Annotated in this window: 60 protein-coding genes, 2 tRNA genes, 1 other RNA gene, 1 pseudogene and 1 other annotated feature (1 of these 65 cut by a window edge); of the genes and pseudogenes, 39 read left to right on the top strand and 25 right to left on the bottom strand. The window is 40.3% G+C overall.

The features are described 5' to 3' along the window. Nucleotides 1–93: the 5' end (the start) of a sugar-binding protein gene (locus E0E32_RS02620; RefSeq protein ID WP_130858885.1), read on the bottom strand. Its footprint begins 879 nt before the window's first position; 93 of the gene's 972 nt are visible here — the first part of the coding sequence; it begins with the start codon at nt 91–93; its stop codon lies off the left edge, out of view. A gap of 448 nt (nt 94–541) precedes the next feature. Here E0E32_RS02620 and guaB point away from each other — a divergent pair, with 448 nt between their 5' ends. From guaB to E0E32_RS22010, 6 genes are all read left to right on the top strand, one after another. After that, nucleotides 542–2,014 (top strand): IMP dehydrogenase, encoded by a 1,473-nt coding sequence (gene guaB, locus E0E32_RS02615; RefSeq protein ID WP_066195310.1) that lies wholly within the window; start codon nt 542–544, stop codon nt 2,012–2,014. A gap of 211 nt (nt 2,015–2,225) precedes the next feature. After that, entirely contained in the window at nt 2,226–3,566 is a 1,341-nt protein-coding gene (locus tag E0E32_RS02610) for a D-alanyl-D-alanine carboxypeptidase family protein (protein ID WP_434059199.1), read from the top strand. An 82-nt stretch (nt 3,567–3,648) separates the two neighbouring features. Continuing rightward, entirely contained in the window at nt 3,649–4,533 is an 885-nt protein-coding gene (pdxS, locus tag E0E32_RS02605; RefSeq protein WP_066195300.1) for a pyridoxal 5'-phosphate synthase lyase subunit PdxS, read from the top strand. A 15-nt stretch (nt 4,534–4,548) separates the two neighbouring features. Then, complete coding sequence (gene pdxT, locus E0E32_RS02600) at nt 4,549–5,118, top strand: pyridoxal 5'-phosphate synthase glutaminase subunit PdxT (protein ID WP_130858884.1); 570 nt, start codon at nt 4,549–4,551, stop codon at nt 5,116–5,118. An 18-nt stretch (nt 5,119–5,136) separates the two neighbouring features. Further along, nucleotides 5,137–5,352 (top strand) — a binding site (T-box leader). A gap of 77 nt (nt 5,353–5,429) precedes the next feature. Continuing rightward, nucleotides 5,430–6,704, top strand: a complete 1,275-nt coding sequence (serS, locus tag E0E32_RS02595; protein ID WP_066195288.1) for a serine--tRNA ligase — start codon at nt 5,430–5,432, stop codon at nt 6,702–6,704. Nucleotides 6,705–6,880: 176 nt separating this feature from the next. Next, on the top strand, nt 6,881–7,063 hold the full coding sequence (locus E0E32_RS22010) for a hypothetical protein (protein WP_165444930.1): 183 nt from the start codon (nt 6,881–6,883) through the stop codon (nt 7,061–7,063). 39 nt (nt 7,064–7,102) lie between these two features. On the opposite strand, the gene E0E32_RS02590 is transcribed toward E0E32_RS22010, so the two are convergent. Continuing rightward, on the bottom strand, nt 7,103–7,333 hold the full coding sequence (locus E0E32_RS02590) for a PF20097 family protein (protein ID WP_130858883.1): 231 nt from the start codon (nt 7,331–7,333) through the stop codon (nt 7,103–7,105). Nucleotides 7,334–7,549: 216 nt separating this feature from the next. Between E0E32_RS02590 and E0E32_RS02585 the strand changes: the two genes are divergently transcribed. The 3 genes from E0E32_RS02585 to E0E32_RS02575 all read left to right on the top strand — a co-directional run bounded on the left by E0E32_RS02585 (nt 7,550) and on the right by E0E32_RS02575 (nt 10,486). After that, a tRNA-Ser gene (locus E0E32_RS02585) sits at nt 7,550–7,642 on the top strand. A 139-nt stretch (nt 7,643–7,781) separates the two neighbouring features. Next, nucleotides 7,782–8,579 (top strand): MerR family transcriptional regulator, encoded by a 798-nt coding sequence (locus tag E0E32_RS02580; protein ID WP_130858882.1) that lies wholly within the window; start codon nt 7,782–7,784, stop codon nt 8,577–8,579. A gap of 179 nt (nt 8,580–8,758) precedes the next feature. Then, the gene (locus E0E32_RS02575) at nt 8,759–10,486 is read left to right on the top strand and encodes an ABC transporter ATP-binding protein (RefSeq protein WP_130858881.1); all 1,728 of its coding nucleotides are present in this window, start codon (nt 8,759–8,761) and stop codon (nt 10,484–10,486) included. Between the two features lie 54 nt (nt 10,487–10,540). Here the strand turns inward: E0E32_RS02575 and E0E32_RS02570 are convergent, their stop codons facing one another. From E0E32_RS02570 to E0E32_RS02555, 4 genes are all read right to left on the bottom strand, one after another. Then, nucleotides 10,541–10,975, bottom strand: coding sequence for a universal stress protein (locus tag E0E32_RS02570; protein WP_130858880.1), 435 nt, complete (start codon nt 10,973–10,975; stop codon nt 10,541–10,543). 218 nt (nt 10,976–11,193) lie between these two features. Continuing rightward, nucleotides 11,194–11,565 (bottom strand): GntR family transcriptional regulator, encoded by a 372-nt coding sequence (locus E0E32_RS02565; protein ID WP_130858879.1) that lies wholly within the window; start codon nt 11,563–11,565, stop codon nt 11,194–11,196. An 84-nt stretch (nt 11,566–11,649) separates the two neighbouring features. Beyond that, nucleotides 11,650–12,369 (bottom strand): hypothetical protein, encoded by a 720-nt coding sequence (locus tag E0E32_RS02560; RefSeq protein ID WP_130858878.1) that lies wholly within the window; start codon nt 12,367–12,369, stop codon nt 11,650–11,652. Further along, nucleotides 12,366–13,241 carry an ATP-binding cassette domain-containing protein gene (locus E0E32_RS02555; protein WP_130858877.1) on the bottom strand — a complete coding sequence of 292 codons (876 nt, stop codon included), beginning with the start codon at nt 13,239–13,241 and terminating at the stop codon, nt 12,366–12,368. The genes E0E32_RS02560 and E0E32_RS02555 overlap by 4 nt, the downstream gene beginning before the upstream one ends. 218 nt (nt 13,242–13,459) lie before the next feature. Here E0E32_RS02555 and E0E32_RS02550 point away from each other — a divergent pair, with 218 nt between their 5' ends. The 6 genes from E0E32_RS02550 (at nt 13,460) to E0E32_RS02525 (ending at nt 18,060) form a co-directional block, all read left to right on the top strand. Beyond that, nucleotides 13,460–14,473 (top strand): metal ABC transporter solute-binding protein, Zn/Mn family, encoded by a 1,014-nt coding sequence (locus tag E0E32_RS02550; protein ID WP_130858876.1) that lies wholly within the window; start codon nt 13,460–13,462, stop codon nt 14,471–14,473. Further along, nucleotides 14,466–15,227 (top strand): metal ABC transporter ATP-binding protein, encoded by a 762-nt coding sequence (locus tag E0E32_RS02545; protein ID WP_434059198.1) that lies wholly within the window; start codon nt 14,466–14,468, stop codon nt 15,225–15,227. Before E0E32_RS02550 ends, E0E32_RS02545 begins: the two co-directional genes overlap by 8 nt. Further along, nucleotides 15,205–16,107 (top strand): metal ABC transporter permease, encoded by a 903-nt coding sequence (locus E0E32_RS02540; RefSeq protein ID WP_066195256.1) that lies wholly within the window; start codon nt 15,205–15,207, stop codon nt 16,105–16,107. Before E0E32_RS02545 ends, E0E32_RS02540 begins: the two co-directional genes overlap by 23 nt. After that, nucleotides 16,104–16,976, top strand: a complete 873-nt coding sequence (locus E0E32_RS02535; RefSeq protein WP_066195253.1) for a metal ABC transporter permease — start codon at nt 16,104–16,106, stop codon at nt 16,974–16,976. The genes E0E32_RS02540 and E0E32_RS02535 overlap by 4 nt, the downstream gene beginning before the upstream one ends. Nucleotides 16,977–17,084: 108 nt before the next feature. Next, nucleotides 17,085–17,906 (top strand): pyrroline-5-carboxylate reductase, encoded by an 822-nt coding sequence (proC, locus tag E0E32_RS02530; protein WP_066195250.1) that lies wholly within the window; start codon nt 17,085–17,087, stop codon nt 17,904–17,906. Nucleotides 17,907–17,986: 80 nt separating this feature from the next. Continuing rightward, nucleotides 17,987–18,060, top strand: a tRNA-Arg gene (locus tag E0E32_RS02525). A gap of 676 nt (nt 18,061–18,736) precedes the next feature. On the opposite strand, the gene E0E32_RS22005 is transcribed toward E0E32_RS02525, so the two are convergent. The 3 genes from E0E32_RS22005 to E0E32_RS02515 all read right to left on the bottom strand — a co-directional run bounded on the left by E0E32_RS22005 (nt 18,737) and on the right by E0E32_RS02515 (nt 19,940). Beyond that, entirely contained in the window at nt 18,737–18,949 is a 213-nt protein-coding gene (locus E0E32_RS22005; RefSeq protein ID WP_165444929.1) for a hypothetical protein, read from the bottom strand. Nucleotides 18,950–18,983: 34 nt separating this feature from the next. After that, on the bottom strand, nt 18,984–19,313 hold the full coding sequence (locus tag E0E32_RS02520) for a TM2 domain-containing protein (protein ID WP_066195242.1): 330 nt from the start codon (nt 19,311–19,313) through the stop codon (nt 18,984–18,986). 153 nt (nt 19,314–19,466) lie between these two features. Beyond that, nucleotides 19,467–19,940, bottom strand: coding sequence for a helix-turn-helix domain-containing protein (locus tag E0E32_RS02515; RefSeq protein WP_286171665.1), 474 nt, complete (start codon nt 19,938–19,940; stop codon nt 19,467–19,469). A gap of 141 nt (nt 19,941–20,081) precedes the next feature. Here E0E32_RS02515 and E0E32_RS02510 point away from each other — a divergent pair, with 141 nt between their 5' ends. The 3 genes from E0E32_RS02510 to acsA all read left to right on the top strand — a co-directional run bounded on the left by E0E32_RS02510 (nt 20,082) and on the right by acsA (nt 23,289). Beyond that, nucleotides 20,082–20,264: a hypothetical protein gene (locus E0E32_RS02510; RefSeq protein ID WP_130858873.1), complete on the top strand. Its 183-nt coding sequence runs from the start codon at nt 20,082–20,084 to the stop codon at nt 20,262–20,264. A gap of 274 nt (nt 20,265–20,538) precedes the next feature. Then, nucleotides 20,539–21,159, top strand: a complete 621-nt coding sequence (locus tag E0E32_RS02505; protein ID WP_130858872.1) for a CPBP family intramembrane glutamic endopeptidase — start codon at nt 20,539–20,541, stop codon at nt 21,157–21,159. A 414-nt stretch (nt 21,160–21,573) separates the two neighbouring features. After that, nucleotides 21,574–23,289, top strand: a complete 1,716-nt coding sequence (gene acsA, locus E0E32_RS02500; RefSeq protein ID WP_066195221.1) for an acetate--CoA ligase — start codon at nt 21,574–21,576, stop codon at nt 23,287–23,289. Between the two features lie 42 nt (nt 23,290–23,331). Here the strand turns inward: acsA and hmpA are convergent, their stop codons facing one another. Then, on the bottom strand, nt 23,332–24,546 hold the full coding sequence (hmpA, locus tag E0E32_RS02495; protein WP_286171662.1) for an NO-inducible flavohemoprotein: 1,215 nt from the start codon (nt 24,544–24,546) through the stop codon (nt 23,332–23,334). Nucleotides 24,547–24,690: 144 nt separating this feature from the next. Between hmpA and E0E32_RS02490 the strand changes: the two genes are divergently transcribed. Beyond that, a complete protein-coding gene (locus E0E32_RS02490; RefSeq protein ID WP_066195214.1) occupies nt 24,691–25,128 on the top strand; it encodes an RrF2 family transcriptional regulator in 438 nt (145 codons plus the stop codon). Between the two features lie 25 nt (nt 25,129–25,153). Here the strand turns inward: E0E32_RS02490 and E0E32_RS02485 are convergent, their stop codons facing one another. Both E0E32_RS02485 and E0E32_RS02480 read right to left on the bottom strand, forming a co-directional pair. Further along, nucleotides 25,154–26,440: a glycoside hydrolase family 18 protein gene (locus E0E32_RS02485; protein WP_130858870.1), complete on the bottom strand. Its 1,287-nt coding sequence runs from the start codon at nt 26,438–26,440 to the stop codon at nt 25,154–25,156. A gap of 80 nt (nt 26,441–26,520) precedes the next feature. Then, the gene (locus E0E32_RS02480) at nt 26,521–27,039 is read right to left on the bottom strand and encodes a cysteine hydrolase family protein (protein WP_066195208.1); all 519 of its coding nucleotides are present in this window, start codon (nt 27,037–27,039) and stop codon (nt 26,521–26,523) included. A 132-nt stretch (nt 27,040–27,171) separates the two neighbouring features. Here E0E32_RS02480 and tadA point away from each other — a divergent pair, with 132 nt between their 5' ends. After that, the gene (gene tadA / locus E0E32_RS02475) at nt 27,172–27,639 is read left to right on the top strand and encodes a tRNA adenosine(34) deaminase TadA (protein WP_066195203.1); all 468 of its coding nucleotides are present in this window, start codon (nt 27,172–27,174) and stop codon (nt 27,637–27,639) included. Nucleotides 27,640–27,814: 175 nt separating this feature from the next. Here the strand turns inward: tadA and E0E32_RS02470 are convergent, their stop codons facing one another. Continuing rightward, entirely contained in the window at nt 27,815–28,522 is a 708-nt protein-coding gene (locus E0E32_RS02470; protein ID WP_130858869.1) for a dihydropteridine reductase, read from the bottom strand. A gap of 260 nt (nt 28,523–28,782) precedes the next feature. Here E0E32_RS02470 and pflB point away from each other — a divergent pair, with 260 nt between their 5' ends. Together pflB and pflA are read left to right on the top strand one after the other, a co-directional pair. Then, entirely contained in the window at nt 28,783–31,038 is a 2,256-nt protein-coding gene (pflB, locus tag E0E32_RS02465) for a formate C-acetyltransferase (protein ID WP_066195197.1), read from the top strand. A 138-nt stretch (nt 31,039–31,176) separates the two neighbouring features. After that, nucleotides 31,177–31,914, top strand: a complete 738-nt coding sequence (gene pflA / locus E0E32_RS02460) for a pyruvate formate-lyase-activating protein (protein ID WP_130858868.1) — start codon at nt 31,177–31,179, stop codon at nt 31,912–31,914. 491 nt (nt 31,915–32,405) lie between these two features. Here pflA and E0E32_RS02455 read toward each other — a convergent pair whose 3' ends face one another. The 4 genes from E0E32_RS02455 to E0E32_RS02440 all read right to left on the bottom strand — a co-directional run bounded on the left by E0E32_RS02455 (nt 32,406) and on the right by E0E32_RS02440 (nt 35,256). Beyond that, complete coding sequence (locus E0E32_RS02455) at nt 32,406–32,675, bottom strand: hypothetical protein (RefSeq protein WP_130858867.1); 270 nt, start codon at nt 32,673–32,675, stop codon at nt 32,406–32,408. Between the two features lie 662 nt (nt 32,676–33,337). Next, nucleotides 33,338–33,904, bottom strand: a complete 567-nt coding sequence (locus E0E32_RS02450) for a hypothetical protein (protein WP_130858866.1) — start codon at nt 33,902–33,904, stop codon at nt 33,338–33,340. 47 nt (nt 33,905–33,951) lie between these two features. After that, a complete protein-coding gene (locus tag E0E32_RS02445) occupies nt 33,952–34,365 on the bottom strand; it encodes a hypothetical protein (RefSeq protein WP_165444928.1) in 414 nt (137 codons plus the stop codon). A gap of 249 nt (nt 34,366–34,614) precedes the next feature. Then, entirely contained in the window at nt 34,615–35,256 is a 642-nt protein-coding gene (locus tag E0E32_RS02440) for a sugar O-acetyltransferase (protein ID WP_130858864.1), read from the bottom strand. Between the two features lie 198 nt (nt 35,257–35,454). Here E0E32_RS02440 and E0E32_RS22000 point away from each other — a divergent pair, with 198 nt between their 5' ends. After that, the gene (locus tag E0E32_RS22000; protein WP_161485727.1) at nt 35,455–35,601 is read left to right on the top strand and encodes a hypothetical protein; all 147 of its coding nucleotides are present in this window, start codon (nt 35,455–35,457) and stop codon (nt 35,599–35,601) included. 115 nt (nt 35,602–35,716) lie between these two features. Beyond that, on the top strand, nt 35,717–36,634 hold the full coding sequence (locus tag E0E32_RS02435) for an Rpn family recombination-promoting nuclease/putative transposase (protein WP_130858863.1): 918 nt from the start codon (nt 35,717–35,719) through the stop codon (nt 36,632–36,634). Between the two features lie 75 nt (nt 36,635–36,709). On the opposite strand, the gene E0E32_RS02430 is transcribed toward E0E32_RS02435, so the two are convergent. The 5 genes and pseudogenes from E0E32_RS02430 to E0E32_RS02410 all read right to left on the bottom strand — a co-directional run bounded on the left by E0E32_RS02430 (nt 36,710) and on the right by E0E32_RS02410 (nt 40,192). Next, the gene (locus tag E0E32_RS02430; protein ID WP_130858862.1) at nt 36,710–37,273 is read right to left on the bottom strand and encodes an HAD-IA family hydrolase; all 564 of its coding nucleotides are present in this window, start codon (nt 37,271–37,273) and stop codon (nt 36,710–36,712) included. 29 nt (nt 37,274–37,302) lie between these two features. Next, entirely contained in the window at nt 37,303–37,758 is a 456-nt protein-coding gene (locus tag E0E32_RS02425; RefSeq protein WP_130858861.1) for a DinB family protein, read from the bottom strand. Between the two features lie 14 nt (nt 37,759–37,772). Next, nucleotides 37,773–38,201 (bottom strand): annotated as a pseudogene (locus E0E32_RS02420) (DUF4277 domain-containing protein); the annotation flags it as partial. A 340-nt stretch (nt 38,202–38,541) separates the two neighbouring features. Further along, nucleotides 38,542–39,234 (bottom strand): DUF6612 family protein, encoded by a 693-nt coding sequence (locus tag E0E32_RS02415; protein WP_066195156.1) that lies wholly within the window; start codon nt 39,232–39,234, stop codon nt 38,542–38,544. A 505-nt stretch (nt 39,235–39,739) separates the two neighbouring features. Continuing rightward, nucleotides 39,740–40,192, bottom strand: a complete 453-nt coding sequence (locus tag E0E32_RS02410; protein ID WP_130858858.1) for a nucleoside deaminase — start codon at nt 40,190–40,192, stop codon at nt 39,740–39,742. 349 nt (nt 40,193–40,541) lie between these two features. Here E0E32_RS02410 and E0E32_RS02405 point away from each other — a divergent pair, with 349 nt between their 5' ends. The 8 genes from E0E32_RS02405 to E0E32_RS02370 all read left to right on the top strand — a co-directional run bounded on the left by E0E32_RS02405 (nt 40,542) and on the right by E0E32_RS02370 (nt 48,956). Further along, a complete protein-coding gene (locus E0E32_RS02405) occupies nt 40,542–41,180 on the top strand; it encodes an HAD family hydrolase (protein ID WP_286171657.1) in 639 nt (212 codons plus the stop codon). A 303-nt stretch (nt 41,181–41,483) separates the two neighbouring features. Next, entirely contained in the window at nt 41,484–42,509 is a 1,026-nt protein-coding gene (locus tag E0E32_RS02400; protein WP_130858857.1) for a LacI family DNA-binding transcriptional regulator, read from the top strand. 155 nt (nt 42,510–42,664) lie between these two features. Further along, entirely contained in the window at nt 42,665–43,975 is a 1,311-nt protein-coding gene (locus E0E32_RS02395; protein WP_130858856.1) for an ABC transporter substrate-binding protein, read from the top strand. Between the two features lie 50 nt (nt 43,976–44,025). Beyond that, on the top strand, nt 44,026–44,898 hold the full coding sequence (locus E0E32_RS02390) for a carbohydrate ABC transporter permease (RefSeq protein WP_130858855.1): 873 nt from the start codon (nt 44,026–44,028) through the stop codon (nt 44,896–44,898). Nucleotides 44,899–44,910: 12 nt separating this feature from the next. After that, nucleotides 44,911–45,729: a carbohydrate ABC transporter permease gene (locus tag E0E32_RS02385; protein ID WP_130858854.1), complete on the top strand. Its 819-nt coding sequence runs from the start codon at nt 44,911–44,913 to the stop codon at nt 45,727–45,729. 33 nt (nt 45,730–45,762) lie between these two features. Beyond that, nucleotides 45,763–47,703, top strand: a complete 1,941-nt coding sequence (locus E0E32_RS02380) for a glycoside hydrolase family 127 protein (protein WP_130858853.1) — start codon at nt 45,763–45,765, stop codon at nt 47,701–47,703. Nucleotides 47,704–47,884: 181 nt separating this feature from the next. Next, nucleotides 47,885–48,151: signal recognition particle sRNA large type (ffs, locus tag E0E32_RS02375), an RNA gene on the top strand. A 94-nt stretch (nt 48,152–48,245) separates the two neighbouring features. Further along, on the top strand, nt 48,246–48,956 hold the full coding sequence (locus E0E32_RS02370) for an AraC family transcriptional regulator (protein WP_130858852.1): 711 nt from the start codon (nt 48,246–48,248) through the stop codon (nt 48,954–48,956). Between the two features lie 100 nt (nt 48,957–49,056). Here E0E32_RS02370 and E0E32_RS02365 read toward each other — a convergent pair whose 3' ends face one another. After that, nucleotides 49,057–50,448 carry a Glu/Leu/Phe/Val family dehydrogenase gene (locus E0E32_RS02365; protein WP_066195127.1) on the bottom strand — a complete coding sequence of 464 codons (1,392 nt, stop codon included), beginning with the start codon at nt 50,446–50,448 and terminating at the stop codon, nt 49,057–49,059. A 281-nt stretch (nt 50,449–50,729) separates the two neighbouring features. On the opposite strand from E0E32_RS02365, the gene dnaX reads away from it, so the two are divergent. The 5 genes from dnaX to E0E32_RS02340 all read left to right on the top strand — a co-directional run bounded on the left by dnaX (nt 50,730) and on the right by E0E32_RS02340 (nt 54,037). Continuing rightward, nucleotides 50,730–52,433: a DNA polymerase III subunit gamma/tau gene (gene dnaX / locus E0E32_RS02360; protein WP_066195124.1), complete on the top strand. Its 1,704-nt coding sequence runs from the start codon at nt 50,730–50,732 to the stop codon at nt 52,431–52,433. 30 nt (nt 52,434–52,463) lie between these two features. Continuing rightward, nucleotides 52,464–52,787: a YbaB/EbfC family nucleoid-associated protein gene (locus tag E0E32_RS02355; protein WP_066195122.1), complete on the top strand. Its 324-nt coding sequence runs from the start codon at nt 52,464–52,466 to the stop codon at nt 52,785–52,787. Between the two features lie 10 nt (nt 52,788–52,797). Beyond that, entirely contained in the window at nt 52,798–53,394 is a 597-nt protein-coding gene (gene recR / locus E0E32_RS02350; RefSeq protein ID WP_066195120.1) for a recombination mediator RecR, read from the top strand. Between the two features lie 16 nt (nt 53,395–53,410). Beyond that, on the top strand, nt 53,411–53,626 hold the full coding sequence (locus tag E0E32_RS02345; protein WP_066195117.1) for a YaaL family protein: 216 nt from the start codon (nt 53,411–53,413) through the stop codon (nt 53,624–53,626). A gap of 150 nt (nt 53,627–53,776) precedes the next feature. Further along, nucleotides 53,777–54,037 carry a pro-sigmaK processing inhibitor BofA family protein gene (locus tag E0E32_RS02340; protein ID WP_066195115.1) on the top strand — a complete coding sequence of 87 codons (261 nt, stop codon included), beginning with the start codon at nt 53,777–53,779 and terminating at the stop codon, nt 54,035–54,037. A gap of 68 nt (nt 54,038–54,105) precedes the next feature. On the opposite strand, the gene E0E32_RS21995 is transcribed toward E0E32_RS02340, so the two are convergent. Beyond that, nucleotides 54,106–54,372, bottom strand: coding sequence for a hypothetical protein (locus tag E0E32_RS21995; RefSeq protein ID WP_165444927.1), 267 nt, complete (start codon nt 54,370–54,372; stop codon nt 54,106–54,108). Between the two features lie 198 nt (nt 54,373–54,570). Next, nucleotides 54,571–54,753, bottom strand: coding sequence for a helix-turn-helix transcriptional regulator (locus E0E32_RS02335; RefSeq protein ID WP_066195104.1), 183 nt, complete (start codon nt 54,751–54,753; stop codon nt 54,571–54,573). 240 nt (nt 54,754–54,993) lie between these two features. On the opposite strand from E0E32_RS02335, the gene E0E32_RS02330 reads away from it, so the two are divergent. Together E0E32_RS02330 and E0E32_RS02325 are read left to right on the top strand one after the other, a co-directional pair. Beyond that, nucleotides 54,994–55,608 (top strand): sugar O-acetyltransferase, encoded by a 615-nt coding sequence (locus tag E0E32_RS02330; RefSeq protein WP_187374484.1) that lies wholly within the window; start codon nt 54,994–54,996, stop codon nt 55,606–55,608. Between the two features lie 42 nt (nt 55,609–55,650). Then, nucleotides 55,651–56,358, top strand: a complete 708-nt coding sequence (locus tag E0E32_RS02325; RefSeq protein ID WP_130858851.1) for an SDR family oxidoreductase — start codon at nt 55,651–55,653, stop codon at nt 56,356–56,358. The last annotated feature ends 520 nt before the right edge of the window (nt 56,359–56,878 follow it).

The following is a 56,878-nucleotide window of genomic DNA, read 5'->3' as shown; positions in this document are numbered from 1 at the left end:
CTGGTCTGCTTGCTGTGCTTGTATAAAAGAATAGATTGACAAACTAATCGTTGCAACTACGCCAATGATAAGGAGCGAATATATATATTTCATCCAATGCCTCCTCTTATAAGATAAGTTTAGTGTATCATAACAATATACCGACAAAGCACAATGACCTCATCGATCTTATCCTCCCGTATCGTATAAGAAAAGATGGAAAAAACCCGACCTTTCCTTTATCACTAATTAAAAATAGATACAGGCTACCGATTCGTTCATGGTAAAATCGTTCCCTTTTCTAATGATCCCAAGAATTTTATCCTTCTTTGAGTATAAAAAAATCAAGACGATGTAACCTCTTACATGATTGATTTTATCCTATCGTTAGACAAAGCCCACTTCACTGCCAATAAAAAAAGGTTGAAAAACACCGTAACATGTCGTATTGTAATTAACAATAGTTAAGGGTGTAAAGCCTGTGAAATAGGCGAAAGTCACCATTATTCTCCAATCTATTATTCATTCACATAGCGATTACAAAAAACAAGGAGGCATATCGATGAGAACGGATAAATTCAGTAAAGAAGGATTAACCTTTGATGATGTACTATTAGTACCAGCAGAGTCTAATGTATTGCCAAAGGAAGTATCGGTACAAACCAAGTTATCGGATAACATCACACTTAATATCCCATTTTTAAGTGCAGGTATGGATACGGTGACCGAGGCACAACTTGCTATATCGATTGCGCGACAAGGCGGGATAGGGATCATCCATAAGAATATGTCCATTGAAGATCAAGCCGAACAGGTAGATCGTGTCAAACGCTCAGAAAGTGGTGTGATTACTAACCCGTTCTTCCTGACTCCGGAGCATCAAGTGTTCGATGCCGAGCATTTAATGGGTAAATTCCGTATATCAGGTGTGCCTATTGTCAACAATGAAGAGGAACAAAAACTTGTTGGCATTTTAACGAATCGAGATCTCCGTTTTATTGAAGACTATTCAATTCGGATTTCAGAAGTGATGACAAGTAAAAACTTAGTCACCGCACCAGTAGATACAGATCTTAAAGAAGCGGAAAAGATCTTACAAAAACATAAAATCGAAAAACTTCCTCTCGTCAATCAAGCCGGTGTGTTAAAAGGATTAATCACGATTAAAGATATTGAGAAAGTGATTGAATTTCCGCATTCGGCGAAGGACAAACAAGGTCGTTTATTGGTTGGTGCTGCAGTAGGTATAACGGCAGACTCCCTGACCCGCATCGAAAAATTAGTAGAGGCTGGGGTAGATGTACTAGTTATTGATACGGCACATGGTCATTCAAAAGGGGTACTGGAACAGGTGAGCCGTGTGCGTGACCAATATCCTCATATTGATATTATCGCAGGTAATGTAGCAACAGCTGAAGCAACCAAGGCTTTAATTGAGGCAGGCGCCAATATTATCAAGGTTGGTATTGGACCAGGTTCGATCTGTACGACTCGTGTTGTCGCAGGTGTAGGGGTGCCACAAATTACTGCGGTGAATGATTGTGCGACAGAGGCGGAAAAATACGGTGTTCCAGTCATTGCAGATGGCGGAATTAAGTATTCCGGTGATATCGCGAAGGCCATTGCAGCTGGGGCACATGCCGTTATGTTAGGAAGTCTTTTTGCCGGAGTATCAGAAAGTCCTGGTGAAACAGAAATATTCCAAGGCAGACGTTATAAGGTATACCGTGGCATGGGATCGGTCAAATCGATGCAAAGCGGATCCAATGATCGTTACTTCCAAGACTCCCAAGACGCCAAGAAATTGGTGCCAGAGGGTATTGAAGGTCGTGTAGCCTATAAAGGACCGTTAGCCGATACGGTTCATCAACTGCTCGGTGGTTTACGTGCAGGTATGGGTTATTGTGGCGCTGCAACGATCGATATAATGCGCAATGATGCCTATTTCATCCGTATGACCGGTGCTGGACTTCGTGAGAGTCATCCCCATGATGTGCAGATTACCAAAGAATCACCAAACTACTCCGTAACATGATGTTTTTCATCAATTGAATAAAGCACAGCGGCTGTCTTACAAGTCTTAATAGAGAACTTCAGAAGACAGCCCTTTTTTTTGCCAGATAAGAAAATAGGAACACCATGAGTCCATCAAAATAATTTTCAGTTAGGCACATAGCGTTATTTTCTATTTGTTGTAGTTGTGGTAAAATAATTTCGTATGAAAAATATCGTTGGAGGTAGAAAGAGTGAAAGCAACAATAAAAAAATTAAGTATATTAACGATGATTACCGTATTGACCATTACTGCATTTACCATGAATGCTGTAACCATTAAAGGGATAGAAAACATAGAGACAACGGCAGAATCAGCCATTGTGGTAGATGCCGATACAGGAAAAATACTATATGAAAAACAATCTGATTTAAAATTACCTCCAGCTAGTATGACGAAAATGATGACTGAATACCTGGTCCTAGAGGCGATAGCAAACGGAGATATAAATTGGGATGATACGACCGAAATCAGTGATTATGCCTATTGGCTATCTTCTGATCCTGGCTTTTCAGGGATTGGTTTAACCCAAGGAAAAGATTACACCGTGCGTCAGTTGTACGAAGCGATGTCGATTATTTCTGATAATGGGACAACCGTTGCCTTAGCAGAACTAGTAGCTGGTTCGGAAGGCGAATTTGTCCAGATGATGAATGACAAGGCAGAAGAACTAGGTTTAACCGATTATAAATTTGTTAATTCAACTGGACTTGGAAATGCAGATTTAGGGGAGAATGCGCCAGAAGGAACCGATCCAAATGCTGACAATTTACTGTCGGCAAAATCAGCTGCCTTACTTGCCTATCACTTAATCAATGATCATCCAGAAGCCTTAGAATATACCAGTATGTTAACAACCGAATTGGATAATCGTCAATTGGAGAATCTGAACTGGATGCTGCCATGGGACAATGATAATTTTGCCCAATATGGTTATGAAGGAATTGATGGACTGAAAACAGGACATACCGATGCGGCGGGATATTGCTTTACCGGAACGGCGCAACAGGGCGATCGACGTTTAATTACGGTTGTCATGAAAACTGGTTCAGAAGGGGAACGTTTTGAAGAAACGCAAAAATTAATGGAGTTTGGCTTTTCTCAGTTTGCATCCACCGAATTATTCCCTGCTGGTTACCAGTTAGAAGATCAAACGACCTTGCCGGTTGCTAAAGGGAAAGATAACACGGTAAATATTGCAGCAGCTGAACCTATTTCATCGATGATTGCGGATGAAGAAGAGGAGCTGTACTCCGTCGAATATCAGATGGATGAAGATAAATTAACGGCAGATGGCAGTTTAGAAGCGCCTATTGAGTCGGGTGAGAAGATTGGCGAAGTAGTACTTAATTATAACGGAGACAGCGATTACGGCTATATTGATGAAACAACCGGGGGGCATCGCGTCGACTTAGTGACGACTTCTGGTGTGGAAAAAGCGAATTGGTTTATGCTTTCTTTAAGCGCGATTGGCCATTTCTTTAGTGGCTTATTCACGACCGTTGTTGATTTTGTAAAAGGTTTATTTGATTAATCCCGATTAAGCCAGTTGGCATTTAAGCCCTATCTATTATATAATAGATATAGGAACTGATAATATATAGGAGGAACGAGATATGTCTAAAGTAGGTACAGATAGAGTAAAACGCGGTATGGCAGAAATGCAAAAAGGTGGCGTCATTATGGACGTGGTCAACGCCGAACAAGCGAAAATTGCCGAAGAGGCAGGCGCTGTTGCGGTAATGGCTTTGGAACGAGTGCCATCTGACATTCGTGCCGCTGGCGGTGTAGCACGGATGGCCGACCCAACAATTGTAGAAGAAGTAATGGGCGCTGTATCGATTCCAGTTATGGCGAAAGCGCGTATTGGTCATATCGTCGAAGCACGTGTATTAGAAGCCTTAGGCGTTGATTATATTGATGAAAGTGAAGTACTAACCCCTGCAGATGAGGTTTATCACCTCAATAAGCGTGAATATACCGTCCCGTTTGTATGTGGCTGCCGCAACTTAGGTGAAGCTGCTCGTCGAATTGGGGAAGGAACTTCGATGCTTCGTACCAAAGGTGAACCCGGCACTGGGAACATTGTAGAAGCAGTACGTCATATCCGTGAAGTCAATGCACAAGTGCGTAAACTGGTCAATATGAATGAAGACGAAGTGATGACCTATGCGAAAGATTTAGGTGCACCATATGAAGTCTTATTAAATATTAGAGAAAACGGTCGTCTACCGGTTGTAAACTTTGCAGCAGGTGGTGTAGCGACACCAGCCGATGCGGCTTTAATGATGCAACTTGGGGCAGATGGTGTATTTGTAGGATCTGGTATCTTCAAATCAGACAACCCGGCTAAATTTGCTCGTGCTATTGTGGAAGCAACCACGCATTATGAAGATTATGAATTGATCGCTAAGGTATCCCAGGATCTTGGAACAGCCATGAAAGGAATTGAAATTAGCAATATTGAGCCTGCTGATCGTATGCAGGATCGTGGCTGGTAAGGAGTTAGTTAGCAGATGGTAAAAATCGGTGTATTAGGTTTACAAGGTGCAATCCGTGAACATGTTCGTTCGATTGAGACAGCAGGAGCGGAAGCAGCAGTAATCAAGCATAAAGAAGAATTAGCGGACATTGATGGCTTAATTTTGCCAGGCGGGGAAAGTACCACGATGCGCCGTTTGATTGATAAATATGACTTTTTTGAGCCATTAAAGGCATTTGGACAAGCGGGTAAGCCAATCTTTGGCACCTGTGCCGGACTGATTCTATTAGCCAATCAAATTGTTGGACAGGAAAAGCCGCATTTGGGTTTGATGGATATCAAGGTAGAGCGCAATGCCTTTGGCCGTCAGCGTGAGTCCTTTGAAGCGGAATTAGCGATTAAAGGGGTGGCAGATGATTTTGAAGCGGTCTTTATTCGAGCGCCGCAAATCGAGGCTGTAGGTAATGAGGTAGAGGTGCTGGCAGAATATCAGGGCAGCATTGTAGCAGCCAAGCAAGGGCATTATCTATGCAGCTCCTTTCATCCCGAATTAACCGATGACCATCGCTTGACTGAATACTTTGTCAAAATGGTGGAAAAGTAATATAATAAACATAGGATAAGTAAAACGACGATAGGAAATAGTAATTTAGGCAAACTATCTCAGAGAGCCGATGGTAGCTGAAAATCGGCATAGTGCCTAAGTGAATCCATCCTGGAGTGGTAGATGGAAAGCAAAGTACATGTACCCGGTGCAGACCGTTATCGACTGAAAGAAGCCGGGAGAAGTCTATTCTCCAATCAGGGTGGTATCGCGGGAAAAACTCTCGTCCCTGCTATGAAGACCATAGCAAGGGGCGGGAGTTTTTTTATAGAGGCACTTATCAGCTGTAATCAAAAAAAGGAGGCACTAACATGCTGGATAGGAAACTACTTCGCAACCATTTTAATGAGGTGAAAGAGAAATTACAGCACAGAGGAGAAGATTTAACCGATTTGGATCGCTTTGGTGATTTGGATGAGAAACGTCGCAAATTGATTTTGGAGTCGGAAGAATTAAAGGCGACACGTAATGAGGTGTCCAAACAAATCTCTCAATTGAAAAAAGAAAAGCAGGACGCCGATGATAAGATTGCTGAAATGCGTGAAGTCGGTGATCGAATTAAAGCGATTGATAGTGAGCTGCGAGAAGTAGAAGAGACGTTAGATTTACTTATGCTCTCTATCCCTAATATCCCGCATGAGTCTACACCGATTGGCGAAACCGAGGATGACAATGTGGAAGTCCGCAAGTGGGGACAGCTGCCTTCATTTGATTTTCAGGAACAAGCACACTGGGATCTGGCCACGTCCTTGGATATTCTCGATTTTGAACGGGCAGCAAAGGTGACAGGCAGCCGTTTTGTCTTTTATAAGGGATTAGGTGCCCGCCTGGAACGTGCTTTGCTAAATTTTATGATGGATTTACATGCCGATGAGCATGGCTACCAGGAAATGCTGCCGCCATATATGGTGAACCGTACTAGTATGACCGGCACAGGGCAGCTGCCAAAATTTGAAGAGGACGCCTTCAAGATTGAAGGGTGGGACTATTTTTTAGCACCAACCGCAGAAGTACCAGTGACTAATTATCATCGAGAAGAAATCCTCAAAGGCGAAGAGCTACCGAAGAAATTCACCGCCTTTAGCGGCTGTTTCCGTTCTGAAGCAGGCTCAGCCGGCCGTGATACAAGGGGATTGATCCGCCAGCATCAATTTAATAAAGTAGAATTGGTCCAAATGGTCAAACCAGAAGATTCTTATCAAGTGTTAGAGGAATTAACAGGACATGCGGAGAAGGTACTCCAGCTACTTGATTTACCTTATCGCGTTCTGAGCATGTGTACAGCCGATCTAGGCTTTACCGCCGCCAAGAAATACGATATCGAGGTGTGGATGCCAAGCAATGACACGTATCGTGAGATTTCTTCTTGTTCTAATTTTGAAGACTTCCAAGCAAGACGTGCTGGTATTCGTTTCCGCCGTGAAGAGAAGGGGAAACCCGAGTTTGTCCATACCTTAAATGGATCAGGACTGGCGATTGGCCGTACCGTAGCCGCGATTATCGAAAATTATCAGCAGGCCGATGGTACGATTAAGGTACCAGAGGTGTTAGTGCCATATATGGGGAATAAGACAGTGATTGGGTAAAAAATGGAGAAGAAGCCTTGTTGGATGGGGCTTCTTCTTTTAATATAGATGATATAGTAATGTCTAACTGCATGTTTTCTTTTTCGAAGTAGGATAAAGTAAAAGTCTAAAAACAAAGGACTAAATGACAAATATCGCTAATTACTTTTATATTTTTTTGATATGGAGGTGTTACAATGAGAGAAATGATCATCATCATTTTTGGCAGTATAACGCTTTTTGTAATGCTTTGTTTAACAAATCTAATGGTAAATCAACCAATTGATATGGAGGAAAATTTATTTTTTTCAGTCTGTACCTTTTCCATCTATAGACTGATATTTTGGGGATTTAGAAGAAATAAAAACGCCGCTAATTGAATCCATTTCATAATAGCTATCCACTCAACTAGCGTTCATTTAGTCGTTTAAATGATTTGGCTCATCTACAAAAGCAGCCAAAATAAACCCACATTCTGTGCAGTATTTTGCTGTTATCGTTGAAGAAGCTCCTAAATGAGAATTTAACGGAACTTTATCATTCCATTCTTTCCTTTTCTTTTTAGAGTAAATGTATAATTCAGCATTGGAGGCTCTTATTATTCCCTCTTGTAGCTGCTTGCTTCCACAATTAGGACATTTATCATACATAATAGTTCTCTCCTTTTTGAAAAATGGATGAGTTTTCTTTGGAAATATTTTATTGTTATGTTATCAGATAAAAAGGAGAGATTTCAATAAAACATAAAGTACTTTAGTATTTTTTGGATAGTGGTCGTTTGGCTGTTCGGTTTAATGCAGAACTTTTTAAATCCTCTTGACTTGCCTTTTTCGCTGTGCTATATTATTACTTGTCGTCAGTAATTCGGAGGAGTACCCAAGTCCGGCTGAAGGGAGCGGTCTTGAAAACCGCCAGGGGCTTCACGGCTCGCGGGGGTTCGAATCCCTCCTCCTCCGCCATATAATGAAAATAAAGCAATATACATATATAGAAAAAATCGCTATCCTTATCGATAGCGATTTTTTTTCATGAAAAACACTTGTCCCTCACGTTACGTTAGGTGGTAAGATAGTATGTAGAATAGGAGGTGTCATCTTTATGGATTCGGAAGCTTTTACAGTTAGTGAATTTGCCGCCTATACAGGGGTTTCTGTTCGCACCTTGCATTATTATGAAGAGAAAGAGCTGATGCAGCCTAAACGCAATCAAGCGGGACATCGCATCTATGACAAAAACGATGCCATGAGACTACATCAAATTATGACGATGAAATTTCTTGGGCTTCCGTTAGCCGCTATCAAAAAATATTTACAATCAGATGCCTTAGATCTAGGCTTTAAGGATACCTTACTTTTACAGCAGGCCAAGTTAAGAGAGGATAAAGCACAGATTGAAACGGCCTTGGAAACGATTCAACGGACGGTTCACCTGATGGATCAGGAAGAGGAAATTGACAGTGATTTGTTATTTAGTCTGGTGTCAGGCATACAATCAGAAAAGAAACAAGAGGAAATGACTAAGCCAATGATGAAAGAAGAGATATGGTCGAGGTTATTCGGTTTAACGATAATGGAAAAGATGGAATATGAGCAAAAATTGCTGCAATTTTTAAAAGCGTTGAAGCGATTAACAGGCAGACCGCCAGAAGATCCAGAGGTGACCGCAGTGGTCGAGGATTATTTTGATTATTTATTGGGGTTATTGAAGCTCGATAGGATACAAGATGTGGAAGGTATTTTCAAAATGGATATCCATCACGAGGAAAACGAAGAGCAAATCTTGCAGTTTTTGCAAGAGATGGAGAGGCTATCCTATATTCCTTTCAATAAAAAAGAAGAAGCTTGGCTTGGGGAGGTCTTTGATCATTTTTATCAGAGCAGTGCGGACCAATCGTAACCCTTACAGAAGTCAGCGAGGGCCATTTGATATATGTTAAAACTATACACTAAAACATTCAAGTAACAAGACGGAATGGTATCTAAAATAGACGGTTCTATAAGCAGTATGGATAGCAAAGTGAGCACTTGCATGAATGTTATATGATAAAGGAAAAGGATCACAGAAGGAGAAATGATATGGAGAATCAATCGGTTAAGGCGTTTATGTCACTTATTTTTTCATTAAAACTACCAACGTTTATTTTGGTGCTTGGGCTGATAGGGAGCGTGTTAACCACTTTAGTTGGTTTAACGATCCCATTACTAACAAGGGAATTGGTCGATGGATTCTCATTCACAACGATTAGTGCCGGATTTATTGCGTTAATTGTCGGCATTTTTATACTGCATGCGCTGATTGATGGATTTTCAGGCTATGCCTTAGCCTTTGTAGGACAAAAGGTGGTTGCTGGCCTGCGTGAAACCATCTGGATGAAGCTAATTCGCCTGCCTGTTCGTTATTTTGACCAACAGCCGAGCGGGGAGTCGGTCAGCCGGGTTATCAATGATACAGGTATTGTTAAGAATCTCGTCTCTCAACATTTCCCCCAGTTTATCTCGGGATTGATTTCGATTATCGGTGCCGTCGTTATACTATTGATTATGGATTGGCGAATGACCTTAATGATGTTAGTTGCTGTGCCATTGACGGTATTAGTGATGATGCCTTTGGGATCGCGAATGTCGAAGGTTTCCAGAAAACTGCAAGATCAGACGGCATCTTTTCAAGGTGAGATCCAGCAGACAGTCAGTGAAATCAAGTTAATGAAATCATCAACCGCCGAAGATATGGAAGTAAAAAAAGGGATGAAAGGTATCCTTGGTTTGCTTAAAACCGGTCTAAGAGAAGCCAAAATCTTTGCTGTTGTTGGTCCGTTTATGTATATGATTGTCATGTTTGTGATCGTCGTGATTATTGGATATGGTGGGATTCGTGTCGAAGAAGGCACAATGTCTACTGGCTCTTTGGTCGCCTTCTTACTTTATTTATTCCAGATCGTCTTCCCGATTACCACGTTTGCGATGTTCTTTACCGAATTGCAAAAGGCAAAAGGGGCAACCGGACGAATCATGGAAATTTTAGAAAAGGATGTCGAAGAAACACATCAAGGAGTGGAGCGTTCGATCGATGGTCTGCCGCTTCACTTTCAAGGGGTGGACTTCGCTTATGAAACAGGGGAGCCGGTTATCAATAATATGTCTTTCTCGGCGCAATCGGGAGAGATGATCGCGTTCGCTGGTCCAAGTGGCGGTGGAAAAACAACGGTCTTTGGCTTGATTGAACGTTATTATCAGCCTACCAATGGGCAAGTTCTAATTGGTGATCAATCGATCAACGAATTGTCGATGCGCTCCTGGCGTTCCCAGCTTGGTTATGTTTCTCAGGAAAGCTCGATGATGTCGGGGACAGTAAGAGAGAACTTGACGTATGGTTTAGCGAATGCGAATGAGATCACAGACCAACAGCTGTGGGAAGTGGCAAGAATGGCTTATGCCGAACAATTTATTCAAGAACTTCCCCAAAGCTTAGATACCGAGGTAGGTGAAAGAGGGACGAAACTATCAGGCGGACAGCGTCAGCGTATTAATATTGCGCGCGCCTTTCTGCGCAACCCGAAATTATTGTTACTGGATGAAGCAACAGCCAGCTTAGACAGTCAATCGGAGCAAGTCGTACAAAAGGCATTGCATCGTTTGATGGAAGGCAGAACGACCTTTGTTATTGCCCATCGACTAGCAACGATTGTTCATGCCGATCAAATCATTTTTATCGAACAAGGAGAAATTACCGGAAAAGGAACCCACCAAGAATTAATGGAGCATCATGCGTTATATCGCTCGTTTGCTGAACAGCAATTGACGTAAAAAAACAGCCTGCACACAACTTTTCCCAAATGGTGTGCAGGCTTTTCATCGAGCTTATTTCAAAATTAGCACTTTACATTTTGCTTGCTGAACAATTTGACTGCTGACACTTCCTAGTAGAAATTTACCTACTCCACCTAGTCCTCGACTGCCTAATACAATTAATTCGATCTGATTTTCGTCTGCATACTCGACAAGTTTGGAGCCTGGATTACGAAAAGAATAATCCAAGAGGACATCTGAGGAGCATGGCAGTCCTTCTTTCTCTAATTCGTTTTGAATGCGCTCCAAGCCGGGGCGGGCTTCTTCGGCGAGGTCGTTCATAAAACTACGTGCCAGCATTGCATTTGTTGTTGGACCACCATGTGAAACCACCGTTACCACATGTATCACAGCATTCTCAACGAGCTGTGCCTGTCTTTTGGCCTCTTCTACTGCTTTTTCACTTAATTCTGAACTGTCATAAGCAACTAAAATATTGGTCGTCATGAGAACACGCCCTTTCCTATCTGTTGTTCTAATGTTAGTATAACATATTTATGGAAATAATATGAGTCTCTGTCATTCTATAATTATATTGGGGTTCATTTGCAAAATATCTTGCTTAGTCGATTGATATGGTGACCTAAAAGAGATTTATTTCAGAAGATAAACGGATAAAGCATGTGGAGAAGCCAGGCGCTGCTACTCTACATGCTTTAGCTGTACTAGATTTCTTTTTTAGCCTGCTGGATCAGCTCGATCATCTCCTTGTCACTAATCTGCAATTTCTCTGCCTCTTGCACCAAGCCGATTACGTAATCTTCCATAAAGGCCTGTTTTCGTTTTTCGATCAATACTTGTTTTGCCCCTTCTGCAACAAACATTCCGACCCCCCTCTTTTTAAATAAAATACCTTCATCTACTAATTGTGTAATCCCTTTGGAGATGGTGGCGTGATTGATTTTATAAAATTGAACTAGTTGATTGGTAGAGGGTGCTTGATCCCCTTCTTTCAACTGATCATTTACAATTTGATCCTCTATCTGTTCGCGTACTTGAACAAAGATTGGTTTATTATCATGAAATGAAGCAGACATCGTTCTGTTTTCCTCCTTTCTTGGATGATTTTCACGTGAAACATTATCATAAAAATCACTAAGATCGTCGAGAAGTATCCTCGTTTATAATCGAATCGTTACATCTTTTATCAAGCGGTAATTAGCAGCAATCAAGGTCAGGAACAGCAATACCGAAAGTAGATGAGCGAGAAAACCAGTAATCACCCAAGTGTCGGGGAGCAGCACGATCGGACCAACGTGAAATAGATTGACATACAACATTTTCATGAGACTAGCTAATAATAAACCAGCTGCTACAAATAAAAGGCCAATGAACCAACGGAAACGATAGAAACCCAGTCCGATCATCCACCCCATTAAAAAATAGGAAAAATGAATGAGTGTGTAGCTGGTGAATTGTGTTAATACCTGAGCGATGTCACTATTGCTTACTTGATCCGTCCAAGGGATCGCCATACCCATGACAGTAATGATCCATTCTAACAGCACGATCATCAGAATAAAAGCAATAGCCAAAAGGATTGATAATAAGATAGAGGCAAATAGGGCCGTCTTGAAGAAATTTCTGCGAGTGATCCCTAATTTAACGTAATAATCAAGAAAACTATAGGTGCACAATATCCCTACAATCAACATAAAAATAGCGGAAGCATTGTTGTTTATCATAAAATCATCAAGTTGAACGGATTCAACATAGTTATGGAGCAAAGTGAGTCCCAAAAAAATCAAACATAAAATCACCAGGAACCATACTGCCCATTTTGCCTGTTCTGCTAATACTCCCCAGCCTAACTTCTTGGATCTTGCCATGGTTTGATTCATTCTTCTTCCTCCTTCGTGACATGGACGAATAGGTCGTGTAAGGATAAGGAACCTACTTCCAGTCCAGATGATTTTGCCTCTTGTTGTTGCTGATTGGACAAGGCACCATAAACCATTACCGATTTCGTTCCACCCAAACGCTTCTCGTTGATTATCTCTAAAGAGTGTGTAAAGCGATCAACATCTGCTTGAGCTCCGGTTATGGAGAAGCCCTGCTCGATCACCTCTTCATAGCTCCCTTGCAGTAATAGTTTGCCTTCATCAATCATCACCACGTCATCAAACAAATATTCCATTTCCGACACCAAATGGCTGGAAAAAATAATTGTCCGTGGGTATCGCTCTTGTTCGGTCAGTAACTCCTGATAAAACAGTTCTCTTGACGGGGCATCCATCCCAAGATAGGCCTCATCAAAAATAGTAAGCGGTGCGCGGCTAGCTAATCCAATCGTTATTTGGAAGGCTGACTGCTTTCCTTTTGACAATTGATTGATGGTCTTCTTATCCGATATCTTAAATTTTTTGATTAAGTTTCTGGCATAGTCCTCGTCAAAATTAGGGCGGAAATAGTTCATTTCTTTGATCACTGTATCTATTTTGCTGTAGTCATAGGTATAATCCTTGTCATAGATAAACACCGTCCCTTCCATGATTTCCTCGTCATCAAACGGATTCCTTCCATCAATCAACACAGTGCCTTGCTTAGCCGGTCGAAATGAGGAGAGAATGGTTAATAACGTTGTCTTACCTGCCCCATTTCTGCCTAATAGTCCATGGATTTTATTAGGTGCTAAGGAAAAGTTTAATTGATCTAGAGCCTGAAATTGCTTGTAGTTCACCGTTAAGTCTTTTACCTCTATGGCATATCCCATCTAAATTCCTCCTTTGTATTATACTGATATAGTTATATACTTATGTGTATAACTATAATGGTGTGTAGGTTATTTGTCAAGGAAGAATAATATAAAAGGAAGCGCAGTTACGAAAAATAATAATTTTCACTTGAGAAATATTATTGACAAATGGAAAGAATCCGTGTAAATTAGCATTAGATAAAAAAGTTTCCTAAAGGAAAAAAGGAGAGTGTCAAATGACTAATTGGAAGAAGATAGGGTTAGGGGTTCTTTTAGCAATGTTTGTATTATTTTTAGCAGCATGTGGATCTAACGAAGATTCATCAGCTGATGATTCAAATAATGCGGAAGAAGAAACAACCGACGATGCTTCAAACGGATCATCCGAAGAAGATTCAGGAGAGCCGATTCAAGTATTAACGACGATTGCTCAAATTGGTGAGCCGTTGTCTGTTATCGGTGGCGATCATGTAGAGGTAGAAACTTTAATGGGACCGTCTGTTGATCCCCATTTGTACAATCCAACAGAGAGTGATATTAATAAAGTAAACGACGCAGAGATGGTTTTCTATAGTGGTTTACACTTAGAAGCACAAATGGAAGAAATGCTTCAATCCATCGCTTCTGAAAAACCTGTATTGGCATTAGGAGACTCTGTCCCTGAAGATCAATTATTAGAAGATGAAGAAGGAGCAATTGATCCCCATATTTGGTTCGATATTGATTTATGGCAACAAGGCCTGGAATCAGCTGTAGAAGAATTGAAGGAATATGCTCCTGAACACGCAGATGAATTTGACGCCAATATGGAAGAATATGCTGCACAACTTGATGAAGTAAGAACAAAGGCAGAAATTCTTCAAGATATCCCTGAAGACCAAAGAGTACTAGTAACAGCTCACGATGCATTCGGTTATTTCGGCAATACACATGATATGGAAGTAGTTGGGCTACAAGGCATAAGTACTGAGTCAGAAGCAGGGGTTTCAGATATTACGGATACCGTTGAATTAATTGAAGAGTACCAAGTACCTGCTATTTTTGTCGAAAGTAGTGTAAACCAAGATACGATTAATGCCGTAATTGAAGGTGCCAAAGAGAATGGCCTAGATGTATCGATCGGTGGTGAACTATACTCTGACGCTATGGGCGAAGAGGGAACAGAAGAAGGTACTTATATCGGAATGTATAAATATAATGTGAATACGATACACGATGCATTAACCGGAGGAGGAAATGATAGTGAATAACTCCATTATCGAAGTGGAGCATTTATCAGCCGCCTATCAAAAAAACAAAGTATTAACTGATGTGAATTTTGAAGTGGAACCAGGTACATTAACAAGTATCGTTGGTCCGAACGGCGCTGGTAAATCCACTTTAATCAAAACCATGCTAGCCTTGCACCCGTCCTTGACGGGCGAGGTTAGCTTCTTTGGCGAAAAATTCAAAAAAGCCAAAAAAAAGATAGGTTATGTACCCCAAAGAGGATCGGTTGACTGGGATTTTCCAACCAATGCCTTAGACGTTGTCACTATGGGGTTGTACGGAAAAATTGGATTTTTCCGTATTCCTACGAAAAAAGATAAACAAAAGGCAATGGAATCTCTGAAAAAAATGGGGATGGCTGATTATGCCACCCGTCAGATTAGTCAATTATCCGGTGGGCAGCAGCAGCGGGTGTTTCTCGCTCGTGCCTTGGTGCAAGATGCCGATTTGTATTTTATGGATGAGCCGCTAGCCGGAGTAGATGCTTCTACCGAGAAAGCCATTATGGCTATCCTGGAAGAGCTGAAAAGAAAAGGCAAGACCGTTATGGTTGTTCACCACGACTTGCAAACTGTACCAGAATATTTTGATCATGTATTATTTTTGAATCGTAAGGTTTATGATCATGGTACAGTGGAAGAGACATTTACCGAGTCAAATATCGTAAACACTTACGGCGGTAATATGTCTTGGCTAGGAAAGGAAGATAGAGATGTGGTCCATACTACTTCATAGTAATACGATATGGGTAATGCTTAGTACGACCATATTAGGCATTGCTGCCGGTGTGGTAGGCTGCTTGGCTTATTGGAAACGGCAAAATTTAATGAGTGACGCCTTGTCACACGCGTCATTGCCCGGGGTAGTAATCGCCTTTTTGCTGATTGGAGAAAAGGACCTATTATTACTAGTGATTGGTGCAGCAGGTACGGCTTTAATCGGAGCTTTATTGATTCAATGGGTAACCACTTCCAGTCGTATTACCGAGGACACGGCCATGGGCATTGTGCTATCCGTATTTTATGGTTTCGGTGTGATGCTGCTATCGATTGCCAACCGATCGGCAGGAGGCAACCAAAGTGGTTTGAATAGCTTTATTTATGGGCAAGCCGCTGCCATGGTCAGGACAGACGTCATGACCATGATCATCTTAGCCAGCGTTGTGATTTTGATTGTTGCAGCTATCTTCAAAGAGTGGAAGCTGTATTTATTTGATGCGGGCTTTGCTCAAGGATTAGGCCGGTCTATTAAAGGAATGAATATACTATACACACTGGTACTAGTGGTGACGATTGTGATTGGTATTCAAGCCGTCGGTGTTATTCTAATGGCTGCTATGCTGATTATTCCATCGGTTAGTTCTCGCTACTGGACACATTCGTTCAGGAGTATGATTTGGCTGTCTGGTTTATTTGGAGGTATAGCCGGTGCAGTAGGTACATGGATTAGCGCAACGGGAAGCGGATTGCCGACAGGTCCGTTTATTGTGCTGGTTTCAGCAGCCTTCTTTTTAATAGCGCTGCTGTTTGGTAAAGAAAAAGGAATGATCATTCACGCTATGCAGTTTAAATCGCAACAAAAACAATTTTCGGGTAGAAAGAAGGAAGCGTCATGACATTTACAGCTTGGATCATTTTAACGGCTGCGTTAGTCGGCCTTTCTTGCGGATTAATGGGTGTGTTTTTAATCTTACGTAAACAGGCGATGATGGCTGACGCTATCAGTCATACCGTATTATTAGGTATTGTTGTCGCTTATATGATCACCCAGCAGGTAAGCGGCATGGCTATGCTGATTGGTGGTATATTAGCAGGGATATTAACGGCCTTCCTTGTGCAGCTATTGCATTCCATGAAGGTAAGGCACGATGCCTCTTTAGGTATTGTGTTTACGACTTTGTTTGCGATCGGAGTGATATTGATTTCCACTTCTATTGGTAATGTACACCTCGATGTCCAACATGCACTGATGGGAGAAATTACGTTTATTCCTTTTGCGACAACTGCTGTACCACTGTTAGGTGATGTGCCGAGAGCGACCTTGTTATTAATGGTGGTTTTCCTTGTCGTGTTGTTCTTTATTATCGTCTTTTATAAAGAATGGAAAATTACTTCATTTGATCCGGCTTTAGCAGCGAGTTTAGGCTTACCTGTTCTCTTATTGCATTATTTATTTATGACACTAGTATCGATTACTACCGTAGCCTCCTTTGACGCAGTAGGTGCGATTTTGGTGGTGGCGATGCTAATTACACCAGCAGCGACAGCATATCTCTGGACGGATCGATTAATTGTCATGTTGTTCTTGAGCGGTGGCTTCGGCGTATTATCCGCCTTTGTCGGTTACGCTATTGCTTCCAGATTAGATACATCTATCTCAGGTGCGATGGCTTTATCTACAGGTATATTCTTTATTATCAGCTTTCTGGTCTCACCAACGCATGGTTTACTCGCGAGATGGGTGAAACCGAAAGAATTAGTGTGATATATAGGTATTCGAGTAGTTAATGACTCGAATACCTTATTTTGTTTGGAGGCATCTGGTAGTTTTCGTTATAATAGAACCAATCATGATAAAAAAAGGATGTGTCGTATGAAAACAGTAGTTGGATTTTTAGGAGCAGGTTCGATGGCAGAGGCAATTATTTCTGGTATGGTTGCCAATGCAGTTATCCCGCCTGAACAGATCTATGTAACCAATCAATCCAATCGAGAGCGCCTGGAAGAGCTGCAGCAGAAATATGATATCCAAACCACTACCTCTAAGCAAGAATTAGTCGAAAAAAGTGATGTCGTGATCCTTGCCATGAAACCAAAACATATCAAAGAAGCAGCGGCCGAACTTAGGGATTGGCTGACAGAGGAGAAAGTAATTGTTTCGTTATTGGCGGGAATCTCTACCTCTTTTATGGAACAACAGCTTGCCTCGGGTAACCCGGTGATCCGCGTGATGCCGAATACATCTGCCATGATTGGAGAATCGGCCACCACTATCGCTGCCGGACAACATGTGACTGAAGCCCAAGTGGCATTAGTTGAGAAACTTATACAATCGATTGGTACAACGACCATTATTCAAGAAAAGGATATGGATGCCTTCACAGCAGTAGCAGGAAGCGGGCCTGCCTTTTATTATTTTATGGTAGAGGCCATTGAAGAATTTGTGGTGGAGCAAGGTCTTGACCCTGAAACGGCTAAACCCCTTATCCAGCAGACCATCAAAGGGGTAGCAGAAATGCTGGCAGTTTCGGAAGACTCTCCAGAAATGTTACGAAAAAAAATCACCAGCCCCGGCGGCACAACCGAGGCAGGATTAACTACTTTAGCTGATCATGGCTTTCAAGAAGCCATCCTTACTTGTTTAGAAAAGACCGCCAATCGCTCCAAAGAAATGCGGGAAATGTTCGAGAAGTAAGATTTTCAACGAGAAACATTGCATTTTTCACTGATTTTTATTATTATAGTGAAGGTGAGCAATGTTTCTCTAAGTACCATGACCTCGTAGCTCAGTAGGATAGAGCACTTCTCTCCTAAAGAAGGTGTCGGAGGTTCGAATCCTCTCGAGGTCGTTAGATCAAACGCTTGTCCTGCAAGGGATAGGCGTTTTTGTTTTGTTTAGAAATAGTATAGTTTTAAGCGGTTTGTTGTCCATTTTTGTGTAACTTAACGAATGGCGTGCATGGATAGTATTGGTACTGAAATCAATATCATGCCACTGTAAACTATCAAATCCGCACATTACTCAAGAATCCCATGACTTCAGTCGGAGGTAGTTCAATAGCACTATATGATTGATTTTATGATAAACTGAATAAAGCATGAAACAGGTAAGATCGGTTCATGCAAAATCCTCCTGGAAGGGAGGTGTACTTTCCGGTAAGTAGGAAGACACGCAGAAAAGAAAAACAACGAACACGCCGTCGTAAGAGAAAGGATATGCTTGAAGACTTAATCAATCTTTGAAAAATCATATCTCATTTCAAAGACTGGTTTTCGTAAGTTTTCCCGTCATGTGGTTCCACATGGCGTTTTTTTGCATAAAAAAAGAGCTGATAATCAGTCAGCACTTTTTCGCACTCTCCGATGTGCAGAATGCAACGCGCATTTTCTTTACACCTTTACTTTAAGCTAAAACGGATTATCTGTCAATGCGGCTATATATAGTCATTTAAGGCAAAATAAAGATTATATTATACTATTCCCTTCGTACAAAAAAGTATGCCCGTTTTCCCATGCACTCAACCGCTATGAGATGATAGGTGACCCATTTATGCCATAGGGCGATGGCAGCCGCAATATTTTTAATACATCTATCCTTCTTCCTTGATTTTCGTAGTTCAAATGAAAATAGATCGTAAAAGTTGTGATTTCATCCAATAAATCAGCGCTTTTCTCATCAGGCAGAAGTAATCGGTGAAGTAGAGGAATAAATGAGAAAATCACTTTCATTTGCGACAAACAAAAAGATGGCTTTCGCCACCTTTTTGTTTGTTTATTCTGCTTTTAACAGGTCATTTGTTACTTCTTGTTCAATTCGTTCATGGTCTTCTCGAATGATACCAGGAACTAAAAATAGGTCAATAATCACCCATAGTCCAACGACACCTATAAGTAAGAATCCGATTAAAATAAATGCTGTAATCCATCCAAGAACCGTTAGTACTAACTGTGTGATACCAGAACCTGTTTTCCCTAGATAAAACCGGTGTATTCCCAAAGTACCTAAAAATATGAGGAGTAAATATGCTACGGCTATATTTTTGCCTCTTTTTTGTACTTCGGAATTAACATACAATTTGTCTTGCGTAGATAATGTTCCCATATACTATCTCCTTTACCTATCAATTCTTTAAGAATCCACTGTTATTTTACACCCTAGTTCACCATTTTGTCATTTTTTGTTTAGGAAAAATGCATTATAGTATTTACTTTATAACTAATTTTAACTAATGGTATTAAGAAGTGGCGATACTACTTAAGATTTTTCCTCTTCCTTCTTTTTCTTCGCCTTGTCTGTGACATACATGAAGTAACTCTCCAGCTCTTTGATTTCTTCAGGACTAAGCGCTTTCCATCTCTCTATCTCGTAGAAAGCAGCTTGCTCCATGCCGTTTTCCTTTATAATCTTATCGATCTCAACTATCGGATCAAAGCCATTTTCAGAATGATCAGATGCAACTCTACCCAAAAGATAATCCGTAGATACATCCAAAAAATTAGCTATTAATAAGAGTGTTTCAGGGTCTGGTTTTCTATCACCAGATTCATAACGGGATAATTGAACATTGGATATTCCTAATGCCTTCGCGAGCTGTATTTGCGATAAATTACACTCAATTCTTAAGGATTTAATGCGAATGCCAAGTGTACTCATAGGTCTCTTCCTTTTAAAATTATTGGTTATATTCATTTTAACACTTACCGATATGGCAATTAATACTTTTGTCAAATCGGCAAAAATGTGTTGATTTACCTACCTGGTAATGGTATATTACTATTAAGTTGCCAAATAGGAAAATAAAGTGATGAAATGAGGAGGGGTACTGTTCGTAAGCCCAAAGAACCATATCTGTTTTAGGAGGAATAAAACATGCAATTATTAGATCTATTATATAAACTGGAAATATCCAAACGTACACTGGAGATAGCGAACAGTTTATTGGATGATGAGCTATACACAAGAGAGGATGCCGCTAGGGATTTGATTATTATGTTACAGCGATCCGGATATATTCAACAAACATTGGTACAGGAGGGTGATGATCTTGAATAGAGAGGAGAAAGTCAGAAAGAAGGAACGCTTCAATAAAGATTTGCATTGTTTTCAGCTGATGAATAGGGATTTCAGAATAGATACTTTGTAAGTATTGCCAAAAGTAAAGGTACGTGTTAAAATCTCATTTGTATAGACAACTATACTTTTTAATTGATAAGCATAGGTAACTTGATCCCGCAAATAATCTAAAATCGAAGAAAGAACATTTTGTTATCCCTTTAACTGGCTAGGTGTCTTAGTTCAAAACTTCAGAAAGGAACCTTTTTATGCGATGATCTATATTGTAGTTAGTCTATTTGCACTGATATTAACATTCTCTTACCGCATCACGAAAGAATGGATTTATCGTGTGCCATTTATAGCACAAAAATTAGCCGATAAATATACCATTTATATCTGGGGATTTTTGGCGTTGGCAGTTGCTTTCTTTGTAAAGGATGAATATGTATACCAGGTTCCAATGATTGATAAGAAAATTATTTTTATAGGAGTGGTTATTTTATTTATCAATCTATTCGTTGCTAAATATTCCGGCTACGAGCCAGTTGGGAAATATAATCTGGTTAATTTTGTTATTTTCTATCCTGTTTTTGAAGAAATTATATTTAGAGGGCTGATTTTGCCCATCCTAAATACAACATTTAATCACTACCTTGGTGAAATTGTTTTTTTGCAGATTACTACAGCCATTATTATTTCCGCATTTTTATTTGCAATAGCCCACTTGCAATACTATGAACTAAATCAATCTAGCATCAGGTATATGGTTTTTGCATGTATGGGTGGTGTTCTATTTGGTGCGATTGCAGATTATACGCAATCAATAGTTTTCCCGATTCTGCTGCATGTTGCATTTAATTTTATGGCTGCATACTCATATAGTAAAAGATAATTCTAATTGTAAAGAAATACTGGACAGTAGTTAGAAAGCTGAAGAGTATGGAATAACATAAAGTTAATCCCATTAAGTTCTTTTTTTAGAATTTGAATCATCTGAAAGTCAAGATTGAAAACTAGAAAAATTATCTTGATTTTAGAATATAGCACACTTATATTTCATCGTTTGCTGACATGGCAACTCACAGATTATAGTGCATCAGATGGACAAGGAAGAGGATAAAATTTATATTTTTTCTGAAAAATCGTGATATACACCTCTATACCAGTGTTCGGCGTATATTAGCTGATTTTTATCGATTATTTTCTAGCGTCTATGCCTTGCTTTCTAATGTGATTGCGTTACAATATATTTGTAAGGGATTACAAATATATTGTATGCGTTAACATTTTGGGAGAGGTGATTTAGATGGATATGACAAAGGTGCCTGCAAGATCCGGTAACCATAATGTCGGGGATCTGGAAACACTGAAAGAAACGTTTGACTGGGGAGAAATAAACAAGGCGTTTAGCTGGAATGAAACGGGAAAGGTCAATGCTGCCTACGAGGCGATTGATCGTCATGCAGAAAATCCAAACAAGAAAAATCAGACGGCGTTAATCTATTCTGCGCCGGACAGAGAAGAAAGTCTAACCTTTGAGCAGTTGAGTAAATTAAGTAATAAAACAGCAAATATATGGAAGAAATACGGTATTGAAAAAGGGGATCGCGTTTTCTTATTTATGCCACGTGCACCTGAATTTTATGCTTGTTTCTTCGGTATTCTCAAAGTGGGTGCGATTGCCGGTCCGTTATTCGAGGCATTTATGGAGCAGGCTGTTCGTGATCGCTTGGAGGATAGTGAGGCTGCCATGCTGATTACGACACCGGAATTGTTACACCGCGTGCCAGTGGATGAATTACCGGATTTAAAAAAGGTTGTTTTGGTTGGGGCAGATGAAGTAACTGAGGACGGGTATATTGACTTTGATAAAGAAATGGAAACAGCATCTGATTCGTTCGCTATCGAATGGGTAGATTTAGAAGACGGTATGCTGATTCACTATACTTCGGGATCGACAGGTAAACCAAAAGGGGTTTATCATGTTCACAATGCCATGGTGCAGCATTATGCAACCGGGCAGTGGGTACTTGATTTTAAAGAAGATGATATCTATTGGTGTACAGCAGATCCAGGTTGGGTAACCGGAACCAGTTATGGTATTTTTGCGCCTTGGTTAAATGGGGTTACCAATGTCGTTAGAGGGGGCAGATTTACGCCAGAATCTTGGTATGAAACGATACAAAATAATAAAGTAACGGTTTGGTATACAGCGCCGACGGCTTTGCGTAAATTTGTCAGTGCTGGCGAGGATGTCGTGAAGCAATACGACCTATCAAGTTTGCGTCATGTCTTGAGTGTTGGGGAGCCGTTAAATCCAGAAGTTATCACTTGGGCCTTACGGGTAATGGATTTGCGTATCCATGATACCTGGTGGATGACGGAAACCGGTGCTCAGCTGATTGTTAACTTGCCGTGTATGGAAATTCGTCCGGGATCGATGGGGAAACCTGTTCCAGGAGTCAAGGCTGCTATTGTCGATAATGAAGGGAATGAACTGCCGCCAAATCAGATGGGGAACTTAGCCATTAAGCAGGGCTGGCCAGCGATGATGCGGGCGGTTTGGAAGAATCCAGGTAAATTCGAGAGTTATTTTATTAATGGTTGGTATGTATCTGGAGATAGTGCGTATATGGATGAGGACGGTTATTTCTGGTTCCAAGGTCGCTTGGATGATGTGATCAACACTTCTGGTGAAAGGGTTGGCCCATTTGAAGTGGAAAGTAAATTGATTGAACATGAAGCCGTTGCGGAAGCGGGTGTCATAGGTAAACCGGATCCAGAACGTGGAGAGATTATCAAGGCGTTTATCACCTTAAATCCAGGCTATGACAAGTCAGATGAGCTGTTAGAGGATATCCGTCAATTTGTTAAAACAGGGTTAAGCGCCCATGCGGCACCTCGTGAGATCGATATTACCGACAGTATTCCAAAGACGCGTAGTGGTAAAATCATGCGTCGTTTGCTGAAGTCATGGGAATTAGGTTTACCAACAGGCGATACCTCTACTTTAGAAGAATAAGAGAAGAACCGTCTCCAATCTGTGGGAGGCGGTTCTTTGCTATCAAGCTTCTAAACTACCTTTTGGCCCGAAAAATTCATAATAAATATGATCCGGCTCTACTTGCCAACTAGTTAGTGCCTGGTTAACCGTCCGCATAAATGGCGTTGGTCCGCAAAAATAAAAGGACGCTTCTTTATGTGGGAGAATCGATTGCAGGAATGCCAGATCAACAAATCCAGTTTTATCGCAGCTGTCTTGCTGTTCTGGTTTTTCATAAATCGTGAATGCCTTGACTTGTGGGTGGTTAGCTGTAATGTGATTCACCGAGTGTTGCAATGCATGAACCCGCTCATTTTGTGCCGCATGGATATAATATACCTCTCGTTCCGGCTGTTCGGTGACGACCGTTTCCAGCATACTGGTTAATGGTGTTAACCCTACTCCGCCACTAATCAATACTAATGGCTGTGCTTCCTGATTTAATATAAAATCCCCGGCAGGTGCACTGACTTCTAGTGTATCCCCTTCTTCTATGGAGTTATGGAGAAAACGAGAGACAACACCATCAGGATTCCCTGCCACTCCGTCTTCTCGCTTCACACTAATACGAAAATACTCGCGATTGGGTTTACATGACAGGCTGTACTGCCGTTGACAAGTGTATGGTACACCTGGTATGTTCACTTTGATCGTAATATATTGTCCTGCTTGATAATCAGGCAATAATCCTTCATCAGCCGGTTGTAAGTAAAAAGAGGTAATCACATCACTTTCTTTTTCTTTTTTCACGACTTGGAAGCTACGGTAGCCCGTCCATCCTCCATTCTGATCTGCTGCTTCATCATATAATCCCTTTTCCACTTGAATAAAGACATCAGCAATCACGTTATAGGCCTTGCCCCATGCCTCGATAATCTCATCAGTCGCCGCTTCTTGCAAGACATGTCGCATGGCCTTTAACAAATACTCTCCAACGATCGGATAGTGCTCCGGCTTAATGTTGAGACTGCGATGTTTATGGGCAATTTGTTGGACCACTGGCAGAATATTTTCTAGTTGATCAATGTTGGCTGCCGCGGCATAGACGGCATTAGCTAATGCTTGTGGCTGTTCACCTTTCCGTTGATTGGATTGATTAAAGATATTTTTCAGCTCAGGATGGGCAATAAATAATTCCTGATAAAAATGGGAGGTAATGGCTTTTCCGTGTTCCGCTAATACGGGAACGGTTGCCTTCACCGTGTTGATCGTTTGTTGATCAAGTGTAGTAGACAATAGAAACACTCCTATTTTAAACATGTATTTTTTATACATGTTTAATTATACAAAAGGAAGACGAGGTTTTTCAAGTGTTTGGTGGAAAATAATTAGCGCTAATCTCTTTTTTTCGATAGAATGAAAGCAGGAAGGAGTTAGACGATGCGATTAAAAAAATATACCGATTATGCCTTACGTGTGTTGATCTATGCTGGGGCAAGCGATCACAAGGTAAGTATCAAAGAAATCTCGGATACCTTTTATATATCTGCAGAACATATTCGTAAAGTAGTCCACCAATTGAGCGTCAATGAGTATATTGAAACGACCAGAGGACGTAATGGAGGAATTAGGCTGGCACGTGATGCCGATACGATTAATATTGGAGCGGTGGTGCGCTTAATGGAAAATGATTTTTATCTGGTAGAATGCTTTGATAGTGAGCATAATCAATGTGTCATCACACCGGTCTGTAAATTACGCACGGCATTGAGTGAGGCGATCCGTGCCTTCTTTGAGGTATTAAATCAATATACGCTGGCTGATCTGATCGAGAATAAGGACGAGCTGCAAGCATTAATGGGAATAGAAAGGGAGTAGCCATGAGAATAGGCTACCCCCTTTTTTACCGTTTATTAATATGAAACTGATCACCTAGCAACAGCCAATTTTGTGGAAAGGCCAAGCCCAGCTTCCAATAGCTGATGCCGCGTAATTGTTTTTCCCGGATCAGGTCAAATTTGGCTTCGATCGAACGGGCATCTTCAAACCAGACCTCATGTCGGTTACCATCCTCATCGGTATAGAAGAAGTAAGGCGCCTGAGCTTCTTCATCATAGAGAATGGCCTGATTATAGTCCCTTGCCAGTTGAACAGCCTGTTGCGGGCTTACCGCCTGGGCGTATTCTCCTCCTGGTTCATAAGGGAGCGTCCAGTCATATCCATATAAATTTTGACCTAACAGGATTTTATTAGCGGGCATTTCCGTTAAGGCGTAGTTCACCACATCCCGTACAGGTCCTATTGGTGACACAGCCATTGGCGGACCACCGCTATACCCCCATTCGTACGTCATTAATACTACAAAATCAACGATCTCCCCATGTGCCTGATAGTCATGCGCCTCATACCAATTACCTTGCTGTTCGGCACTTGTCTTAGGTGCCAAAGCCGTAGATACAAGCAGCCCTTCCTGATGAAGTCGCTCGGTCGCCTTTCTAAGGAATTGGTTATAATCTTCTCGATTTTCTGGTGGTAAGAATTCAAAATCAAAATGAACATCACCAAAGCCGATCTCTTGTGCTGTTTCGATAATTTGGTCCAGCATTTGGTCTTGAACGGCTTCATTGGTTAGAATAATCCTGCCCAGCTCTGCACTAAAACCACCTTCTTCTAAGTTGGTCACTGCCAACATTAAAGTGACGCCGTTTTCTTCTGCAATGGCGGCAAATTGATTGAGTGGCGGTGCGATTAAATTTCCTTCTCGATCGACACGATAGAAGGAAGGTGCCAAATAGGTAAGCTGCTCTGCATGTTTTCGTGCGGCGCTCTCTAATGCATTGGAAACCGTATCACCAAAAGGCTCAATGTAGGCATTGACATCAATCGTTGTTTTGGGCTGTTCGGGGATATATAACGTCATTCCAATCGAAAGCGGTTGGTACATGTTGATTTGATTCACTTGAGCAAGCTCGGTAACGGATATGTTGAAACGCTGCCCAATCGTATATAGGCTATCTCCCGGCTGAACGGTGTAAAAGCGGCCATAAGTTGGGATGACAAGCGTTTGTCCCACAACCAAAGTCAGTGCTGGATCGATTTCATTCGCAGTGGTGATTGCCTCCGTTGAAATCCCAAATTGGTTGGCAATCTGATATAGACTATCTCCTTGTTTCACTAGATAAATTTGCACAGAAATGTTCTCCCTTCTCCTCCTGAATAAAACCCTCTATATCTATGTTTATGTCGGAGCAAGAAGAGATAGAACGACGATTATATCGGACTGGTGTCTACTTTGAATACTTCAGACATGAGTTTTAATGCCTCATGATTATGCCGATCGGTGTTAGAGGCCACACAATTTTCTGGGACATGCAAGGAATATCCACGCATATGAGCGTCATTGGCGGTGAATAATACGCAAATATTTCCAGCAATGCCGGTCATAATCAATTGTTCGATACCCAAATTTTCTAACAAGGAACGTAACGGAGTACGAAAGAAACCAGACATCTGTGGTTTCATAATAAAATAGTCTTCCTTCTCCGGTATGCCCATTTCCACGACCTCGGCATTCTTCGGCGTTGTGCAGGCTTGGGCGATCTGTTTATAGTCGGTTTCCCATGTATCGTAATGATCATTCACATAAATGATCGGATAGTTTTTCTCCTTGGCATGACGTTTTAATTTCTGAATGTTCGGCAGGATCTCTTTCGTATTTTGTAGTAAAAGATCTCCTTCATAAAAGTTAAAGTCATTAATGAGATCAATGACTAATAAGGCCTTTTTCATCCTTCACACCTCCAGTGGTCTTATTGTGCAAGATACCCCATAATCAAGTATTTCATGCATCCAACGCTTGCACTTTGGCTGTTTTTTTTGCAAGATAGAGGATAAGGAATAGCTACAGAAGGGATGGAAGTCATGACGGATCAAGCATATATGCAAATGGCATTAGCAGAGGCGGAAAAAGCAGCCGTATTAGGAGAGGTACCGATCGGAGCAGTGATTGTGCATGAAGAGGAGGTCATTGCTACGGCGTTTAATCTGCGAGAAAGGCTGCAAACGACGAACTCACATGCGGAATTGCTGGCGATCGATAAAGCCAATCAGGTACTCGGCAGTTGGCGTTTAGAGAATTGCACCTTGTATGTGACCCTTGAGCCTTGTCCGATGTGTGCTGGGGCTATTTTACAAGCACGAATTCCCCGTGTTGTCTATGGGGCGAAAGATCCCAAGGCAGGCTGTGCGGGTTCATTGCTAAATTTATTGGAAGATGAGCGCTTTAACCATCAGGTAGAGGTAGTGGCAGGTGTTGAGGAAGAGGCAGCCAGTAACATGTTATCGGAATTTTTCAAGCAGCTGCGATTAAAAAAGAAGGAGAATAGTTGATGTTTCATAAGAAAATCGAGCAAAAACCCACCCGGTCCTATACCGACCACTCAACGTAGTCACTGGACGGCCTATTCGTTCAAGATCAAATCATTCCAAGTCCTATTATATCAAGGTTTATAAACTTTTCTAGCTTATAAAAAACAGGATAACACAAAAGTGCTATCCTGTCTGGTTAAACGAGTGATAAAAACTCAGGTAATTGTTGTTCATGCTTATCAAGCTTAATCTGCTCCGGCTTGATGCCTTGTTCAAGCAATACTTCAATATTCTGTACAAGGAATTCATCACTGCCGACAACATAGAAAAGTCCATCCTTATCTATAGCAAGATTTTTCACTTTATCATAGTAGTCTTTGCGATTATCGACAAACTGGGATGTGAATTTCTTATCCGCTGTTGTTTCGAAAATTGATGGAAATAAGAAGTCTCTTGATGAATCGATATTCAAGGAATGAATGTGAGTGACATTGTCCGCACGTTCCAAATAATCCATGATAAGTGGTCGGAACGTTGCCAGGCCGACACCTGATGACAGAAGGTACACATTTTTGTCTTCTCTTCTAAGCGGTACATTGGAATGCGTCTTAAATAAGGCCACTTCATTGCCGACTTCTAGATTTTTGAGAATCGTTTTAAACTCGGAACATTCGTCTTTAATGCGTGTTGTAATACCGATGGCGTTTTCATGCGGTAAAGTAGAAATGGACATATGACGAATCAGGCTGCGATTTGGTTTATCCCCGGCATTAAAACCTTCTAATGCGAAATGGGTATGAGCTCCTTCTTCCCAGGTAAAGCCTTCTGGACAGTCAAGAAAGTACGTTTTCACCTCGGGGGTTTCATCAATAATCTTATTTATTTTGGTCCAATATATCTGCATGGTATCTCCTCCATTATTTTTAATGTTATTATCTACTATACAACAAATGATAATAATTCTCAATTAATCGAGATTATTTTTATTCGGAATATGCAATCTAAGTAAATTTGTGAAAATGTGAACATTTTAAGAATAAACCATGACAACTTTTTTAAATGTGAATTGTTTCACTTTATCAGCGGCTTAAAACGCGTTATAATATAAATAAGATACATTTGTGAATATTTGAACAAATGTAATCAATGGAGGAGGTATAGGAGATGAAAGTAGCAGAAGAAGTTACCAAAAGTGTCCCTTGGAAAGGCTTCCGTGAAGGTAAATGGCAAAAGGAAATTGATGTGCGTGATTTTATTCTACAGAACTTTACGTTATATGAAGGAAAAGAAGATTTCTTAGCAGACGCCACCGTTGCGACGAAGGCATTGTGGGATCAGGTGATGCAGTTAACGAAAGAAGAACGGGAAAATGGCGGCGTATATGACTTGGATACAAAAATCGTTTCAACGATTACATCTCATGGTGCTGGTTATTTAAATAAAAGCAAAGAAAAAGTAGTAGGTGTACAAACAGATAAACCATTTAAGCGATCGTTGCAGCCATTTGGCGGTATTCGAATGGCAGTAGCGGCAGCGGAATCGTATGGTTATCAAGTAGATGATGAAGTAGTGAAAACATTCACAGAACATCGCAAAACACATAATCAAGGTGTGTTTGATGTATATACACCGGAAATCCGGGCAGCAAGGAAGGCAGGTATTGTAACTGGTTTGCCAGATGCATACGGCCGTGGACGTATCATCGGTGATTACCGTCGTGTGGCACTATATGGTGTGGATCGCCTAATCTCTGAAAAGAAACAAGAGCTTGATAGGATTGGTGATGGCACGATGACGGAGGATATCATTCGTGATCGGGAAGAAACAGCAGAACAAATCCGTGCTTTGCAAGAATTAAAACAACTAGGAGCGGCTTACGACTTTGATATTTCACAGCCAGCAACAACGGCACAAGAGGCTTTCCAATGGCTATATTTTGGCTATTTGGCAGCTATCAAAGAACAGAATGGCGCCGCGATGAGTCTTGGGCGTGTATCGACGTTCCTTGATATCTATGTTGAAAGAGACATCGCAAATGGTAACCTTACTGAAAAAGAAGCACAAGAACTAGTCGATCATTTTGTTATGAAACTCCGTCTGGTAAAATTCGCCAGAACGCCTGATTATAATGAGCTATTTAGCGGTGATCCAACTTGGGTAACCGAGTCACTCGCAGGTATGGCTGAGGATGGGCGTCCGCTAGTTACAAAGAACTCGTATCGCTTCTTGCATACGTTAGATAACTTAGGCCCAGCGCCAGAACCAAACTTAACCGTGTTATGGTCGACACAATTACCAGATAACTATAAGAAATATTGCGCTAAGATGTCGATTAAAACAAGCTCGATTCAATATGAAAATGATGACTTGATGCGGGAGCATTATGGTGATGATTATGGTATTGCCTGTTGTGTATCCGCCATGCGCATCGGTAAACAAATGCAGTTTTTTGGTGCACGAGCCAATCTTGCTAAGGCATTGCTTTATTCAATTAACGGCGGTGTCGACGAAAAACTGAAAATGCAAGTAGCACCAAATTATGCACCCATTACCTCGGAATATTTAGACTATGACGAAGTAATGGAAAAATACGATACGATGTTAGATTGGCTATCCGGATTGTATGTCAATGCTTTAAACATTATCCATTACATGCATGATAAATACAGCTATGAGCGTTTAGAAATGGCACTGCATGATCGCGATGTCTTACGTACGATGGCATGTGGTATTGCCGGACTGTCTGTTGTAGCTGATTCCTTAAGTGCGATAAAATATGCAAAAGTAAAAACGATCCGTGATGAAGATGGCGTTGTAGTAGATTACGAAATCGAAGGGGATTTCCCGAAATACGGTAATAACGATGATCGTGTTGATGAAATTGCCGTTGATCTGGTGAAAGCCTTTATGAATAAAGTAAAAAAACATCACACGTATCGCAATTCGGTACACACCCAATCGATTCTTACGATCACTTCCAATGTGGTTTATGGTAAGAAAACCGGTAATACACCAGACGGACGTAAGGCTGGTGAGCCATTTGCACCAGGTGCTAACCCATTACATGGTCGTGATCAAAATGGTTCCTTAGCTTCTCTAAGCTCCGTTGCTAAAATGCCATACGATTATGCCCAGGATGGTATTTCTAACACATTCTCGATTGTGCCAAAGGCATTAGGAAAAGATGAAGATACAAGAAAATCCAACCTTGCTGGTATGTTAGATGGTTATGCCATCAAGCATGGTCATCACCTAAACGTCAACGTATTTGACCGAGAGACCTTACTTGATGCGATGGATCACCCAGAAGAATACCCACAGCTAACGATCCGGGTGTCCGGTTATGCGGTCAACTTTATTAAGCTAACCAGAGAACAACAAATCGACGTAATCAATCGTACGTTCCATGAAAGTATGTAAGTAATCCATCAGCGGGAGTACTCCCTTCCGCTGATGAACCATCATTTTAGATAAAAGTAGTATATGGGGTTATAGACGAGAGGGTCGTATTTTTACGATCGGTTCCAGTTTTTTAACAATAAGGGGAGGGCGAGCAATATGAACGGACGTATTCATTCAATTGAAACATGCGGAACGGTAGATGGACCTGGCTTACGCTATGTGATTTTTACACAGGGGTGTTTATTACGTTGTAAGTTCTGCCATAATCCAGATACTTGGAAAATTGGAGATGGCAAAGAAATGTCGGTAGAGGAATTGGTGCAAGATATCCAGACCTATCTACCCTTTTTCCAAGCGTCAAATGGCGGGGTAACGGTAAGCGGGGGTGAACCGTTACTTCAGGCGGAGTTTCTCGTGGAACTATTTACCGAGTTGAAAAAGCTAGGGGTGCATACGACCATCGATAGTTCGGCCGGCTGCTTCAGTCGCTCGCCTCGCTTTATGAAAAATATTGATAAATTAATGGAAGTCACCGATTTGATTTTATTAGATTTAAAACATATCGATCCCGTCGAGCATAAAGAACTAACCGGGGTTTCCAATGAGCATATTATCGATATGGCGCAATACTTGGATCAAAAGGGTGTCCCTGTTTGGATTCGTCATGTGCTGGTACCAGGCGGCAGCGATAATGATGCCTATTTACAACGATTGTCTGATTTTATCGCTACGCTGAACAATGTAGAGAGAATAGAAGTACTGCCTTACCATAAACTAGGCGTATACAAGTGGGAAAACCTTGGCCTTGATTATCCGTTGGAAGGCGTAGAACCACCAACGGAAGAACGTGTCAAAAACGCGGAAGATATTTTAAATCGGGTGAAAGTGGTGTAAAAAAGAAGCTTATCACAGCTTCTTTTTTACTTGTTATTGTCTTTTCATCAAAATAAATAACCACCCTTAAGCACGACAAACAATCAAGGTGTGGTTATTTGTCATTCTGATTGTGAAGTTGCTTCCTTGAAGAGTTGCTATATTGAAAATTTTGAAAAATAAAAAGTAAACATATTTCAAAATAATTATACATAAGCGAATAATACTGATTGAACAAAGGAAAACATCAGCATCATTCATTTTTTACTTATTCTTTTTTCATATATTTTTATTGAAATATATAAACTTGTTAAGATAATCATTCCAATAATTGCAATGAATAGGCTAACATTTTCTATAGCAAATATGGAAGCAGCATTATTTTGATAATTAATATAGAATACTATTATTAAGACTGTAAAGGCTACCATAGTTGTCATTAAATATCTTTTTACTGATGACTTCATAAATATTACCCTTTCCGAACTATTAGACTTTTATATTCTATTATATTAATGCTTAGAAGTAAATGCACTGGGGGAGGCATTGATAAACCACCTAATGATTAATCTTATCTTTAAATCCCACAACCATAGTCCTTTTCCTTTAATCGGTTTTTCCTTAGGTTTATCAAAAATTCCACAACCTACTAAATAAGCACCTGGTATAATCATAATAAAACCAAGCCCAGTTTCTATATACCCATGAAAATAAGAGAAAATAGAAGATACAATTAGTAGCAAGCCAATTAACAAAAGATCTATTCTTCCTAATTTCGCCATCCTATCATCTCCTTATAGTGTTCCTATTTCCTTGTATATGTATAATATTAACGTATGATTTCATCTCTTTCAAAAAATTTTTTAGTTTGTGAGAGGTTACCTCTTGCTTAATGGCGTTCTATGCCCTTACCTTGATGCTTTGTGGGCTTTCCCCTCCTAATCAGGTTGAGGGAAGTGAGGCTGGGGTGAATGGGCGAGAGCCAAGAGGCTAGCCCCTACTGTGTCACTAAATAAAGCTAAAAGCAAAAATTAACTTGGGATAGTTAATTTTAAGTCACTGCATTAATAATCAAAAAAGGAGAGGTGCTTATTATATATTATAGCCTCTCCTTCTTATTTTTCTTCTAGCCTGTTGATTTTCTGTAATCGTAAACGAAATAGACTCGAAATTTTTCAATGAGAGCACAATGGGTTTTGGCTCCATTAGTGACGGTTGGAACAAGGAACATAGTGGCATCGACTTAAAAATACTTTCTGCTATGCGTAGGAGTAGGGAAAAGTAAGCATCCCTTTAGATTATGCTAATAATCAGTTTAAACGATTCCCTTCATTTTTTATGACATACGGCCAAAATGAGATGGCAGATGCATAACTCATGTGGTTCCAGATCCCAACGCCCACCTCATTTCACATCTATTCTAGCTGAAATCATTTCTGTGCATTCAACCGGAGTGCTTTTCCAGTCTCCCTTCTAATTGTTTATGAGTTTGACTGCGTTGCATGGGTCTTATTAACCAAGCAACTAAAATACTAATTGCCCAGGATCCGGTGTTAACAAGAAACATTAATACATTTTGTGGCATAAAATAGAGAAAAACGGCGCTTAAGAAAACACAAAAGAATAAAACCAGTAGGATAAACACTAACACATGAAATTGTTTTTTGCCCTCCATAAGATATTGGCGCAACTCTTGATTCGTTGGATGTACAACTTCTTTTCTGTGTTCTAATCCTTTTTCGATTGCTCTATTTGTTAATTGGATACTTACACATCCCAGTGCTATCCCTAACACACCAGTAATAGCTAACATTGTCAAGGGACTGAATGTCATACCAAATGACACATTTTTCATTAAGGCATAAAAAACAATCGAAACAAAGCTTGTAAAAAATATCGTGGATTGGCTTTTTCGTTCTGCAACGGAAAAGAACTCATTCTTGTTAAAATCAAAGTATAAAAATTCATTGACTTTTTTATTTTGATAAATCGCTACATAGGACCTTGACACACACGGACACCCTTTCTAACTGGCTCCTGAAAATGGAAAGGAAAACTTTATTCAATCAGAGTGCTTTCCAGTTTTCCTTCTAATAATTTATGGGCTTGGCTTCGCTTGATTGGTCTTATTGCCCAGACAGTTAAGATACTACCAGCCAATATCGCGATATTAAGAAGAAACATTAAGATATTTTGCGGCATAAAATAGAGAAAGATCACATTTGAAAAGACGAGAAAAAATAAAAAGCATATCATAAGAATGAGTCTTTTCGATTGTTTTCTTCCTTCAAAAAGATACCTACGTAACTCTTGATTGGTTGGATGTATGACTTCTTTGCTTCGCTGCAATTCCTTGTCACTGACACGGTTTATTAATTTTATACTTACAAACCCTAGTATGATTCCTAACATATTAGCAATAGCTAGCATTGTCAATGGATGGATTGTCATACCAAATGACACATTCTTCATGATGGCATAGGTAGGAATGGAACAGAAACTAGCGAACTTAATGATTGATTTGTTTAATTTTTGTGTATATGAAAAAAACGATTGTTTGCTAAAATCGTAGTATACAGAATAATTAGCTTCCTTATTTTGATAAATGATGACATAGGATCTTGACACACGGACACCCTTTCCAACTTGACCTTGCTATTTCTGGTTTTCGTGAAATGGAATGACATCGTATTTGTTTTTCACTCATTCAGGTACACACATTTATCCTTCATCGATTCGACAATCTGCTAATGTTTCAGATTTAAATTGCATGCTATCAGCTTCCGTTATCGGGCGGATGACCTGACACGGGACGCCAGCAGCAAAGGAATTCGCTGGAATGTCACGCGTTACCACGCTTCCAGCACCAATCACACAACCATCGCCAATCGTAACCCCGCCACAAATCGTTACATTGGCTGCTAACCAGACATTATTCCCAATACTTACTGGCTTAGCGTAACATAAAGCCTTGGCCTCGCCGTTTTGGTCGATCATTTGTTGTCGCTCCGAAGCAATCATGGGGTGAACCGGTGTAACAATAGTAACATTAGGTCCCAAAAGCGTATGATTTCCAATCGTAACTTTGGCATCATCTTGAACCGTTAGATTATAATTAGCGAAGAAATGATCGCCAATTTCGGTGTGTGTTCCATAGTGAAAAAAGATAGGACCTTGCATATAACAATGCTTTCCTACCTGTTCAAGCAATTGCTTGAGGATACTTTGACGTTCTTCTCCTTTTTCTTCGGAAGTATCGCTATATTGACGACTTAGCTTATGAGCATGCTGTTTTATCTTTTTTAAATCAGGATGTGCCGGACTAAATAACATTCCGTTAAAAATACGTTCTTCTTCTTTCATCGTTTATCAGCCTCTCGTTTTCGTTTGGAATCCTTATTTCGATCATTTTCTTATTGTATCAAATGAAGCCAGAAGGGTATAGGAATCTAATATATTTGAAAGTGTTATACCACAAAAATCGTCTTCATTGCCGGGGGGTCATGCACTATAGTATAGTAAGTTAAAATAGTAGTTTATTACTAGTGAGAGAAGGTTTTAATGACGAATATGGAATATGAAATTAAAGCGCTTCCGTCTTATCGTGCAATGGGTTTGCTATGTGATGTCTCTTTTACTGAAATAGAAACGATAACAAAAGTGATTGAAAAGTCCATAAGCAGAGCGGAAGAGTTGGAAGAACCATGAAATTACTCGAGGCTCTTTTATGATGGGAAAGTGGTAGTGATCATTGCTCTCAAACATATAAGAGAAGCAAAAAGTAAAATTATTACACTAGCTTTATCTTGGAAGGAATGCTAAAATGAAGATAATTCTAAATAAAGGGAGTGTTCTATTGCTTACCGTACCAGTTATTCAAGAAGAAAAAGCAGACTACATGAAGCATGATCGACTGACAAAAAAGTTGATACAAGAGTTTTTTGAAGAGTTCATCGAAGGATTTTTCCCCGATCTTCACCCCTACATTGATTTCTCCAACGTCACATTCCTCGAACAGGAAGTCTACTTGGATTATCTCGAAGGCTCCAAAAAGGAGATTGATGTTCTTGCTGAAGTAAAATTACATCATGAAGAAAAAATCTTGCATATTCATACCGAAGCACAATCCACTCATGAAGCGGATTTCCCCGAAAGAATGTTTCTCTACTTCAGTTATCTTTACGCCAAGCACCGCAAACCCATTCAACCCATCGCTGTTTTGAGTTATAATAGGAAACAAGAAGAACCGACACAATTCAAAATCGATACACCTACTCAAGAAGTACTTCAATTTAGTTATCAAAAATTACAATTAAAACACAAAAACTGGAGAGAATATATCGAATCAGACAACCCAGTTGCAGCAGCATTAATCAGTCAGATGGGGTTTGAAGAACATGAGCGCGTCCAAGTTAAATTGGAATTTTTGCGCATGATTACTCGGATGAAAATCAATCCGGCGCAAATGGAATTCTTGTATGGATATTTCGAGACGTATTTAAAGTTGAGCGAAGAGGAGGAGGAACAAATGATGGAGAGAATGGAAAAACTGCCGGAAGAGGAAAAATATATAGTGATGCAGCTGCCGAACTCTTATTTTGAGAGAGGGAAACAAGAAGGGAAACAAGAAGGAAAAAAGGAAATCGTTTTGAAACTAATTGCAAAAGGCATGTCCATCAGTGAAATAGCAGAAATTACAGAATTAAGCGAAGAAGAAATTGAAAAGCTCACAGCCAAGTAAGCGAAATAAATAGGTTGTTTACTTCCGTTAGAATAAAAAGGGAACTAAAATGATTAATTTTAGTTCCTTGAATACTTATCCATTTATCACACTAAAAAAATCTTTATAGTCGTTAAGATAATAATCGGATCCATGTTCTCTATTTTGAAAGAGACAGGTTTTTAATCCGATTTTTTTAGCAGGAATAATATCTAACATTCGATCACCAACGGCTAAATCAATAGAGTGTTTTTTATGTAGATATTCATAAGAAGCTGGGTTGGGTTTACGCGGAAAATCATCATCACCTGTCACTAGTTCTGTAAAGTATTTTTCCCAACCATAATAATTTAATATTTTCAGAACCTCCTTACGACCACTGTGTGTCATAATTACATTTTTATCGGTATATTTTAATATCTTTTCCACATCTTTAAACGGCTTGAAATCTTCCATTGGTAATTGATTGCTGAGAGAAATAAAAGCTTCTATTTGAGAAGCAGATAATTGAAAATGATTGATAGTATGTGAAAATGAAATTTTTAGATGAGCATATAGGTTATCTTCGGAGATGTCTGGATGTACAATTTGTTTTAATATTTTTGTAAAGACAGGATACGTATCAAAAAGCGTACCATCAAAATCCCATAATATGTTCAATAGAAATTCCTCCCTAAACAAATCATTTATTATTCTGCATTCGCTAAAAAATTCTCGATTTGCTTTACATGATGTGCATCATGTTGAACAAAAATTTTGATAAAGCTTTCAGAAGAAAAAGCTCTCTTACCATTTCCAATCGTAAATCTATCCTTCTTGTCTACTTTTTTAATTTCTTCTAGTATCTCTTTTCTTCTTTCTAGAAACAAATCAATTATTTGTTGAACAGCTTTACCTTCAAGCGATTGAATAGCTTCTTCATTATGGGGATCATGCGCTGGAAAGTTTGGCAGATTTGCTCCGTTACTCATTTGAGATACCATATTATGTAGGTTATAATCATCCCAATAATACATATGACCAATGATTTCTCTGATCGACCAAGCATTTTCCTTTATAGGAGTAATTAATATTTGTTCATCTCCTTCTTTGAGTTTAGAAACTTCACTTATCATTTTCTCATAATCAGTAAATATTTTGCTCATAACAAGGTTCCTCTCGTCACTTTAATGGAGGTTGTATCAAAATGAAGTCTGTCCCAGCTCAAATCGGACACAACTTCCTGAATGCCTTGGACAGCTTGGATATAAACCTTTTCCAAATCTGCAGCGTGGAGGGCATCCAGCGCTCTTCCAAGTGCATCATCATTAAAATCGTTGGCCTTTCTCCCCGAACCGAATAACAATTCAACATCCTGCCGTTCATAGAACCCCTCTACCTTGTAAAGGGCTTTCCGATCCGTCAGTTGATTGATGATAATTGCAGCGATGCGGGTACCAACGGACGCCTTATAATCTTCCTTTTTTACAGGGGACAGGCCATCTACTCGGTCGATCAGCCCCAGCTCATTGATTAAGTGACGAATAACAGGAGCTGATCCCACTCGGAATAATTGCATGTCAGAGATTTTTTGAAATGGGTTGTTCAATGTCATCACCTCATTAAACTTGTACTCCCCCTTTTCGATATTTTATGGGGAAAATCCTGCAAAAAAAGATATTTAGCTTTCAAATAGGCGCGGAATATGGGCTTTAATGATTATTCCACATTATTTTGGGGTTGGGCTTAAAGAATATAGTTTAAAAGAGAAAGAAAATAAATTCCCTATGCTTGAGAGATGTCCGGGTTGTCTTTGTGTTGCTCAGAGAAACCTGCATCGGAATGGATATTATTGGCGTTATGGAATAAAGGGCTCTCACCAAAATGTATGGGGGAACAATTGGCTATATTTTGATAATAGCAACCATAGATTTTGGTGTTGAACCATTTTATAAATCTTCGGGTCTTTCAATATCTTCTGTATCATTGATGTTCTGATAATCAAGCTGTTGTGTTAGATTTACCTCCATGTCAGCATTTCCTGCTCGCATGGTATATTCTAACGCAATATTCTCTATATAATAATTATCATTATTGATGTGAAAGACAACCGAAGCGTCCATCACTGCCATCTCTGGTTCAGTTCCGAGATTAAAGCCCCATTCCTCTAACAAATCTGTCGCATCAATTTGATTGCTTGTTTGATATGAAAATTCATATGACTCATCTAATGCTTCAAACGATGTTTCTTCCAAAGGTTCAATGTATTCCAGTACTTGAGCAATTTGTGTATAGTCTACAAAATATAATTCATGCATTTCTTCTACTTGCAATGAGCTTTCTTCCCATTCACTATCCGGTTGCTTTTCATATACTATATCACTGTTATAATATAACTCCATTGAATCTGTCTCATCTTCGCTGTTGTAATCACTAGTGATGTACCCGAGTGTGTTCTGTAAGTCAATGTTGAACACATATTCATCATTTTCTGCCTCATTAGGATTGGCAGTTGTAATATCGAGTGTGTAGTTATTGACTTCCTCACTTGCTGCAATCGTTTCTTCCACAACATCCTCTTCAGACATGGAACACGCTGTCATAAAAAATACAATGCTCAACAGAAAAAACATTTTTTTCATCATTCCAACTCCTCGTATATTATATTTAAGCCCATCTTTTGGACTTATTCATTTACTCATTTGACCTGCAATAATTTCAAAAAAACACTTGGACGTCTTGTGATGTTCCTAGATAATGGTCTTAAGGATCATTTGGGACAATTCTGTTCACTCCTGTGGCCAACCACATTCAAAGACTGTTTCCCAGTGTACGTGCGGACCTTCCTACTCGCAGGCTGTGCACTCTGTCATTCGAACTTGGATGAATAGTAGCTCCAAGGCGGCTTTCGATACAGAGATAGTACTGATACACGAGGTTGCTGATCGGCGTTCACACTAGGGATATCCCGAGGCGTCCAAGATAGGTTCCAATGATTCTAATTTAGAAAGGAGCAGATTTCTAATAAAGTGATGGTTAATTGAACGCATCGAGCCGTTACTGGCGATAGGAACTCCTACTTATCAATATCATTTTCATTGATTTCTTGAAGGGGAAGTCTTACAGCTAGTTACACTGCGGTAAAGACTATTTCCGCTCTTTCCATTGCTCCATTGGATTTTCCTGTCCCTCATCCAAAGGCATCTGTATCATGGAAAGTGCACGTGCTGATTTTGGCTTTTGTATATCGTCATATATCGTTTTTGCTTTCCCTAATCCAGCTTCGACTGCTTCCTCCATAGAGGCGCAGTAAAATACGCTTTCAATCCCGGCGAAATACATTGCTGTTAAACACATCGGGCAAGGCTCGCCGCTTGCGTACATCGTGTAAGTCGATAAATCATTCGTTTGTAATGCTTGCTGTGCTCGTCGCATAGCCAACATTTCTGCATGTCCGCTAATATCATAGGTTTCATGAAGCTCGTTGACCCCTTCAGCTACCGTATGATCATCTTTGACAAGTACTGCACCAAACGGCTGGCCACCGCCTTTTACATTTTCTACAGCTAGATGTACTGCTCGTTCCATAAATTTGTCCATGTTCCTTCGCCTCCTTAACTACTATCGAAAAATAGTAAGTGTATGCCTATTGCTCTATGAAATCTCCCGATCATAAGCTCCCCTGCAGAATAGAGAAACCTGCCGCCTTTCATCAGTCCTGGCGAGAATATATTGAATCAGGCAACACAGTTGCAGCCGTGTTGCTTAGCCAGATGACTATGAAGGACATCACCTGTTAATGTACTTATCTCTAATTGTTCTTTATCTATAGCTATTCCTCCCGTTCGATCGGTTTATTCGACGGAAGTGATTGGTTTAATATATTTGTTATACAAATAATACATCAAGGAATATAATAGAGTCAAAGACATCGTTTAGGAGGAGTATAATGATAAAAACCGCTTTATTTGATTTTGATGGAACCTTAGCCAATACGTTACCTTTATGTTTTGAGGCATTTCAAAACGTTTTTGAAAAATTTGATAACAGAAGTCTTTCAGATGAGGAAATCATCGAGATGTTTGGCCCTTCTGAAACAGGCATTATTAGAGAGAACTTGAGACATAAGAACAAGCAAGAGGCTATTGAACTTTATTATCAAACATATCGAGAGAAACACGGTTATTATGTAAAAGAAAATGACGAGATATTGGATATGATCGTGTATCTAAAAGAAAAGAATGTGCAAGTGGGGATTGTAACTGGTAAAGCAAGGAGAAGCTTAGATCTATCATTAGAATCACTAGGGATGGCTGAACTCTTTGACGAAACCATCACAGGAGATGATGTCATTCATCCTAAACCTCATCCTGAAGGAGTGGTAAAAGCCATGTCTCTATTGGGAGCCAAGAGGGCTGAAACCATCTTTATTGGTGACAGTGAGGCAGATATAGAAGCTGGAGATAGGGCTAATGTTTATACCGCTGGCGTAACATGGTTACCTGACTATGATCCCAATCGTTTTCCAGATAAGACGAATGATATGTTTGATACCGTTTATGAACTGAAACGTATGATAGAAGGATGAAATATAGCTATGTAATGAAGATTTTGATATTTGATGTAGACGGAACGATTTTAGTTGCGGAAAAAGGGATACTACATTCTTTATAAGAAGGGTTAACAGATGAATACGCAAAAAGAAGCTCTGCACAGACCAAAAAATGTTTTAGCCTTACTAGCTAATTAATCTGTATCCATTAAATCTAATGAAAAAGTCAAATCAATGTTGAGATTTAATCATGATTTAACCATTGACACTGAAAGCGTATACATGGTAAGGTGTAAACAACTAATGATTAAACGTTTCATCAGGATGTGATGTGAGAAAATGACAAGCCTAAAGAAGATAGCAGAACAAGCAAATGTCTCTGTCGCAACAGTATCTAATGTGTTAAATAAGCGGGGGAGGGTAGGTGAAGAAACAAGAAAAAAAATCCTGCGGCTGGCAGAGGAGCTGAACTATGCACCTAATCGGGTAGCCAAAAGCTTAAAGATGAATAAATCACAAACCATCGGGGTAATCGTAGAGGACTTATCTGTCTTCAATGCACCAGAAATTATCGATGGTATTAATGCCTATGCCGAGGAACAAGGGTATTCGATTTTGCTTATGAACCTGCGAATGAAGAAGAAAACTGGCCAACAGTATCCAGATGCGGAGGTTTGCAAGAAAGAAGCATTGCCTATGTTTAAAGTGTTGTTAGCAAGCCAGGTAGAAGGAATTATTTATGTAGGTATCCATTTACGTGATGTCCAAGGAATTTTGCCGGAAAGCAATATTCCTATCGTTTATACGTATTGTGATACCTCTCATGCAGAGCATATGTCGGTGAACTATCATGATTGGCAGGCTGCCTACGACGCAGTAACACATTTAATAACAAATGCGTATCAGGATATCGGTGTAATTACAGGGCTTAAGAATTCTGAATCAACGACGCAGCGGTTAAAAGGATTTAAGCAGGCGTTACAGGATAATCAGCTAGTGGAACAGGAGCAATGGATAAAGAATGGAGATTGGTCCTTTGTTTCGGGTTATGAGCAGGGTAAGTCTTTATTGGGAAAAAATGAGAAACCTCAGGCCGTTTTTGCAATGAATGATGCAATGGCAGCAGGTGTGTTGAAGGTTGCTGCAGAGATGGGATTACAAGTACCACAGGATGTGGCGATTATTGGGTTTGATAATATCGAAGCCGCTGAATATCTAACACCAAGGTTAACTACAGTTAGTTTACCACTAAATGAAATGGGGCGGCAGTCCATTGGTATGTTATTAAAACAGATCAACGGTGCCCCGATTCAGCAAAAGAAAGTTCGCTTGCAATGCCAATTAATTTGCCGGGAAAGCAGTTAGACTTTTTAAATCCTTTGATTAAACGTTTAATCAAAATTAGAGGGGGTGGTATCGAACGTTATGTCGCAGAAACAGTTAAACAAGTGATTCAGTATGTTCTTCTCACCTAGAAACAGCAGAATGTAAAAATCTGTAACAAAGAGGAGATGTAAATCATGAAAAGGAATAATGTCACTTATTTTTTGTTATCTCTATTGGCAATGATCATGATTATTCTAACGGCTTGTAGTCAAGAAGATGCGCTCGATGGGCAAGACGAAGGGGATACGTCAGATAGTGGAGCAAATGGCGATGCACAGGTGATTCATATGGCAAAATTAGAATCGGATCCTAACGGCATGATGGAGGCAGCCAGGCAACGCTTTAATGAAGAACATGAAGATATGCAGGTGGAATTTGTGGAAATGTCTAATGACGCCTCACAAATGCATGATCAGACCGTTACCCAATTATCAGCAGAATCAGATAACCTTGATATTGTGAATATGGATGTGGTATGGACGGCAGAATTTGCGGAAGCAGGCTGGATTGAGCCACTGGATGATCAATTTACCGAAGAGATGCAGTCAGAGTTTATTGAACGTCAAGTGGATGCGATGACGTATGATGGTCATGTCTGGGCGGTGCCGTGGTTTAATGACTTACACCCTTTGTGGTATAGAACGGACCTGTTAGAAAAGTATGGATTCGAGGTACCGGATACGTATGAAGAAGCAGTCGACATAGCGAAGACGATACAAGAAGAAGAAGGTATTCAAGGCTTTAGTATGCACTGGGGACGTGCGGAACAATTGATTGTTAGCTTTACGGAATTTTTGCATGCGAATAATGGGAACTTTTTCGACGAGGATGGAAGCGTTGTCATTGATAGTCCAGAGGCAGTAGAGGCCCTTCAATTTATGATGGATATGATCGAGGAAGGCATTGTATCCCCTGCTGCAATCGGAAATACAACGCCAGAGGATGCAAGGATTCCATTTACTCAGGGGCAGGCGATGTTTCACCCGAATTGGGGTTATGTATATACCGAGAATCAATCCGATGATTCCCCTGTAAAGGATAAGACGTGGGTTGCTAGTAACCTTGCTTTTGAAGGGGGGCAAAAAGCAAATGCTGTAGGGGGCTGGAATTTTGCTATTTCTACTAATGCAAAGGATAAAGAGGCGGCTTGGGAAGTGATTGAGTGGTTTACGTCTTTTGAAAATCAGAAAGAAGTGCTGCTTGGCGGTGGTCAGGTCGGTACACGGCTTGCCTTATATGAAGATCCCGAGGTATTAGAATCAAATCCGCAATTAGAAGAATATTTAGATGTGTTTGAAGACGCTTCTGTACGTCCTTCACACCCACAGTACTCAAGAATTTCAGATATTTCCCAATCTTATATTCACCAAGCACTATCTGGTGATTTAACGGCAGAAGAAGCGATCAGTCAGTTAGCGGATGAATTGGAACAGGTGGAACAATAAAAATAACAGGTGCCGCATGTAGCGGTACCTGTTATAGGGAGTGATGGAATATGAGATACAGAGCCCTGCCATATATGTTGTTGTTGCCAGTTTTCACTATGATTATTTTGATCGTATTTATTCCTTTAGTGACAACCATCATCTATAGTTTCCAATCTTACCGGCTGACAGATCCAGACGCCCAGTCGACTTTTGTAGGGCTGGATAATTATTGGACGATTTTGCAGGATGGCCGATTTATTTCTTCATTGGTAACGGGCTTTATTTACATTGCTGGAAGTGTAATTGGCATGCTAATTTTAGGTCTGCTCACTGCGCAGCTTGCAAATCAGGCCTTTAAAGGGCGTTCACTATTTCGCGCCTCTATCTTATTACCTTGGGCAGTTGCCCCAGTAGTTGCAGCCCAAGCATGGAAATTTATGTTTGAAACGGATTTTGGCATTGTGAACTATATATTGGAGAAAATGGGGCTGATTGAGCGAAGTATCCCTTGGCTGGTGTCTACAGACCACGCAATGTTTAGTGTGATTCTAACGAATATTTGGAAAACAACCCCGCTATTGACGCTTATTATTGTATCAGGTTTGCAAACCATCTCCAGGGAATTATATGAAAGTGCAGATATTGATGGCGCAGGGGCTTTGAAGAAGTATTATTATATTACGTTTCCTCTGATCCGGCCATTTGTTGCTATGGGTTTAATTTTTACTACCCTGCAGACGATCAATGTAATTGATATTGTGTATGTCATGACGGGTGGTGGACCTGGTGAGGCGACGGAGATATTCACCTTATACAATTATAAAGTATTCTTCCAATACCTTGACTTTGGATTAGGAGGAGCAATGGCTGTTCTAGGTGTTGTTTTAGTAGGTATTCTCATCTTTTTGTACGCAAGAAGCATGAATAAGCAGTATAGCTAGGGGGTACTTCTGATGAAGAAAAAATGGAAAGTATGGTTTTGGCTAGCTTTAATGGTTGTCGTTTTTATTAATATTGTGCCCTATATTTGGACGATCATTACGTCGTTAAAGCAGCAAAATGAGATTTTTAATGTCAAGATATGGCCAGAAAGCTTTTTCCTGGAAAATTATCGACAAGTGCTCTTTGAAAGCGATTTTCTAAGAAACGTTTGGAATAGTTTTGTCGTTTCCAGTGTGACAGCGATTATTTGTATTATAATTGGTGTACCAGCGGCTTACTCCTTTGCACGATTGCAATTTCGTTTAAAAAATACGTTGTTTATGCTGATTTTGTTTATGACTATTTTTCCAGGAATTTTTATTATCAGTCCGTTATTTAGTTTTTTAAGGAGTATAGGTGCAATTGATACGTATTTCGCTTTAATACTACCTTACATTGCCTACTTCACGCCTTTGGTTGTCTGGATTTTAACAGGCTTTTTCCGTACCATTCCGAATGCGATCGAAGAAGTGGCAATTATTGATGGATGTAGTATTCCGAAATTAATTTGGAAAATTGTCTTGCCCTTATCGATACCAGGAATTATTACGGTTGGGATCATTTCCTTTACCTTGTCATGGAATGAGTTCTTGTTTGCCTTGATTTTTACATCTTCCGGCAGTGCTCGTACCGTACCAGTCGCCATCTCACAATTTCAAGGGGTGCATTCTTTGAACTGGGGACAAATGACAGCGGCTGCGATTGTGGCAACGATTCCTATTGTATTGATATCTATTTTACTACAAAAACATATCATCAGCGGACTAACGGCAGGTGCAATTAAAGAGTAATCAAACCAAAGAGAAAAGGAGAGGCATATAAACATGAACAACACAACGCTAAATCAAATCCACCCGATTAAACTCGACAATGTCACCATTCAGGACGCGTTTTGGACCAAATGGCAGCGCTTGATAAAGGAATCGATTATTCCTTATCAATGGCGAGCATTAAACGATCAAATACCAGGAGCAGAGCCCAGTCGAACGATCACCAATTTTGAGATAGCTGCTGGCAGGGTCGAGGGTAAGCATTATGGCATGGTATTTCAGGACAGTGATCTATATAAATGGATGGAAACTGTTGCCTTTTCGCTTCAATTGGAACGCGACCCAGAGTGGGAGTCGATAATGGATCAGGTAGTTGAATTAATTGGAGAAGCCCAGGAAGAGGATGGCTATCTCAATACGTATTTCACCGTCAATCACCCCGATAAGAAATGGACCAATCTCAAGGATGATCATGAGTTGTACTGTATCGGCCACCTGATTGAAGCGGCGGTAGCCTATTATCAAGCAACGGGAAAAGATCAAATCATAGCTATCGTAAATCGAGCGGTGGATCATATTGCGGAAGTGATCGGCAATGGAGAGGGACAAATCGCTGGTTATCCCGGCCACCCGGAGATTGAGCTTGCCTTAATGAAATTATACCGCGTTACTAATGATGATAAGCATCTACAGCTCTGCCGTTTTTTTATTGAAGAAAGAGGAAAAAGAAATCCGCAGCATTTTTTCGATGAGGAATGTAAGGCGAGAGGAGTAGAGACTGGGAAGGATTATACCTATTATCAGGCGCACAAACCTATCCATGAGCAGACCACTGCCGAGGGACATGCGGTTCGAGCTGTTTATTTGTACAGCGGCATGGCCGATTTGGCAACTGAATTACAAGATCAAGACTTATTAGACATCTCCCGCACTCTATGGGAGAACACGGTGAACAAGCGGATGTATATTACCGGGGGGATTGGTTCTTCATCTTTCGAGGAGCGGTTTACTGTCGATTATGATTTGCCCAATGATCGGGCTTATACGGAAACTTGTGCGTCGGTTGCTATGATTATGTGGGCGCAGCGCATGGTACAAATCGAAGCAGATGCCGACTATACGGATGTATTAGAACGTGTCCTATATAATGGTGCATTAAGTGGTATTGCCTTAGATGGACAGTCCTATTTTTATGTAAACCCACTGGAGGTATGGCCGCATACGGCGAACTACAGACAGGATATGGATACCATTATGCCTGTCCGGCAGCCATGGTTCGGCTGTGCCTGCTGTCCGCCTAATATTGCCAGATTGCTGGCCTCGCTTGGACAGTATGTGTATTCAGCTAATGAAGAAGAGTTGTATGTGCATTTGTATATAAGCGGTGAAACGGAATGTGTGATGAATGGCAGTACTACAAAGGTTATGCAGCAATCTAACTATCCTTGGGATGGGAATATTGATGTAGAGATAGCAACCGAGCAGCCTAACTCATTTACACTTGCCTTACGTCTGCCTGGTTGGTGTAGGAACTATGATCTTAGGGTGAATGGAGAGTCAATAGCCGCGCCAATGGAAAAAGGTTATCTAATAATCAACAGGGTTTGGAATCAAGGTGATCAAATTACTTTAGCATTAGATATGCCAGTAGAAGTTGTTCGCTCCCATCCAAACGTCCGAGCAAATGCAGGGAAGATTGCCCTACAGCGTGGCCCGATCGTCTATTGCTTGGAAGAAAAGGATAATGGTGCGAACTTGCAGGATCTCCAAGTGGATAGTAATCAAATTTTCAAGATAAAGAAAGAAGATGAACTGTTAGGTGGTGTAGTGGTCGTGGAAGGAATCGGGAAGCAAACCGATCAGCGAGAGATACCATCTACTTTGTATTCAACAGTCAAGGCTCCGCTTGTGGAAAAGGAGATAAGGGCGATTCCTTATTATGCTTGGAGTAACCGTGGAGAAAATGAAATGACGGTTTGGATAAGGGAAGCTTAAATCTTGGATATTTAATCTGGAAAAAGGGTCCTATAAAGTGATTCATCTATTCCCTTTATAGGATTCCGGTTATTGATAAAAAACAGATCATTTAGAGGTATGCATTGCATTTTTACGAAAAACAGGTTATACTAATTATTGCGCTTCTAATCGAGCGCAACAAAATATGTTTTCAAACTTGCCGTGCTAGGTGGGGAGGTAGCGGTGCCCTGTACTCGCAATCCGCTAGAGCGAGACTGAGTTGCCTTGCTAAGGTGTCGTTATTTTACGGTCTGCCTTAAGGGAGTAGTGTTGACGCTCGGGTCCTGCGCAACAGGAACTCGTGAACCATGTCAGGTCCGGAAGGAAGCAGCATTAAGCGAATCCTCCTGTGTGCCGCGGGGAAACCTGGGTCTAGCTATGAACTTGAGTAACGCGTAAGGTGACGCCATCGAGGCTTGGCGCACGGCTTTATACATAACATCAAACGCTTGTAGCGATCTACAAGCGTTTTTTTTATATATTTTACTAAAAAAAGTTGAGCGCTATCAAAGGAGATTAAAATGGATATTTCTCAAAAAGAAGAAGTGGAACGTTTACGGCGTGAGCGAAAGGAATGGTTTGGTCACAATGCCCTTCATATCTTAAATGGTCAAGCGATGTATCAGGCGTTTTTATCTAACCAACTAATCCGTGATTCTGATTACTTGCCATTCAATGAAGCTATGTGTGTTCATCCAACAACTAAAGAGGTTTTTACCGATGCATTTATCGATATTCGAGCCAAGGGACATCAAAGCTACATCGCTGATTATCGTAAACAGGTGATGAAGCCATTAGAGCCTCTTTTTGAGAGAAGGTACCAATACATCGTTTTATGGTTTGGCGAGGATATGTTTTGTCAAATGAAGTTGCTTACATTACTTGCTTATTTAGAGCAATCAAGCTATCAAGGGAAAGTCATTTTAAATCGTTTTACAGAGAGCGGTCCATTTAAAGTCGATCAACAGGAACTTGAATTAGGGAAGTATGCTACTGCTTATGAAGAGGTATTGATTAATCAAAGCAGACCATCAGTAGAATTACCGGCACTTATGATTCAGGCGATAAATATTTATCTGGCTATACACGAGAATACACACCCAGCTATAAAGTATATTGCTCAACATAAACATCTACCAATAACAGAACTTGTTAATCAATTACTTGCGCATTTTCCTGAAATAGGATATGGTGATGTGCAGTATAACGAGTTAATTAATAAAAATAGCTGAAGTCGCACACCATCTTCATATTTTTTGTATTACATCTACCTCACCCCAAAACCCCACCTGTTTACAACAAGGTGGGAGGGCGAGGCTTCGTACTTTTCGATCAATAAAGCTTCCCATGACGATACAACAAGGTAGTTAAGCGTTCTAAAGCTATTTGGTAACAAGTATATCTCATGGTACGTGTGTCGGAAAGGAAGTAGGTATCATACGTATGTTGAAAAGTAGTTGTCATTTGATCAGACATATCTTTTACGATTTCTTCCTCGGAAAAGGTATGCGCTACCCGGCTTTGTTTCCATTCCAGATAAGAAACGATCACGCCGCCAGCGTTTGCCAGAATATCTGGTATGACAATATTTCCTTTACTTTCGAGGTATTGAGTTGCCTCTGTTGAAATAGGTGCATTGGCTCCTTCTACTAACAATTTGGCTTTTACTTGGTCCATATTATCTTTGTGAACCTGTCCTTCTACGGCAGCAAATGCGAGGGTGTCGCAATCAATGGTAATTATGTCATCCGGCTCCATGAGCTCGGCTTCAATACCTGCTTCTTTCAGTTCTTCGGTATTTTTCGGCAGATCCTTGCTGGTCTTGGTGAATTCCGTCAGAGCAGGTATATTCAAACCATCTGGCTGATAAAGGGTTGTCGCATGATCGGATACAGCAACAATCGTATAATGACCATGTCTGTAAGCCTCTTGAGCTACCACACTACCGACATTACCGAATCCTTGTATAGCAACGCGAAGTTTTTCACCTTGCTTAGCTTTCTGTCGCAGTTCCTCAAGTACTTGCCATTGTTTCGAGCGTTTGATATATTGCTTATTGGTGTGACGTTCAGACCACTGATCTATTAACCAGGAAAAGCTTAAGAAAACCCCTCTGCCCGTAGCCTCTCTCCGTCCTCTAGCTCCACCGTTTAAGACGCTTTTTCCGGTGAATGATCCGGAATAGGGCATGCCAGGGCTGATCGTCTTGTATTCTCCTACCATCCAATCAATAATCTGTTCATTAGTCCCGAGGTCAGGTGCTGGTATATCTTGGTTAGGGCCGATATCACGTAAGAAGTTCTGTACATATTTTTTGCTGATGAGGTTGAGCTCTTTTTCAGATACAGAACGTGGATTGATATGAACGCCGCCCTTTGCTCCACCAAAAGGTAATTGATGTAAGGCGTTTTTCAGTGTCATGAGAATGGCCAGGTTTTCGACCTCTTCTTCTGTTACCACTTCACTGAATCGAATACCACCCTTATAATACCCACTGATATTATTATGCTGTACACGATAGGCTGGAATGCGGACGATGCCATTGTCTTCAGTAGAGACTCTGATATAACATTTAATGATTTTATCGGTGGTTTTAATAATTTCTTTGGCAGACATACAAATATGGTGCCGGTCTTCTTGATTGGAGATTCCTAAAAAATTTTCCTGATGACTCAAATTGGTCATCACAGATTCAATTAATGCTCGTGTTTCTTTTCTTTCCAACGATAATTCCTCCTCTTAACCTTTTAAAAGTAAGCGCTACCACGAAAGTACAATAACTAAGGCCTCCATGTCAATCAAAAGGGTGTGGGTCATACGATCTATTAAAAAAGGGCATTAGAAATATATGCATGAGAAAAAAATCAATGCGTTTATTCCTCGCTTAATTATATTTATCACCGTATTGGCCCTTACTAATAGCAGTCTCACTTTATGCTCGTTTTTCCAGTGTGAATTTGCTACAATATAATAATGAGGAAATTATTTAGTGAAGGGGAGCAATTATGGGCTATCAAGCATTATATCGCGTCTGGCGTCCAAAGAATTTCGAAGATGTAGTAGGACAAGTACACATTACCCGCACCTTGCAAAATGCGATTATGCAAAATAAGTTTACCCATGCTTACCTTTTTTCAGGACCACGAGGTACTGGTAAGACAAGTGCTGCCAAAATTTTTGCCAAGGCGGTCAACTGCCAAAATGGTCCCGATCTGGAGCCGTGTAATCAATGTGACGCCTGTAAAGGAATACAAGATGGCTCGATTGCAGATGTTGTGGAAATTGATGCTGCCTCTAATAATGGAGTGGAACAAATTCGTGATATTCGTGACAAAGTGAAATATGCACCGAGCGTGGTGAGCTATAAGGTATATATCATAGATGAGGTGCATATGCTGTCTATTGGCGCCTTCAATGCCTTGCTTAAAACGTTGGAGGAGCCGCCAAAGCATGTTATTTTCATTTTAGCAACGACGGAACCACACAAGATCCCATTGACAATTATATCTAGGTGTCAGCGCTTTGACTTTAAGCGAATTTCACAAGCTGCCATGGTCGATCGCATGAAAAAAATCGTGGAAGCGGAAGAAATCGCGGTATCGGATGAGGCTTTAGAAGCGGTAGCACTCTCTGCGGAAGGCGGTATGCGAGATGCGCTTAGTTTATTAGATCAAGCGGTATCCTATAGTGAAGATCAAGTGGAAATAGATGATGTCTTGGCCGTGACTGGCTCAGTTTCACAGACCAAGCTGGCCAATGTAGTAAAGGCGATGCAGGAAAATGAGGTTAACCAGTCGATTATGGAGATTGACCAACTGATACAAGAAGGAAAAGATCCCGGTCGTTTTGTCTTTGATCTGATTTATTATTTGCGTGATATCCTGTTATATCAGACGGCTCCATCTTTGAAAGATGTCTTGGAGCGGGCGATTGTGGATGATACCTTTGAACAATTAGCAGCACAGCTGGAAGCGGATTGGATTCAACAGGCGATTAAGGAATTAAACCAGTGCCAGCAAGAGATAAGGTGGACGAACAGTCCGAAGGTATTTATTGAAGTGAGCATTTTGAAGATTTGTCATCAAGGCCAAATCAGGCAAGTGCCAGCACAGATTCCACAAGTTGATCAATTGAATGAGCGGATCAGCCAACTGGAGCAACAGCTGCAACAATTACAAAAGCAGCCTTCCCAGCCGCAAACGGAACAAAGGCCACAGCAGCCACAGCAAAAACGAAGCAACACGTCGTCACGCAATAGCTATAAGGTGCCATACGACCGTATTCGTCATGTGCTGAATGAGGCATCTAAACCGGCTATTCAGAAGGTGCGCAGCCAGTGGTCCGTGTTTATGGAGGCCTTAAAAAGACAAAGCGCTCCAGCCCATGCGACCATTCAGAATAGTAAGCCGAGTGCAGCTTCCGATGAGGTTGTTATTATCGCTTTTCGATATGAAATACACTGTTCGCTTGCATTAGAGCATAAACAAACGATAGAATTAATGTTAGCAGAAACAATGGGTCAGCAGTTTACGTTTATTCCGATTCCTGAATCAGAATGGACTAGCTTGCGGGAAGAATATGTACGGAAGCAAAAACAGTCAGAAGACCCGACTCAGCAAGAAGAATCGTCCGCAGAAGAGGCAGGCGACCCAGTAGTTGATGCCGCAAGAAAACTGGTTGGCGATGATTTACTGGAAATACACGATTAAAAATAATAGATATTCTTAGGAGGTATGGCCATGCGTGGTGGAGGAAATATGAACAAGATGATGAAACAAATGCAGAAAATGCAGAAAGACATGATGAAAGCACAGGAAGAATTACAGGAAATGACGTTCGAAGCAACTGCTGGCGGCGGCATGGTAAAGGTAGTGGCAAATGGAAAGAAAGAAATTGTTGATATTGAGATTAACGAAGAAGTAGTAGATCCAGATGATGTGGAAATGCTGCAGGATCTTATCATTGCCGCAACGAATGAAGTACTGAATGAAGTAGAAGAAACAACCAATGACAAGATGGGTAAATTCACACAAGGATTAAATTTACCTGGAGGTATGTTCTAGGAGGGTTCTTATGTATTATCCTGAACCAATATCAAAGCTGATCGACAGCTTTACCAAATTGCCAGGAATCGGTCCCAAAACCGCCGTGCGCCTGGCTTTTTTTGTCCTAAGTATGAAGGAAGACGATGTGTTGGATTTTGCCAAGGCATTAGCGAATGCGAAGCGTGAACTGACACATTGTAGTGTGTGTGGTCATATTACCGATACGGACCCTTGTCCGATTTGTCAGGATGAGACACGTGATTCATCGGTCATCTGTGTCGTGCAAGACCCGAAAGATGTAATCGCTATGGAGAAGATGAAAGAGTTTAACGGTAAATATCACGTCTTGCATGGCGCGATTTCTCCAATGGATGGTATCGGCCCAGAAGATATTAATGTTCCTTCCTTGATCAATCGATTAAAGGATGAAGAGGTTAAAGAACTGATCCTTGCTACCAATCCTAACATCGAAGGAGAGGCGACAGCGATGTACATTTCACGACTAGTTAAGCCTTCCGGTATCAAAACGACAAGGATTGCCCACGGCCTCCCGATGGGTGGAGATTTGGAATATGCAGACGAGGTCACTTTATCCAAGGCATTAGAAGGAAGAAGAGAAGTATAAATAGTAGGTGAGACATATGTTTCGTTCAAAGAAAGTGAAAAAATCAGAAATGGATCAGGAATTGCTGGACCAAATTTTCCGTGCACGAGAGGAATGGTCTTATCTGGAGGATATCATGAGTCGCAGTATTGAGCCAACAGAACAAGGACAGTTTGATTTAGCGGTTACCAAAGCGAAATATTTTTATTTACTAAGAGAAGCAAAGGTTCAGAACTTATCAGCCATAAAGTGAATGTTGAACCAATTGAGCTGTTACTGGCTATTAGATTACAGCTAGTTACATTACGATAAAATAACCCCTCTCGCCATGTGAGGGGTATATTTGGCTGGCTTGTCTCATATAGATAGAGTATGATTTCTATAGAAAAGAGGAGACAAGCTTATGAATTGGTGGATTATCATTGGGATTGTCGTCTTGATTGGCTTGTTGCTGGTAAAAGGTTTGCCAGTCAACCTAATCCGTGGGAGCGGGCGACTTGTCATGAAGATTACTATTGGGGTCGTATTTTTGTTTGTTTGCAATTTGATTGGTGCGTCGTTTGGTCTATATGTACCAATTAACCTTTTTACAGCAGGCATTGCTGGGGTGTTAGGTATTCCAGGGGTAGCATGTTTGACGGTGTTGCATTTTTGGGTGATATAAGTAGTAGTAGTGCTAATAGGAATGTTTATCGGCCAAGAGCTATTCTTGGCCTTTTTGTTGTCGTTTTTTCATAACAACTCTTTATTTTTCTCGTACGATTGTTTTAAGGAAATAAAGTCAAATACAAAGGAGACAATGCCAACGCTTATTGTCAATCCTATAAAGTCAATCCAGCTTACACCGCCGGATAGCAAGGTATACATCAGATAAAGCAATCCAAAGGTAACAACAAAGGAAACGGTTCTGGATAAAAGTGCCCTTATTTCTTTTTTATAGTGTTTTTCTGTCACAACATCAGTATATTCGATTCCTGATAGTATATATCTTCCTACCATATTAAGAGAGAAAAATCGCGATACCAGAGAATAAACCAAGCACCTGTATCTAAGTCTATAAAATAATGGGTGATTAACATGATGCCTAGATAAAGCAGCAGTATGGTCGCACCTTCAGCGAAAAAAATACAGTATTTTCTTTATACTCATCTTCGGGCATAAAAAAAGATATCCATGATTTCATTATTCTTCAACCTCCTAAAATAATTCATCTAATGTTTTATCAAGCTCATTTGCTATTGCTATACAAAGCTGTAGCGTAGGGTTATATTCCCCTTTCTCGATCAAACCAATCGTCTGCCTCGTTACACCTACTCGTTTTGCTAATTGTTGCTGGGTTATAGACGTTTTTACACGGGTTATTTTCACATTATTTCTCATTTGCTTAACCTACTTTATTGAGTGCAATATATAAATTGCTTTTGTTAATTATATCTGACATTATTAAGTAGCGAAAATCAACGGGAGTCACTTTAAAAATAACGTTATTCTTGTGTCTGGTCTATGTAACATACACTTCTAATGTCTTGTAGTTAAGTTGATGTAAAGTATAATGAAGTTAGAGAGATAAATAGAATTCCCCCTTTCATGTTCGACAAACAAAAATAGGAGTGAATGCATATGACCATTAAGGAAAAAATGAAAAACGGAGAGTTGTATTATTGTAATGATGAAGATCTAATGAAAGAACAGGTGCAATGCTTAGACGTATTATATGACTTTAACCATACTAGACCTTCTGAAGTGGAGAAGAGAGCAGAACTCTTAGATAAATTGTTTGCCAAGGTAGGCACTAATGTTTATATTGAACCACCACTTCATGCCAATTGGGGGAGACATACACATGTTGGAAACGATGTCTATGCCAATTTCAACCTGACGTTGGTAGATGACACGGATATTCATATAGGAAATAACGTATTAATCGGCCCTAATGTGACGATTGACGCCGGGACGCATCCGATTCATCCAGAATTGCGGAGAAAAGCAGCACAATACAACCTTCCAGTGGTAGTGGAGAATAATGTATGGATTGGCGCAGGTGCTATTATCTTACCAGGTGTTCGTATTGGGGAAAATACTGTGATTGGTGCCGGAAGTGTGGTTACAAAAGATCTTCCAGCAAACGTGGTGGCAGTCGGCAGCCCATGCAAGATCATGAGGGAAATTAATGAGAATGACATGAAATATTATAATAAAGACAAGGAAATTGATGAAGGGATCCACTTTAGTTAACAATGAATAGATACATATGCGATATCAAAGGAGGATGTAAAAATGGATTTATTACAAGGTAAAACAGCGATCATTACAGGAGCAAGCAGTGGGATTGGAGTCGGTATTGCAAAAGAACTTGCTAAAGAGGGCGCCAATGTTGTGTTAGCTGCCCGAAGTAAAGCGAAATTGCTAGAAGTAGAGAAAGAAATAAAAGCAGAAGGTAATGGAAAGGTAGTAACGGCCCAGACGGATGTAACCAATAAACAAGAGATAGAAATCTTAGTTAAAAAAGCGGAAGAAGCCTTCCATCATGTGGATTTTTTAGTGAATAATGCAGGCCAAATGCTTTCCGCTGCTGTTCGTTCAGGGAAAATAGAAGAATGGGAAACGATGATTGACGTTAATATCAAAGGAATGCTTTTTGGTATCCATGCTGTCTTGCCAACTATGCTGGAGCGTTCAAGTGGTCATATTATTAACATCGCCTCTGTTTCAGGTCTGGAAGTAACCAAGGTAAGTACGGTCTATAGTGCAACAAAATTTGCGGTTCGTGCCATTTCTACAGGTTTGGAAAAAGAATTGGCTAGAACAGGAGTCCGTGTAACCAATATTTCACCAGGAATGGTGGACACTGCTATTTCTGGTGTCACTTCATCGAATAATGATCGTAAAAAATTAGAGACACAGGACATAGCAAAAGCAGTGATATATGCGGTAACACAACCAGACTATGTGAACGTAAACGAAATAACCGTTCGTCCAGTTTAAGTAAGAAGCCAGTATAAAAAACATCCCCGTTTAACCAATATTTAAGGATGGAAATGTTTTTGTGTGTCTATCTATATGGAAGGAAATAGATAGCCTCGGAGTGATGTAGAGCCGAGAAAGAAAAATGAGAAAACCAAAATTTCTATCTATGTTTATGGATTTGATGCCGCGGGAAAATATACAATACCGAGAAAGTTTAAACTATTTTAGGAACAATACCGAGAAATATTGAAAAAATCATTGCATTTCCGCAATAGTTATGGCAGAATAAGAAAGTCGCTTTTTAGCGAGTGTTGAACGCACTGAAATGAATGTTTCATAAATTAAAAAAATTATTGACTTCCTTTTAAGTACGTGGTATATTTAAGAGGTCGCTAAAAACGACAGGGTAACACATTGATCATTGAAAACTGAACAAAACAACCAGTATGTGTAAGAAGAAAAGCAAAAAGCTAGCTTGTCAAAAGCGAGCACAAGTACAAACTATATTGAGAGTTTGATCTTGGCTCAGGACGAACGC

This window comes from Gracilibacillus phocaeensis, assembly GCF_900626275.1.
Taxonomy (GTDB): domain Bacteria; phylum Bacillota; class Bacilli; order Bacillales; family Amphibacillaceae; genus Gracilibacillus; species Gracilibacillus timonensis.
Note: the sequence above shows the minus strand (reverse complement) of the source record. Positions and strands in the feature narration are given on the sequence as shown.

Excerpts from the sequence above, each read along its gene's own strand:
- guaB (WP_066195310.1), top strand. The coding sequence starts at position 542 with ATGAGAACGGATAAATTCAGTAAAGAAGGATTAACCTTTGATGATGTA.
- pdxS (WP_066195300.1), top strand. The coding sequence starts at position 3,649 with ATGTCTAAAGTAGGTACAGATAGAGTAAAACGCGGTATGGCAGAAATG.
- pdxT (WP_130858884.1), top strand. The coding sequence starts at position 4,549 with ATGGTAAAAATCGGTGTATTAGGTTTACAAGGTGCAATCCGTGAACAT.
- serS (WP_066195288.1), top strand. The coding sequence starts at position 5,430 with ATGCTGGATAGGAAACTACTTCGCAACCATTTTAATGAGGTGAAAGAG.
- E0E32_RS22010 (WP_165444930.1), top strand. The coding sequence starts at position 6,881 with ATGAGAGAAATGATCATCATCATTTTTGGCAGTATAACGCTTTTTGTA.
- E0E32_RS02590 (WP_130858883.1), bottom strand. The coding sequence starts at position 7,333 with ATGTATGATAAATGTCCTAATTGTGGAAGCAAGCAGCTACAAGAGGGA.
- E0E32_RS02580 (WP_130858882.1), top strand. The coding sequence starts at position 7,782 with ATGGATTCGGAAGCTTTTACAGTTAGTGAATTTGCCGCCTATACAGGG.
- E0E32_RS02575 (WP_130858881.1), top strand. The coding sequence starts at position 8,759 with ATGGAGAATCAATCGGTTAAGGCGTTTATGTCACTTATTTTTTCATTA.
- E0E32_RS02570 (WP_130858880.1), bottom strand. The coding sequence starts at position 10,975 with ATGACGACCAATATTTTAGTTGCTTATGACAGTTCAGAATTAAGTGAA.
- E0E32_RS02565 (WP_130858879.1), bottom strand. The coding sequence starts at position 11,565 with ATGTCTGCTTCATTTCATGATAATAAACCAATCTTTGTTCAAGTACGC.
- E0E32_RS02560 (WP_130858878.1), bottom strand. The coding sequence starts at position 12,369 with ATGAATCAAACCATGGCAAGATCCAAGAAGTTAGGCTGGGGAGTATTA.
- E0E32_RS02555 (WP_130858877.1), bottom strand. The coding sequence starts at position 13,241 with ATGGGATATGCCATAGAGGTAAAAGACTTAACGGTGAACTACAAGCAA.
- E0E32_RS02550 (WP_130858876.1), top strand. The coding sequence starts at position 13,460 with ATGACTAATTGGAAGAAGATAGGGTTAGGGGTTCTTTTAGCAATGTTT.
- E0E32_RS02540 (WP_066195256.1), top strand. The coding sequence starts at position 15,205 with ATGTGGTCCATACTACTTCATAGTAATACGATATGGGTAATGCTTAGT.
- E0E32_RS02535 (WP_066195253.1), top strand. The coding sequence starts at position 16,104 with ATGACATTTACAGCTTGGATCATTTTAACGGCTGCGTTAGTCGGCCTT.
- proC (WP_066195250.1), top strand. The coding sequence starts at position 17,085 with ATGAAAACAGTAGTTGGATTTTTAGGAGCAGGTTCGATGGCAGAGGCA.
- E0E32_RS02520 (WP_066195242.1), bottom strand. The coding sequence starts at position 19,313 with ATGGGAACATTATCTACGCAAGACAAATTGTATGTTAATTCCGAAGTA.
- E0E32_RS02510 (WP_130858873.1), top strand. The coding sequence starts at position 20,082 with ATGCAATTATTAGATCTATTATATAAACTGGAAATATCCAAACGTACA.
- E0E32_RS02505 (WP_130858872.1), top strand. The coding sequence starts at position 20,539 with ATGATCTATATTGTAGTTAGTCTATTTGCACTGATATTAACATTCTCT.
- acsA (WP_066195221.1), top strand. The coding sequence starts at position 21,574 with ATGGATATGACAAAGGTGCCTGCAAGATCCGGTAACCATAATGTCGGG.
- E0E32_RS02490 (WP_066195214.1), top strand. The coding sequence starts at position 24,691 with ATGCGATTAAAAAAATATACCGATTATGCCTTACGTGTGTTGATCTAT.
- E0E32_RS02480 (WP_066195208.1), bottom strand. The coding sequence starts at position 27,039 with ATGAAAAAGGCCTTATTAGTCATTGATCTCATTAATGACTTTAACTTT.
- tadA (WP_066195203.1), top strand. The coding sequence starts at position 27,172 with ATGACGGATCAAGCATATATGCAAATGGCATTAGCAGAGGCGGAAAAA.
- E0E32_RS02470 (WP_130858869.1), bottom strand. The coding sequence starts at position 28,522 with ATGCAGATATATTGGACCAAAATAAATAAGATTATTGATGAAACCCCC.
- pflB (WP_066195197.1), top strand. The coding sequence starts at position 28,783 with ATGAAAGTAGCAGAAGAAGTTACCAAAAGTGTCCCTTGGAAAGGCTTC.
- pflA (WP_130858868.1), top strand. The coding sequence starts at position 31,177 with ATGAACGGACGTATTCATTCAATTGAAACATGCGGAACGGTAGATGGA.
- E0E32_RS02455 (WP_130858867.1), bottom strand. The coding sequence starts at position 32,675 with ATGGCGAAATTAGGAAGAATAGATCTTTTGTTAATTGGCTTGCTACTA.
- E0E32_RS02445 (WP_165444928.1), bottom strand. The coding sequence starts at position 34,365 with ATGAAGAATGTGTCATTTGGTATGACAATCCATCCATTGACAATGCTA.
- E0E32_RS02440 (WP_130858864.1), bottom strand. The coding sequence starts at position 35,256 with ATGAAAGAAGAAGAACGTATTTTTAACGGAATGTTATTTAGTCCGGCA.
- E0E32_RS22000 (WP_161485727.1), top strand. The coding sequence starts at position 35,455 with ATGACGAATATGGAATATGAAATTAAAGCGCTTCCGTCTTATCGTGCA.
- E0E32_RS02435 (WP_130858863.1), top strand. The coding sequence starts at position 35,717 with ATGAAGATAATTCTAAATAAAGGGAGTGTTCTATTGCTTACCGTACCA.
- E0E32_RS02425 (WP_130858861.1), bottom strand. The coding sequence starts at position 37,758 with ATGAGCAAAATATTTACTGATTATGAGAAAATGATAAGTGAAGTTTCT.
- E0E32_RS02415 (WP_066195156.1), bottom strand. The coding sequence starts at position 39,234 with ATGAAAAAAATGTTTTTTCTGTTGAGCATTGTATTTTTTATGACAGCG.
- E0E32_RS02410 (WP_130858858.1), bottom strand. The coding sequence starts at position 40,192 with ATGGACAAATTTATGGAACGAGCAGTACATCTAGCTGTAGAAAATGTA.
- E0E32_RS02405 (WP_286171657.1), top strand. The coding sequence starts at position 40,542 with ATGATAAAAACCGCTTTATTTGATTTTGATGGAACCTTAGCCAATACG.
- E0E32_RS02400 (WP_130858857.1), top strand. The coding sequence starts at position 41,484 with ATGACAAGCCTAAAGAAGATAGCAGAACAAGCAAATGTCTCTGTCGCA.
- E0E32_RS02395 (WP_130858856.1), top strand. The coding sequence starts at position 42,665 with ATGAAAAGGAATAATGTCACTTATTTTTTGTTATCTCTATTGGCAATG.
- E0E32_RS02390 (WP_130858855.1), top strand. The coding sequence starts at position 44,026 with ATGAGATACAGAGCCCTGCCATATATGTTGTTGTTGCCAGTTTTCACT.
- E0E32_RS02385 (WP_130858854.1), top strand. The coding sequence starts at position 44,911 with ATGAAGAAAAAATGGAAAGTATGGTTTTGGCTAGCTTTAATGGTTGTC.
- E0E32_RS02380 (WP_130858853.1), top strand. The coding sequence starts at position 45,763 with ATGAACAACACAACGCTAAATCAAATCCACCCGATTAAACTCGACAAT.
- E0E32_RS02370 (WP_130858852.1), top strand. The coding sequence starts at position 48,246 with ATGGATATTTCTCAAAAAGAAGAAGTGGAACGTTTACGGCGTGAGCGA.
- dnaX (WP_066195124.1), top strand. The coding sequence starts at position 50,730 with ATGGGCTATCAAGCATTATATCGCGTCTGGCGTCCAAAGAATTTCGAA.
- E0E32_RS02355 (WP_066195122.1), top strand. The coding sequence starts at position 52,464 with ATGCGTGGTGGAGGAAATATGAACAAGATGATGAAACAAATGCAGAAA.
- recR (WP_066195120.1), top strand. The coding sequence starts at position 52,798 with ATGTATTATCCTGAACCAATATCAAAGCTGATCGACAGCTTTACCAAA.
- E0E32_RS02345 (WP_066195117.1), top strand. The coding sequence starts at position 53,411 with ATGTTTCGTTCAAAGAAAGTGAAAAAATCAGAAATGGATCAGGAATTG.
- E0E32_RS02340 (WP_066195115.1), top strand. The coding sequence starts at position 53,777 with ATGAATTGGTGGATTATCATTGGGATTGTCGTCTTGATTGGCTTGTTG.
- E0E32_RS21995 (WP_165444927.1), bottom strand. The coding sequence starts at position 54,372 with ATGGTAGGAAGATATATACTATCAGGAATCGAATATACTGATGTTGTG.
- E0E32_RS02335 (WP_066195104.1), bottom strand. The coding sequence starts at position 54,753 with ATGAGAAATAATGTGAAAATAACCCGTGTAAAAACGTCTATAACCCAG.
- E0E32_RS02330 (WP_187374484.1), top strand. The coding sequence starts at position 54,994 with ATGACCATTAAGGAAAAAATGAAAAACGGAGAGTTGTATTATTGTAAT.
- E0E32_RS02325 (WP_130858851.1), top strand. The coding sequence starts at position 55,651 with ATGGATTTATTACAAGGTAAAACAGCGATCATTACAGGAGCAAGCAGT.